Origin of the sequence: Chitinophaga sancti (assembly GCF_034087045.1) — a bacterium.
GTDB classification, from domain to species: Bacteria; Bacteroidota; Bacteroidia; order Chitinophagales; family Chitinophagaceae; genus Chitinophaga; species Chitinophaga sancti_B.
Genome location: NZ_CP139247.1, coordinates 5930185 through 5987855, shown reverse-complemented (window position 1 = coordinate 5987855; position 57671 = coordinate 5930185). Strand labels below are relative to the sequence as shown.

At 42.3% G+C, this 57671-nt stretch carries 38 protein-coding genes and 1 tRNA gene (2 of these 39 only partly in view); 26 read left to right on the top strand and 13 right to left on the bottom strand.

Annotated features, from left to right (window positions below):
• Positions 1–6556, top strand: the 3' portion of a protein-coding gene (locus SIO70_RS24240) for a hypothetical protein (RefSeq protein ID WP_320575114.1). The gene continues 1931 nt to the left of window position 1, outside the view; 6556 of the gene's 8487 nt are visible here — the last part of the coding sequence; its start codon lies beyond the left edge, outside the window; the stop codon is at positions 6554–6556.
• A gap of 1 nt (position 6557) precedes the next feature.
• Positions 6558–6887 carry a hypothetical protein gene (locus tag SIO70_RS24235; protein WP_320575112.1) on the top strand — a complete coding sequence of 110 codons (330 nt, stop codon included), beginning with the start codon at positions 6558–6560 and terminating at the stop codon, positions 6885–6887.
• Positions 6888–7161: 274 nt separating this feature from the next.
• Here SIO70_RS24235 and SIO70_RS24225 read toward each other — a convergent pair whose 3' ends face one another.
• Positions 7162–7317, bottom strand: coding sequence for a hypothetical protein (locus SIO70_RS24225; protein WP_320582086.1), 156 nt, complete (start codon positions 7315–7317; stop codon positions 7162–7164).
• 377 nt (positions 7318–7694) lie between these two features.
• Between SIO70_RS24225 and SIO70_RS24220 the strand changes: the two genes are divergently transcribed.
• From SIO70_RS24220 to SIO70_RS24180, 9 genes are all read left to right on the top strand, one after another.
• The gene (locus SIO70_RS24220) at positions 7695–8294 is read left to right on the top strand and encodes a hypothetical protein (protein WP_320575110.1); all 600 of its coding nucleotides are present in this window, start codon (positions 7695–7697) and stop codon (positions 8292–8294) included.
• A 67-nt stretch (positions 8295–8361) separates the two neighbouring features.
• Positions 8362–8529, top strand: a complete 168-nt coding sequence (locus SIO70_RS24215; RefSeq protein ID WP_320575108.1) for a hypothetical protein — start codon at positions 8362–8364, stop codon at positions 8527–8529.
• A 188-nt stretch (positions 8530–8717) separates the two neighbouring features.
• Positions 8718–9911 carry an RHS repeat-associated core domain-containing protein gene (locus SIO70_RS24210; protein ID WP_320575106.1) on the top strand — a complete coding sequence of 398 codons (1194 nt, stop codon included), beginning with the start codon at positions 8718–8720 and terminating at the stop codon, positions 9909–9911.
• An 11-nt stretch (positions 9912–9922) separates the two neighbouring features.
• Positions 9923–10381, top strand: coding sequence for a hypothetical protein (locus tag SIO70_RS24205; protein WP_320575104.1), 459 nt, complete (start codon positions 9923–9925; stop codon positions 10379–10381).
• A gap of 189 nt (positions 10382–10570) precedes the next feature.
• A complete protein-coding gene (locus SIO70_RS24200) occupies positions 10571–11512 on the top strand; it encodes an RHS repeat-associated core domain-containing protein (RefSeq protein ID WP_320575102.1) in 942 nt (313 codons plus the stop codon).
• Positions 11513–11917: 405 nt separating this feature from the next.
• On the top strand, positions 11918–12349 hold the full coding sequence (locus tag SIO70_RS24195) for a hypothetical protein (protein ID WP_320575100.1): 432 nt from the start codon (positions 11918–11920) through the stop codon (positions 12347–12349).
• Between the two features lie 272 nt (positions 12350–12621).
• Positions 12622–13272 (top strand): hypothetical protein, encoded by a 651-nt coding sequence (locus tag SIO70_RS24190; protein ID WP_320575097.1) that lies wholly within the window; start codon positions 12622–12624, stop codon positions 13270–13272.
• Positions 13273–13300: 28 nt separating this feature from the next.
• Positions 13301–13780 carry a hypothetical protein gene (locus SIO70_RS24185; protein ID WP_320575095.1) on the top strand — a complete coding sequence of 160 codons (480 nt, stop codon included), beginning with the start codon at positions 13301–13303 and terminating at the stop codon, positions 13778–13780.
• A 397-nt stretch (positions 13781–14177) separates the two neighbouring features.
• Positions 14178–14486 (top strand): hypothetical protein, encoded by a 309-nt coding sequence (locus tag SIO70_RS24180; protein ID WP_320575093.1) that lies wholly within the window; start codon positions 14178–14180, stop codon positions 14484–14486.
• A gap of 12 nt (positions 14487–14498) precedes the next feature.
• Here SIO70_RS24180 and SIO70_RS24175 read toward each other — a convergent pair whose 3' ends face one another.
• Entirely contained in the window at positions 14499–15119 is a 621-nt protein-coding gene (locus SIO70_RS24175) for a hypothetical protein (RefSeq protein ID WP_320575092.1), read from the bottom strand.
• Between the two features lie 655 nt (positions 15120–15774).
• Here SIO70_RS24175 and SIO70_RS24170 point away from each other — a divergent pair.
• On the top strand, positions 15775–16314 hold the full coding sequence (locus SIO70_RS24170; protein WP_320575090.1) for a hypothetical protein: 540 nt from the start codon (positions 15775–15777) through the stop codon (positions 16312–16314).
• Here SIO70_RS24170 and SIO70_RS24165 read toward each other — a convergent pair.
• Complete coding sequence (locus SIO70_RS24165; RefSeq protein ID WP_320575088.1) at positions 16300–16446, bottom strand: hypothetical protein; 147 nt, start codon at positions 16444–16446, stop codon at positions 16300–16302. The two genes, SIO70_RS24170 and SIO70_RS24165, sit on opposite strands and share 15 nt — an antisense overlap.
• A gap of 187 nt (positions 16447–16633) precedes the next feature.
• On the opposite strand from SIO70_RS24165, the gene SIO70_RS24160 reads away from it, so the two are divergent.
• Both SIO70_RS24160 and SIO70_RS24155 read left to right on the top strand, forming a co-directional pair.
• Entirely contained in the window at positions 16634–17698 is a 1065-nt protein-coding gene (locus SIO70_RS24160; RefSeq protein ID WP_320575085.1) for a nickel-binding protein, read from the top strand.
• Between the two features lie 243 nt (positions 17699–17941).
• Entirely contained in the window at positions 17942–18220 is a 279-nt protein-coding gene (locus tag SIO70_RS24155; protein ID WP_083730436.1) for a DUF4242 domain-containing protein, read from the top strand.
• A gap of 445 nt (positions 18221–18665) precedes the next feature.
• On the opposite strand, the gene SIO70_RS24150 is transcribed toward SIO70_RS24155, so the two are convergent.
• On the bottom strand, positions 18666–21134 hold the full coding sequence (locus SIO70_RS24150; RefSeq protein WP_320575082.1) for an ABC transporter permease: 2469 nt from the start codon (positions 21132–21134) through the stop codon (positions 18666–18668).
• A gap of 172 nt (positions 21135–21306) precedes the next feature.
• Here SIO70_RS24150 and SIO70_RS24145 point away from each other — a divergent pair.
• Positions 21307–21380 (top strand) — tRNA-Pro (locus SIO70_RS24145).
• A gap of 253 nt (positions 21381–21633) precedes the next feature.
• Here the strand turns inward: SIO70_RS24145 and SIO70_RS24140 are convergent.
• The 3 genes from SIO70_RS24140 to SIO70_RS24130 all read right to left on the bottom strand — a co-directional run bounded on the left by SIO70_RS24140 (position 21634) and on the right by SIO70_RS24130 (position 24671).
• Entirely contained in the window at positions 21634–22542 is a 909-nt protein-coding gene (locus SIO70_RS24140; RefSeq protein ID WP_320575081.1) for a helix-turn-helix domain-containing protein, read from the bottom strand.
• Positions 22543–22688: 146 nt separating this feature from the next.
• Positions 22689–23942 (bottom strand): NAD(P)/FAD-dependent oxidoreductase, encoded by a 1254-nt coding sequence (locus tag SIO70_RS24135; protein ID WP_320575079.1) that lies wholly within the window; start codon positions 23940–23942, stop codon positions 22689–22691.
• Positions 23943–23978: 36 nt separating this feature from the next.
• Positions 23979–24671 carry an SDR family NAD(P)-dependent oxidoreductase gene (locus SIO70_RS24130; protein WP_320575077.1) on the bottom strand — a complete coding sequence of 231 codons (693 nt, stop codon included), beginning with the start codon at positions 24669–24671 and terminating at the stop codon, positions 23979–23981.
• A 244-nt stretch (positions 24672–24915) separates the two neighbouring features.
• Here SIO70_RS24130 and SIO70_RS24125 point away from each other — a divergent pair, with 244 nt between their 5' ends.
• Genes SIO70_RS24125 through SIO70_RS24115 form a run of 3 tightly spaced genes read left to right on the top strand, consistent with a single transcriptional unit; the run spans position 24916 to position 30719 of the window.
• Positions 24916–26112: an efflux RND transporter periplasmic adaptor subunit gene (locus tag SIO70_RS24125; protein ID WP_320575075.1), complete on the top strand. Its 1197-nt coding sequence runs from the start codon at positions 24916–24918 to the stop codon at positions 26110–26112.
• Positions 26113–26153: 41 nt separating this feature from the next.
• Positions 26154–29297, top strand: coding sequence for an efflux RND transporter permease subunit (locus SIO70_RS24120; RefSeq protein ID WP_320575074.1), 3144 nt, complete (start codon positions 26154–26156; stop codon positions 29295–29297).
• A 24-nt stretch (positions 29298–29321) separates the two neighbouring features.
• A complete protein-coding gene (locus tag SIO70_RS24115; RefSeq protein WP_320575072.1) occupies positions 29322–30719 on the top strand; it encodes an efflux transporter outer membrane subunit in 1398 nt (465 codons plus the stop codon).
• 296 nt (positions 30720–31015) lie between these two features.
• Here SIO70_RS24115 and SIO70_RS24110 read toward each other — a convergent pair whose 3' ends face one another.
• The 4 genes from SIO70_RS24110 to SIO70_RS24095 form a co-directional block, all read right to left on the bottom strand.
• A complete protein-coding gene (locus SIO70_RS24110; protein ID WP_320575070.1) occupies positions 31016–32791 on the bottom strand; it encodes an alpha-L-fucosidase in 1776 nt (591 codons plus the stop codon).
• A gap of 455 nt (positions 32792–33246) precedes the next feature.
• Entirely contained in the window at positions 33247–33696 is a 450-nt protein-coding gene (locus SIO70_RS24105) for a heme-binding domain-containing protein (RefSeq protein WP_320575069.1), read from the bottom strand.
• Positions 33697–33712: 16 nt separating this feature from the next.
• Positions 33713–34414: a VIT family protein gene (locus SIO70_RS24100; RefSeq protein ID WP_320575067.1), complete on the bottom strand. Its 702-nt coding sequence runs from the start codon at positions 34412–34414 to the stop codon at positions 33713–33715.
• Positions 34415–35194: 780 nt separating this feature from the next.
• Positions 35195–35362 (bottom strand): hypothetical protein, encoded by a 168-nt coding sequence (locus SIO70_RS24095; RefSeq protein WP_320575065.1) that lies wholly within the window; start codon positions 35360–35362, stop codon positions 35195–35197.
• 80 nt (positions 35363–35442) lie between these two features.
• Between SIO70_RS24095 and SIO70_RS24090 the strand changes: the two genes are divergently transcribed.
• The 8 genes from SIO70_RS24090 to SIO70_RS24055 all read left to right on the top strand — a co-directional run bounded on the left by SIO70_RS24090 (position 35443) and on the right by SIO70_RS24055 (position 50686).
• Positions 35443–37044 (top strand): glycoside hydrolase 43 family protein, encoded by a 1602-nt coding sequence (locus SIO70_RS24090; RefSeq protein WP_320575063.1) that lies wholly within the window; start codon positions 35443–35445, stop codon positions 37042–37044.
• Positions 37045–37197: 153 nt separating this feature from the next.
• Positions 37198–37389, top strand: coding sequence for a hypothetical protein (locus tag SIO70_RS24085; RefSeq protein WP_320575061.1), 192 nt, complete (start codon positions 37198–37200; stop codon positions 37387–37389).
• A gap of 198 nt (positions 37390–37587) precedes the next feature.
• On the top strand, positions 37588–41673 hold the full coding sequence (locus SIO70_RS24080; RefSeq protein WP_320575058.1) for a two-component regulator propeller domain-containing protein: 4086 nt from the start codon (positions 37588–37590) through the stop codon (positions 41671–41673).
• 264 nt (positions 41674–41937) lie between these two features.
• Positions 41938–43065 (top strand): endo-1,4-beta-xylanase, encoded by a 1128-nt coding sequence (locus SIO70_RS24075; protein WP_320575056.1) that lies wholly within the window; start codon positions 41938–41940, stop codon positions 43063–43065.
• Between the two features lie 222 nt (positions 43066–43287).
• Positions 43288–46455, top strand: a complete 3168-nt coding sequence (locus SIO70_RS24070) for a TonB-dependent receptor (RefSeq protein ID WP_320575053.1) — start codon at positions 43288–43290, stop codon at positions 46453–46455.
• A gap of 18 nt (positions 46456–46473) precedes the next feature.
• A complete protein-coding gene (locus tag SIO70_RS24065) occupies positions 46474–48258 on the top strand; it encodes a RagB/SusD family nutrient uptake outer membrane protein (RefSeq protein WP_320575051.1) in 1785 nt (594 codons plus the stop codon).
• Between the two features lie 133 nt (positions 48259–48391).
• Complete coding sequence (locus SIO70_RS24060) at positions 48392–49642, top strand: hypothetical protein (RefSeq protein ID WP_320575049.1); 1251 nt, start codon at positions 48392–48394, stop codon at positions 49640–49642.
• A gap of 30 nt (positions 49643–49672) precedes the next feature.
• Positions 49673–50686 (top strand): non-reducing end alpha-L-arabinofuranosidase family hydrolase, encoded by a 1014-nt coding sequence (locus SIO70_RS24055; RefSeq protein WP_320575047.1) that lies wholly within the window; start codon positions 49673–49675, stop codon positions 50684–50686.
• Between the two features lie 134 nt (positions 50687–50820).
• Here the strand turns inward: SIO70_RS24055 and SIO70_RS24050 are convergent, their stop codons facing one another.
• The gene (locus tag SIO70_RS24050) at positions 50821–51573 is read right to left on the bottom strand and encodes an aspartyl/asparaginyl beta-hydroxylase domain-containing protein (RefSeq protein WP_320575045.1); all 753 of its coding nucleotides are present in this window, start codon (positions 51571–51573) and stop codon (positions 50821–50823) included.
• A gap of 5 nt (positions 51574–51578) precedes the next feature.
• On the bottom strand, positions 51579–57671 hold the 3' portion of the coding sequence (locus tag SIO70_RS24045) for an alpha/beta fold hydrolase (protein ID WP_320575044.1). Its footprint extends 855 nt past the window's final position; the window shows 6093 of its 6948 coding nt (coding positions 856–6948); the start codon falls outside the window, past its right edge; the stop codon is at positions 51579–51581.

The window sequence follows — 57671 nt, the reverse complement described above, 5'->3', positions numbered from 1 at the left end:
TCAAAATCTGGAGAAAGGTAGTTACATGATCACGAAGCGTTTGACAGTGAATCGTGAAGCAATGGCCTATTATCGTGACAGCATCTTTATGTTGCGTAACCTGTGTACCACCCTGTCCCAAATCATCCAGGAGCAGCGTGATCTGCAGGTAAATACAACTTGTGTACCCGATTGTCAATCCTGCCGCGATAGTGTAGGTGACTGGAATGCTTTCCGTACCCAATATCTGACGAAGGCAGGTATCTCGACCCAGGACAGTGCTGGGTATCGTGCAGAGGCACTTACCGCCTATAATGAGGCCGTAGACGCCTGTAATGCGCTTTGTAACACCACCTCACCAGTCGATGAGATGAGAACAGCCATGCTGGAAGATATGTCACCTTCCTCCGGTCAGTATGCCAATGTAGAAGATACAAGTGATATTTATTCCATCTTCTACTCTGACGATAATGATTCGGAGCCACTCTATAGCCTGAAGTCTCTTAGCTACAAGAGTTCCACAGGCACAGTTGATAGTGTGTATGACGAAAGTGTAGGTGGGTTTGTATTGCCACAGTCACTCAGTGCAGAAGATTTTTCGGCGAAGTTCAAGCCATCCTGGGCAAATTCATTATTGCAATACCATCCTGAGTATTGCAAATTCCTGGTTTACCAGTCTTACGAGAGCAGCCTCCTATGGGATAGACGATTTGAAGCGGTAAATACTTACGCTGCTGCGCGGGATTCCGGTTTCCTGAACCCCACGGGCAATGTCAATATTCCATTTAAGTCAGTCACAGCTAATATAGACCCGATGGCAGCTACACAGGCAACTATGCTGAATAAGAAACTGAAGTTCTATTCAGATGTTGCTGATACTACCAAGGGGATCTCTATGTACAGTGTATCCACCATCGGTGTAAAATGTGATGGACTGAGCAGTGATTGCGTAGCGACCTACAAAACAATGGCGAGTGCATTTAACGAAAGCACCATGTGTGACGGTGACCTGGATATGGCATGGCGTACATTCAGGGAATTGTATTTAGCCACAAAGACACGTATGCTGGATAGCTTAATCCAGCTGACCAAATGTACCGCTACCACCAATGAGCTGATCGCCGCTGGTAAATCAGTTCATTTTACAGATTATTCAAAGGCTTTAACATCTTCAGGCATCAGTTATATCGCCAGCGGTGATTCGACAAAAGCAAAAGATTCAGTAGCTGCGAATTTAGCTGCGACATACGCATCCAACTGTCAGAGCTATGTAAGTACCTGGCTCAGCCAGTTGCAAACCTGTGCGTATTACGATACAGCGGTCATCAACCAGATATTCATTCCTAAGATGCTGGCTGTCTGTAAAGCAGGAGCAGATGCGACCCATGTAATGGGATCCAGTACCGTAGCACCTGGTAGTACAAATGAATACAGCAGTTTTCAGGCGATTATAGATGAATACAACACTGCCCATAATATTACGGATACATTAAACTGTAATTACCTGTTGGTAACAGCGCCGCTTCCATATGATGCACAGGCAGTATATGCAGAAAGTACGACTTATACCAAACCAACAGCATGTGAATGTAATACGCTCAGTACACTGCAATTAGAATACAACTCCTTTAAGAAAAGTACAGATACAACTTTTGCCGCATATCTGAACCGTACACGTAGTACAACATTAACAACGTCTCAGCTGGACGCATTGTTGTCTGCCTGTGATCCTGACAATGCAGCTTGTACCTATGTGACACCAGCGATCACGATCCCTGCGATCATTCAATGTAATACAGCGGCTGCCTGTGCATCCTGTACAACTATCAATGATCTTTATACCAGTTTTAAATCAACTTATCCTTCACTAAAACCAACAAAAGAAGAAGGGGATAGCACAAAGCAGCAGCAGGTAAATTCCCTGTTTGCAGCCTATATGAACGCTCATACCGGCTTCTCTAAACAGGCCTGGGAATACCTGACGTTTATCGAGGATACCTGTACCTTATACAGTTCAAAAGACAGCATAGTCTGTAAGAAGATAGGAGATCCTACCGGAGGTTTACATGTCTATGCGAGTGACAGTACATCGATGTTTAGTGATGTGATCAGCACAGTGGATGGGGGTTATTTGCTGGCGGGCCGTATAAAGACAGTCGCAGATTCTACGGACCAGGACCCTGATACGGATGCTTACCTGGTAAAGACAGACTCACTGGGGAATATATTGTGGGCGAAACGTTATGGGGGATCACTGGATGATTACTTTTTGAAGGTAAGAAAGACGTCAGATGGGGGATTTATAGCAATAGGGAGAACGAGTGGCGCCTCTTATGTACAGGGTGCATATATAGTCAAGCTGGATAGTGGAGGGATCGTCTCCTGGAGCAGATCCGTGCAATATGCGACGACGTATGGGGAGGTAGGTACAGATATCATCCAGACGACAGGTGGCGGTTATGCATTTACCGGCAAATACAACATTGCCAATACGGTAGCAGACTTTATAGTAGGTTTGCTTGATAGCACAGGCAATGCATTATGGGTAAAACAAATAGGTAACAGCAGTGGAGAGGAAGGCTACAGTCTGTTACAGAACAATGATACACTTGTAGTACTGGGAAGCACGTATGCCGTTCCATATTTTGAGACGTTCGTTCTTAAAATGGATCTGTCCACCGGGTCACAAATATCAACAAAGCGTTATTACCGGAACCATACTAATGGCTGGGTCTCCAGTTTTGGAGGGGAGATCTATAAGAAGCCGTATGGTTATATGTTCAATATTACGGGGTATGGAGTATCCACGACGGAGAACCATCATCTTGTGATGGGGATTGATGAAGTGGGAAGTGTGCTTTATTATAAAGAGTTTGGGAAGATATCAGGAGATAACCTGGTGCAGTCTATGCCGCTGTACCCGACAGAGGATAGTGGATATGTAGCAGTAGAGAGCGTATCCTCAGGTATAGAAAGCGTGATATGGCGGAAAGTAGATAAGGATAATAACCTGGAATGGTCAGAGTTGATAAGGTTGGATACTGCCGTGGAATTGAGTTCAGTAATACAGCGTCCTGACGGCAATTATGCATCAGCGGGGAATATAGGGAATAATGGGGTGTTAATGATAAGCCACTATACGGGGAAGATAGGCTGTAGTGATAGTCTCTTTGTAAATGCAGATGACAGCGTAGTGATCAATACAAATACAAAAGCGACGTGGGATACCTATAGGAGCAAATCGGTCAGCAATGTAACGGACTTTAATACGAGTACCAGTGATGCAGGTACGGTTCATTATACGAGCGGTTGTATTGTAGGTGATTCGTGTTATACACTCTATGGTGGACCGTTATTATGCGGCAATGCGACACCGGTGTTTGGAACAGTGGCTGTGAATAGTGTCACAAATTGTACGGATAATGAGTTCTTTGCAGTCAGTAAGGGAACCGAGATCTATAATTCCTACAAGGATTCCCTGAATGGCAGTTTTGATGCCGATTACCTGGCGATGGCAATTGCGGGAGGTCAGCAGGAGGTGTTTACCGTGACGTATAGTACGAGTGAGTATCATTATACACTTTACTATTATGATCAGGCGGGGAATCTTATAAAGACCATTCCACCGGCAGGTGTAGTTATAGATCGTTCAACTGACTGGGTGAACAGGGTAAGGGCAGCCAGGGCAGCGGGGATCACATTGGTGCCAGCACATACGATGGCTACGCAGTACCGTTATAATACGCTTAACCAGGTAGTATCGCAGGTATCACCTGATGGAGGGGTAAGCCATTTTTGGTACGACCGTTTGGGCCGTCTTTCATTATCGCAGCATGCAAAGCAGCGCCCTGATAATAAGTACAGTTATACGACCTACGATGCACTGGGTAGGATCAATGAAGTCGGAGAGCTGATGAGTGCTGCAGTAATGAATGATTTCATCAGCCGGGATACAGCATTGTTATCAGACTGGTTGGCCGCAGCGAATAATTCGCGTAAACAGATTACGAAAACGACATATGATGTAGCGTATAGCTCGTTATCTCAGTTATACCTAACCCCAGGGAATCTTCGCAACAGGGTATCCTGGACGGCATTATTCAATGATGCTGCAGCTCAGGATACGATGGGTTTTGCGACAGCCACATTTTATAGCTATGATGTGCATGGGAATGTTGATACATTATTGCAGGATTATAAGCAGGGAGGTATGCAGGAGAGTGATAACCGGTTTAAGAAGATGGTATATGGCTATGATCTGATCAGTGGAAAGGTGAATGAAACAGGATATCAGCCGGGTCGGCAGGATGCTTTCTATCACCGTTATAGCTATGATGCGCAGAACCGGTTAACAAATGTAGAAACGAGTCATGATAGTATTAATTGGGATAATGATGCATATTACCAGTATTATAAGCATGGTCCTTTAGGTAGGATGGTTTTAGGTCAGGAACAGGTACAGGGAGTAGATTATGCATATACAGTTCAGGGCTGGTTAAAAGGGGTGAATAGTACAGCGGTGACCCCTGGTTATGATCCGGGAGGCGATGGTGGTAGTGGATCGCAGGTGGCAAAAGATGTATTTGGATTTGCATTACATTATTATGGTGGAAGGGACTATTCGCCTATAGGCACAGTCCACCCTTTTGCATCCGGCACGAACCTGAAGCCTTTATTTAATGGGAATATCTCCGCCATTAGCCAAAATCTTCCCTCAGTAGGTACACCGTTACAATCCAATTATAGCTATGATGTACTGAACCGGCTAACGGGCATGCAGGTATCAAGAGGATTGAATACCAATACGAATATATGGGAACCGGAGGTATTGGATGACTTCAAGGAACGGGTGAGTTATGATGCGAATGGTAATATTCTTAGCTACCGGCGGAATGGTAATCATAGTTTTGCGGGCACGCCGTTAGGGATGGATTCTCTGAGATATACATATAAGACAGGGACAAATCAGCTGGACTTTGTGTATGATTCTGTGGGAGCATCTAATTATGAAAATGATATAGATGGTCAAACAGCAGGGAATTATAAATATGACGCAATCGGCAATCTGATATCAGATCAGGGAGCTGGAATTGATAGTATAGACTGGACATTGTATGGGAAGATAAGCAGGATTAAGAAATCGAATGGAAGTGAGATCAGTTATACTTATGATGCTTTGGGGAACAGGATCAGTAAGCGGGTGAATGGAGTAGAGACATGGTATGTACGTGATGCTAGAGGTAAAGTGATGAGTATCTATACGAAAGGCGACAGTACGGTTAACAATGGATACTTAAGCCAGATGGAAGCACATCTTTACGGAACCAATCGATTAGGGATTAACTCAGAGTTAGTCAATGTAGAAAACAAAGGTACTTTGTCTTCTACGAATATGTCAGGGTTAGGGTATGCTGTAAATATTAATTTTATCAGAGGTGAAAAATTCTATGAGCTGAGTAATCATCTTGAAAATGTATTAGTTACAGTTTCTGACCGTAAAATAGGTGTGTCCTTGGATGAAACTAATATAGATCATTATGAACCATATCTTCTATCTTCACAGGAGTATTTTCCATTTGGTATGTTCATGCCAGGTAGAGGCATTGGAGGAGGAATGAGTATTGCCGGGGGCTATCGTTATGGATATAATGGGCAGGAGAAGGATTTGGATATTAATGGGAATAGTTATACTGCTCAATTCTGGGAATATGATTCACGAATTGGTAGAAGATGGAATTTAGATCCTGTTTATACGGTAGGAGTAAGCCAATATGCTGTAAACGGAAATAATCCGGTCAGTTATACCGATCCATATGGTAATTTTAAAACCAAATTTGGGGCAAGCCTTTACAAACTGATCCATGGAGGCGAGATAGGAAGGGCAAAAGATAATGAACATGCAAATGAATGGTTTGTTAGTAAAAGAGTTGATTCGAGGGAAACTAATGAAGGAAATGAGAGTTTAATTGGCGAAGTAGTGATAAAAAACCAGCGGGTTTTCGATTGGGGAACGAATCGTGTTGTAGATGAAACTAAGCGTTGGATGATGGATAATGTTGTTGATCCGGTAAATTCTGCTAAGTCACTTAAATTGGAGGTTAATTTTACTTTTGGAGCACAAAAGAGTATGGAATGGAAAGTAGGAAATATTGAACGTGGCTATGAAATTAATCTTGCGGCTGTAAAACTTTTTGGAGCCAGCATTGAAAAACAATGGGGTAAAAGTAATGAATGGTCATATCCAAATATATCTTATCCATTTCAGGAGTCTCAGAATAGTCATGACAGATATGTTGAAATCAGCCAGAGTCTTTCTGCCAAATATGCGTGGATTGGAGCAGGCGTTTCTCAATCATTTAAAGGAACTCGATATGGTTACGAAGATTGGAGTGCAGAGGGAAATATATCAGTGCTTGGTATTTCAAGTTTTTCTGCTGCCATGAATGACCAGGGGGTTGTTACTGATAAAAAGGTTAACATTTTTTATGGAAAAATAGCCTACCTATTGGGGGTTGAAGTGAAGCTTTCCGGAGGATTAACTACTTCAATTATAGATAATAGTAATAATAATAAATAGTATGTTTAAAATTTTAGGGGTTACCGTAATACTAATTTCTATTTTTTTTATTATAGCTATACAGATAGTTATAATTAACAAAAAAATAGTATATTATAGCTGGATTGATAAATCCAATAGTATGACAATACATAGTTATTTATCTTTTTTGGATGGCGATTGGTTTTTTAAGAAAATTGATTTTAATAAATTAGTTAATGAGTATCCAAATGATAAGAAATTGAAAAGGAAAATCCAACTAATCAAGTTGGGTCAAAAATTAAGTATTATCTTATCAGCGCTAATTGTCATTAATGCAGGTGTTTTAATATATTTTGATCAGACCAGATGAAATTTATAATCGGAGTAATCATTCCAGTAAGCAACCCTATATTCATTGAAGGTATAATGTTTCAGGAAAAGTTGCATATGAGTTTAATAAGATGTGTAGATATTCTACCTGATAAAATATAATGATGTTGAGGGGAGAAGTATTTGAGGAATTAGAACATGTTTAAATTTCCGACCGCCTCATTTTAGAAGTAAATTAATGAAAGCTACCTGAATGAATGCAACAGATGATTCAGGTAGCCTTTCATGATTCTTATCTAACCTTCTGAAAAAATTCAGCCATGCGAATGATCGTTCCACCTGCCTGTTTGTGGAACGAAACCTTTTACTGTCGGCGGTTTCTGAGTTATTTCTATATTCCATTTATAGTAATTTTCAACAGTATCACTGAATTCACCCCTGTAGGCCATGTCAGTACGAATTAGCTTCATTCTTGAACTATTTTTTTCTATTCTCCACAATAAGTCAAATCTACCTACTGAGTCATGAATATCTGCTGCACTGACACTGATTGTTTGATGGAAAGGATTATTATGCCAAACATATATCTGGCTATTTGAAATTTGATATGATACCTGATCCTGTAAAAAAGGTGAATGCAGGTCTGTATGGAAATAGTCTCATTCATAAAATGTTGACTTTTGACAACAAACCTGAGATAAGTGATTATGCTAATTTAAAAGTATCTGCCCTGGGAGCTTTTAGAGCGTTAAAGTCCGGAAATCAGACTCTTTATAATGTGTATATGCGTCAGGTAAATCTTTACAGAAGTAAAATCTATAGCCCTCCGCCATCCAAATAATATTTTATGAAAATTACATTCTATTTGTTTTGTTTTTTAATCATTGGTTGCAATAGTGCAAATAAAGTTAAAGTTGATCAGGATGAAAAACTGGATGCAGATACTGTCAGAAGTAAGGACAGTATAACTTCTCAGGAAGAAATACCTGACCCGGTGAATGCTGATGAGTTAATAAAATCCTGGAACCACAGATATAAGGATACTATTACAATTGATACTGTTTTAAAAAGAGGTGTTGATAATATTCATCTAACTTTCAGGCATTATTGCTTATTTGATAGTTCATTAATTGTACCTGAAATATATGTTAAGTTGTTAGGTATGAAAAAATTTATATCTAACAACTTTGAATCCTCTATTCGTATAGAAACGAATGATAGTATTCTCGTTGATACTACAATCAGCAAATCAGTTTTTTCGAAAACCTTAATTAATAACAATCATTATGAATTGTTTGATTACGGAGCCTTGCTATTTAATAATATTGAGATTGGTAAGAATGTTTGTAGAATAAATTATCTTATTGAGGTGCCTCTCTCGGATGTAGGGCAATTGTTTTATGTAGATGTGTTTTTTAGTGGGAAGTTAGAACCTGTAGATAGATAGTACATCCAACTCATGAATTAATCCTTTTATAATTATTCTATTCAGCTGTATAAACTGTTTCATACTGGTGAAACAGTTTATACTACAAAAGGAAAATGGTATGAACCTGTATATACCTGATGCCGGAGGCTATGCGCTTACAGAAACAGTTTATACGCTGGATAATAATAACAGGATCAGCAGGCAAGGTGTGGTACTTATGATGTTGGAGGGAACAGGATCAGTAAGCGGGTGAATGGTGTAAAGACGTGGTATGTACGTGATGCTACGGGTAATGTGATGAGTATCTATACGAAAGGCGAAAGTACTGTTAACAATGGGTCCCTGAGTCGGACAGCGGCAAATTTGTACGGAAGCAGCCGATTGGGAATTAACGCAGTGAAAGTCAATGTGGAAGATGGGAATGTGCTACCCGGAGTAAATATGACAGGATTAGGATCAGGAATAAATATTAATTTTAGCCGTGGAGAGAAGTTCTTTGAGTTAAGTAATCATTTGGGTAATGTGTTATCTACGGTGTCAGATCGTAGGGTAGGTATCTCAACGGATGGGATTTTGGTAGATCATTATGAGCCAACTATGAGTTCCAGCCAGGAATATTATCCGTTTGGTATGTTAATGCCGGGGAGGAGTTCTGTAGTTACCGGTGGTTCTTACCGTTATGGGTTTAATGGGAAGGAGAATGATAATGAGGTGAAGGGAGAGGGGAATGAGCAGGATTATGGAATGAGGGTGTATGATCCGAGGGTTGGAAAGTTTTTAAGTGTGGATCCATTGACCAAATCATATCCAGAGCTAACACCATATCAATTTGCCAGCAATACGCCAATTCAAGGCATAGATTTAGACGGAGAGGAAGTTAAGTTTGTTACCTATTATCATGCGACGCAGAATAGTAGTCCATTATATAAGGTTGAGACAAATTACGGAATAACAGGTATGGTCAATTGGGCAACGATCGAAATCCATAAATATCGGACAATTGATGCCCAAGGGAACTATCATTACGAAGCCCGTCCAAGTCCTTTTATTAATCATGAAAACGTAACTACTTCTTCCTCTGGCCACTCACCGGGTAAGTTTACACTTGATGATGCGAGAATTGGCTTGAATGCAGTTTTTTACAAGTATGGAGCAGATAGGGCTGCAATCGTGGAAAAAATGTATAGATTAGAGACAAGTCATTTCAAATCAGGAGGATATAAACATACAGGTACAGGAGGGATGGAAGCAAAAGATGGGCACGAAAACGATGCTCCTTATTATGGCTGGGACAAATCGATTTTCCAGAAATATCCCGAATTTACACCGACAGGCATCTGGCTAGCTTATGAGGGACCTGGAATGAGCGGTAAAGGAGGTAATGCACAAGTAACAGATCATCCTAAATCATTTGTCATTTTACCTTCAGTTACAGCGGGTATGATGCTAAAGGCGGACTATATAGAACGTTATAATGGACATTATGAGAGATGGGCAGGCCTTACACCTTCAGTACAAGAGAATTATAAAAAGACTTTGAGTGGAATTACACCTCAAATTGTTAGGGAACTTACAATAGAATATGACAAGCAACAACAACAACAACAATCAACATTGACAAGAAATAAAAATTAATAAATTTAATTATGAAAAAAATCATTTTGGCATCCTTGGTCGTATTCGCTGGAATAATATCGTGTAGAAACGGTGATGTAAAAAAAAATGAGTCGGATTCAAGTACAACAATAGTTTATAACAAGAAAGATTCGGTAAAAGGAGCTATTCAATCCCATGAACTGAGGCAATTTACAACAGATGATTGTAATCAACTATTAAATCGTCTTTTTCAAACCAGCTCGTTTGAATCTGCATTTGAAAAAAGCAATCTTGTTGTTTCTGTTGATGAAGTGGCAGATAGTATTGTCGCAATAAAGGTGGAGAGTAAACAAGGTCAAAATTTGACGGTAGGTTGGATGAGTTTAGATTTGAGGCGGAAGGAATTAACAGATATTACAAAGGATCCAGATGCACCTGTTATTCTACGGTATGACAAAAAGATGTTAGATTCTTTGCTTGCAGGATGTAATTTTAAAAGCACAGAATAAGTGATAATTGGACTTTTGCTAATACATATACTACTATTTAAAAATATACAGCTTGTATGAAATGGTGTAATAGGAGCCCTTATAAATACGATTTTTTTTAACTTGAATAAATTGATCGGACAGAATCTATCGATTTCAACACTGGTTTTGAAAGTGGTGTTGGCGATGTGATTAAAGCGTTGATTGCGGATGGCAGCGTGTGGCTTAGATAGTGGAAGTAGTAGCGTGGCTATGAGTGGGTATAGGTATGGGTTTAATGGGAAGGAGAATGATAATGAGGTGAAGGGAGAGGGGAATGAGCAGGATTATGGTTTCAGGATTTATGATCCGAGGGTGGGGAGGTTTTTGAGTGTGGATCCGTTGACCCGTAATTTCCCTTCATTGTCATCCTATCAATTTGCCAGTAATAGCCCGATTGCCAACATCGATCTGGATGGTGCAGAATCGCAGTATTATGGAACTGAGATCTTTAAAACATATAAAGATGGAAAATTGGTAAAGGAGGATATGAGAACGATTGAAGATAAGAGTAAAGCTGCCGGATGGTTTATCAATGGTAAACCTTATCAATTTGCAGGACCGTTAGGAGATGGTAAGCTGTATTCAATTGTTACTTCTGAAACAAATATAAAGAAAGATGGTACAGAAGAAATGATCATAAAGACAGCAGGAGCATTTTTCTTACCTGATCCTCCGAAGAAGGTAAACAGACAGCAGTGCTACCTACCCGTTAATCTTATTGTTTTTGGTTCTGGCGAAGACCCGGAAGAAGGATATGGAAACAAGATGAACCCTAAAGCAAAGGTCTTTGTGATTGATTTCAATGAATTTAGTGCCGACCTGGAGCTTATACTGACAGCGCAGCCAGGTGATCTTGGCAAACCAGATGGAAAACGGCCTTCAGGTATAGCAATCATTGAAAAGATTGGAGGTAATGCGAATGATGCAATTCCAGCCATACTGAGAGTGAATGCTAAAAAGATCGGTTATTGTATAGAATGTAAGAAGAACTTTACGATGAAGGATGGTGCGATGACAGATGAGGAAAATGGGAAAGCTGCAACAGATACATTTCATCATGATGCTCCAGATCAACCTCTCCCTAAAGCAACTGAAAATGAACCGAAATAAAATGAAAGGTAACTATTTGCTGACTCACGTTTTAACCTATGAAGTATTTTATTCTCCGGCATTGCATGGTAACATGGCAAACAAAGATTATTGAAGAAAAACTATTAAGATCTCCATCCATCATTTTGTTTTTTAGCTGCTGCAGATGTAGTTGTTTCATGTTTTTTAACTTAGATATAAACCTGGATTTCTGCTTAATATATTGTTTATCTGTGGTTTGTGCTCACAAACATTCTTCTTATCTCTGTATTTATTAAAAATGGAAGGGTTATTAATAGAGTTCCATTTGCTTTTCTTCAGCCTAATCCAGGCCAGGAAGATGTTGATCAGAAGAAGGCGGATGAAGAGAATAAAACCCAAGTGTCCCCGAAGACATAAAATTGGATATTCAAAAATAAATTTTCTATGAAAAATGCATGGTGGCTCTTTTTGTTACTTTGTGCTTGCAGAGCTGGTAATAGTTCTAAAGATAATACTATTCAAAGTGGAGGGGGGATAATTGTTGATAGCATTTATGGTTGGCAACATAATGTTTTGGCAGATGGTGATTCCATATCTTATGGAAAGCTTGCGCTTGAGCTTTCTTTTAAACGCATGGACCGTTGGGCTTTGCTTTACTATGCTCAAGTTATGTGCAATAAATACAAGAATGCACGTGCATGCCTTGATTGTTACGAAATTAATAACGAGGTGGGATGCCCAGAACATCTAAAAACTTATGATTCTTTGACATATGTTCTGGGGACCTATTATTTACTGAGGCATATGAACTTGGCAATTCAGAAGCAGAAGGGTATGTTAAAGATCGTTTTGGAAATAATGTTCCTCATTCGATAGATTTGAAGGATGGGGCACTATGGGTCAAATAAAGTCTTTCATTGGCGGAAATCTGTAAGATCATTGTTGGAAAATTTTCATGGTCTCCAAGTTCTATTTATCATACAAATGCCAGAGATGTAGGGTTGTTTATGCCTGGTGGAGATTCTAGCTTGGGATATAGTTGGTCTTAAACAGATACAAATTAAAATGGTAAGCGTATGAAAAATTGTTCGGCAGATACCTTAAAAGATTTGGGAATTTTTATACGCCAATTCAAGGCATAGATTTAGATGGAGAGGAAGTTGAGTTTGTTACCTAATTACTCTCGTCCTTCTCCTTTTGTTGACCGAGACAAAGCGGCTCTATCTGCCACTCCCTCATTTTCAACTGGACATGAACACGGGAAGTTTGACTATAGTGATGGAGTAGCTGGATTGAAATTTATCTTACAGGTTCATGGACCTGATATGGCTAAAATTGTTGAAAAAATGTATAGGACAGAGACTACGACCGGAAACCATAAATTATACGGATATGGCCCCTTTACATCAGCGCAATATCGTGCAACAGGTACAGGAGGAATGGAAGCACAGAAAGGACATGAAAATGAGCCCCCTTATTACGGATGGGCCGGTAGAGATTTATATAAGAGATATCCTGAGTTTACACCTTTAGGTCTTAATCCATTGTATGAAGGTCCAGGCATGAGTGGGCATGGCGGAAACAAACAAGTAACAAGTTACCCCAAGCCTTTTATAATTTTTCCATCAGTAGTAGGAGCTATGATGTATAAGGTTGAGTATATTCAACGTTATAATGGTGATTGGGCAAATTGGGGTGCATCACAAGAACCCGAACATACAAATTATAAAAATACAGTAGAGAAAAATAGTACTAAAATCGTTGATTCTTTGATTAAGGCGGATGGTAATGGGAATTAAGTAACTTTTATAAGTAAATTGAATTTATATGAATAAATGTTGGTTTTTATTTTTTTGCATTATTTTTTTGGCATGTAATGAATTTTCTAATAATAATAAAGCTGCTCAGGAAAGCGATAGTACAATTGTCGCATCTAGCCAGATTGATTCAAGCAAAGAGGCAGCAGATGTTACAGGTGGAACATTTGGAGCAGACGATGTCATGGAATGTGATCAAGCACTAAATTTAATGTTTCAGACAAGCAATTACCACCCGGATTCAAAATCATCTCTGTCAGACTATAGAATACATGTTAGTGAACCTGGTGACTCCGCATTAGGTATAAAGATTTATCACTGCAGCAATAGTGATAGCTCATTAGCAGGGTTATTAAACCTTGATTTGGAAACCGGCAAGTTAACAGATGTGTCTCCGCCATTAGATAGTCCAGTGGCTCTTATTTATGATTCAAGCTATCTTAAAATCATAAGAAAGAAATGTGGTCCATTGCCCCCCGGATTATATTGAAAATGATTAAGTGGGTTTACCTAGTATGATATAATAACAGCCTAATATCAGGGAAAACGCAATTTAATTCTACTGTTCTTAATTCTATTTTGGCAAATTAAATGAAGAAAAAACAAACTTAGAGACACGTAAATCAATATAATAAATCATTGTTGTCCGAATAAAATCTCGTTAAAATAGACCCCAAACCTTGCTGGATAAGGAATTCAAGCTAAAAATGCGTTATTTCAAAATCCAGGGGAGTATCGAGTTGTTAAAAGTCGATGTAACCCAGTACAGTAAGGATTTGGAGCCATTATTTTACAATTTTAATCGGACAACAATGATTAATTTGGTAAACTTTATAATTAGTTGTTGCCATAATCCACATCATTGATTATAGATATGCATTAAGAATATGGATATAAAAACTTCTATTGCAGAAATTGCCAGGGTCCTGCGTGATAGACCCAAAATGATTTTTTTAGAGAATCCAGGTTATGATACATATAAGACATATATTAAAGGATTCTTGTTAGGTTTGGAAGCCGCTAATGATACCAAAATCTTATTAAAAATGACATTATGGTTTCAGAAGAAGCTGAATATTGAAGCCAAATATCATTGGACAGAAATGATTCCAATTCTTTATAAAGATAAATCTGATGATGAGTTGAAGGCCATTCTACATCAGACCTTGATCGATTACGCTGAAGAAGAATTATAATATAAAGCTCTCTTATCTGTTTAACAACGTATCCGCCAGATGAATAGTCTTGTCCTGTTTCTGAACATACCCTCTCAATTGTTTTGTATCTGGCATATTGCCCTTTTGATATTTTTCAATAACTGCTAATGTAGTCACAATTTTCACCGCCTTATGCAGATCTGCAATCGCGCTTTCTTTTGCCCCAATAGTTTTCAGTAATTCATTATGCTTACTAACCTGTGTATTATATTTCGCCAAACTACCTGCCACCAGAAGTCTTATCTTTTCGCTCAATACCGAATCTTTAATTTCCGTAGCATCACTATCGGCTATCCGATAATATGACTGTATTTTCTGGTTGAAATTGGAAAATGATTCAGTTGAATCCCGCTGACTTTTATTAAGTTCATCAATTTGATCCTCTAATCTCTTTAATGCTTCATCTTGGCTCACCAGTTCCTCATAAAGGCTCTCAACTACATTACTTCCCCCGCGTTTTGAAAATGAAAAATCGCTTTTGTCCTCCAATGATTTTGGCGTCTCAATCGGTACCGTCGTTTCTTGCTGAGGACGATCCTTCAATCGCTGGCGATTATGACAACCTGTAAGTATAAAAGCCAATAAGATGGGTATGAGAATTCTGGCAGACATATAACGTTGTTTATTTTAATCCTGATTATTATTTCCACTGGCTACAATAGCTAAGAAAGCATGCCCGTTCCTGTGATGATAGCTCCCGGCAATGATGCCGATACTAATAGACCCCAAATAAAGGCTGTCTAAGTTTTTCCACGAAGGAATATCTATTCATTGATATAGAGCAACTACAGTGATGTCCCTCCGTAAATATACTTTTAAAATTGAAGTTTCATAATGTAAAAAGGATCGCCTTAAAAATAAGACGATCCTGGAATTGTAAGGTAAAAATACGCCAGAGTATATCTATCAGGTGCGCTACCACTACGCTATCGCGCTTTTTACAGCGCGAACAGGACTCGAACCTGTGACCCCCTGATCCCTAACGAAGTAACTCTAACTACGACACTTTCAATTTGATAAAACAAAGGTATACCCCAAATGCGCAGTCTTTTTGCGCAGGTATAATTATTTCTTTCATTTCCTATGTAGCTTCGGTGTGACTATACTTCCATAAGTACACCATCCGTACATTAAAACTACACTTCTATATCAATTCGATATTGAGGTGCAGATATAGTGATGTATTAGTACTCAATTGGTAATATAGTCACACCGAAGTTCCGACCTATGCATTAACATTGCCCTTGTAACCCCCAAATCAATTTTTATGGCTATTGTTATAAATAACATGCTCCTCCAACTCGTCCGTGGAACCCTCGGCGATCAACTCACTATTTACGAAAGGAACGGCCAGATTATCATGGCGAAAAAACGCGGTCCGTCAAAGAAAAAGCCGACAAAGAAGCAACTGGAAGCCAGGTATAAAATGAAAATTGCAGCGGCGTATGCGCGGACAATTCTACAGGACCCTGAGCTGAAGGCTTATTATAAGTCTTTGGCAGGCCCCGGGCAAAATGCTTATAACATGGCAGTAAAGGATGCTTTTAAGTCCCCAGAGGTGCAGAATATCCGGCTGGAAGCGACAGATGTAGTAGTGACAGCAAAAGACGAATTCAGGGTAGCAGAAGTGGACATTCACATCATAGATGCCGAAGGCAGTCTACAGGAGAGAGGGAAAGCTATTTTAGGCCGGAATGGCGTGGATTGGTATTATAAAGCGACCAGTCTGCCGCCAGGCGGCAGGATTGTAGCTGTGGCAGTGGACCTGGCTGGCAATGAAACATCTAAAGAACTACAGCTGGAATGATTGCTTACCTGTTTTTACGAAAAAGGTGGCATTTCCCTTATTTACTTCCATCGTTATTTTATACACTTTGGAATCGTATATATGCATCCAGTAGTCTTCCTTCCCGGGTGAACTATCTGGTGTCGTTCTCATGCTTGTCCTGTTCAGGTAATCGATCATTGCTTTAGACTGCCATATTACAAAAGAAACCCATAAAATCCAATTGCAAGGATTTTTGCTGAAAAGCAGAACTTAAAGTAACTTGTTGTACAATACACGATCGTTCGAACACTCAACCAGCATTTCGCCACCCCAACGAAATTGTCTTATGCCATTATTTATGGATATTCATATTATTCCCGGCGTTAAAGCCAGGGATGTCGCCGAAGCGCATCGGCAGGACATGCTATTGCAGGCGGACCATGCATGCAGCTGTATGACCTACTGGATCGATGAGGAAAGGGAAAACGTATTCTGCCTCATTGAAGCACCGGATAAAGAAGCAGTCATCTCCATGCACAACAAAGCACATGGACTAATACCACACAAGATTGTTGAAGTAAGCCGCGACCTGGTAGCATCTTTTTTAGGCCGGATATATGATCCCCACCATGCAACCGTTTCAGAAGATGGGTTAAAGGTATTTACAGATCCGTCGTTTCGCATCATTCTGCTAGCGATCATAAAAGACCCTATCCTCCTCCGCCATGAATTAGGCATTGCAAAAGCGAATGATTTATTGCACAATTGTACGAGCCTGATCAGGCAAAACCTCGCCACTTTCGATGGTCGTGAAGTGCAATATCCCGGTACTGATTTCATTGCCTCTTTTACTTCAGCATCTAATGCCATTGCCTGCGCGAATGCTATACATAAGGCCGTACCATACGAGGTGGGCCTGAAAATCAGTATCAATGGGGGAGAACCCATTGCCACACACAATCATCTTTTTGGCGACACCATACAGTTTGCCCGGCTACTAAATTTTATCACGCATGATACCCGCATCGCCATTGCATCTGTTGTGAAAGAAATGGCCATTAAAGATCATTGTCAAAATATTTTTCATCTTTCTCCACCTGATGAAGTGTTGCTGCAACAGCTATTTAATACATTGGAAGCTAACTGGAAGAATGCTGATTTTACGGTCAGTGAATTTTGCACAGCAATGGTGATGAGTCAATCCCAGTTATATAGAAAAACAATTGAGCTCACAAAACTATCACCTAATTTATTATTAAAAGAGTTCCGACTGGAGAAGGCGAAAGCGTTGTTGAAAGAGAAGCGGTATAGTATAGCCCAAATAACCTATGATGCAGGGTTTACGAGCCCATCTTATTTTACAAGGTGTTTTAAAAGTACTTATAAGATCCTTCCAATGGATTATCTTGACCTGGTTGGTTGAATTGTACTAGTTCCTGGATGATTTGTTGTATGCTGTTCGAATATTGATATTTATTGAACGATTTGTTATACATACGTCTGTACTGTTCGATTTATCTTTGGCAGATCAAAACAAAATTAAACAATTGATATGAAAAAGTTCATTCATTACAGTACCCCAATTTTTATTTTATTCATTTTATTGGCCATTACAGGCAATGCACAAACAGTTAATAACAATTCTACAAACTCCAAAAAACCAGTTATGAAAACGTATGTAATAGAAAGGGAAATACCGGGTATCGGTCAGTTTACACCAGAACAGCTGAAGGCGGCTTCGCAAACTTCCTGTAAGGTGTTGAAGGATATAGGCCCTCAGATTGAGTGGATTCAGAGTTATGTGACAGGGAATAAACTGTATTGCATATATAAGGCGGAGAATGAAGAGTTGATAAAAGAACATGCAAAGAAAGGAGGGTTTCCGGCGAATGCTATCGTGGAAGTAAAGAATGTGATTAGTCCGGCTACTGCTGAAGAGAATTAACAGATAGTAGCTTTTAAATATGGGAGGGGGTGAGAAAAAAAGATAGAAATTTAATTACTTCTGCATCCCCGATATTTTTTTAATGGGTTCCCGAAAACGGGACGTAGTGCAGCTATGTAGAGCGCTTGCAGTAGGGGCGAGGCCCATTATCCACCCGAATTTTTAGAAAGGACTTCTTGCAAAAGGAGTCCTTTCTTGTTACAATTCAATTGCCGGAAATTCTTTTTTACGATGTTGATAAAAGAGTTGAAGTATTCATCCTTCCAGATCTCCTCGTTTACAACTATATCGCTTGTACATTTTGTATTTACTATTTTTGAAGGAAATATCAATTGAATAGTACTTTTCAAAATATCGTTTTAGTTTTTTGTTGAATCGGGGACATGGTGCGTACGCGCATACAATTTCATTTTATCCAATATCCCCGATTACTTTTTCTTATTTTTTATTCTGTTCTTAATGCTTTTATTGGGTTCATCAACGCCGCACGGAAAGACAGCACACTCACCGTGAGCAATGCCGTCACTATCGCCAATACCCCGGCCAGCGCCGGCATCCACCATTGTATAGTTACCTGGTATGCATAACCCGCCAGCCATTGCTGCATCGTCCACCATACTAAAGGTGTGGCAATTACAATAGCGATCATCACCAGTTTGACAAAGTCCGAAGACAATAATGTCACTATATTCATGGCTGAAGCCCCTAAAGCTTTGCGTACGCCAATTTCTTTTACTCTTTGCTCTGTAGCATAAGTGGCAAGTCCAAATAATCCAAGGCAGGCAATGAATATTGTCAGGATGGCAAAAGCTGCAAATAACTCGCCGAAGCGGGCATCCTGCTGGTATTGTTCGTTAAATGATTCGTCCAGGAATGAATATAAAAATGGATGGCCCGGTACCGTCGTATTCCATGTTTGTTCCAGTTCATGAATGGTCTTTGTCATGTTATCGGTTTTCACCCGGAGTGAGATTTTGTTGAATGTATCAAACGACGCTATTCTGATCACCAGCGGTTCAACCTGTTTGTGGAGGGAGATGTAATTGAAGTCTTTTACGACACCTACCACCGTGCCTGTACGTCCCCAATGTTCAAAGCGCTTCCCGATTATTTTAGCCGGATCAGCATATCCGAATTGCTTGACAGCAGCTTCATTTATGATGAGTGATTGTACCGTATCTGCCGGAAATGCTCTGGAATAGGCCCTACCAGCAGCCATCTTTATTTCATAAGTTGGAATGAAGTCGAAATCAACTTCATATAAGGCAGGTGTCTCCATTTTCATGTCACCCGTAGTGGATTCAATAAAGGTGGTGCCATTTGGAAAGAAATCGCCGGGTACTGCTCTGGAAGCAGATACACTGGTGACGGCACTGTTGCTGGCCAGAATGGCTTTGATGGTTTCAATAGACATATTCACACTATAGTCTCCACCATAATCAATCACCAGCATCTGGTCCTGCCTGTACCCAAGGGAATGTTGCCTGAGATGTTTCAATTGGGAATACACGATCATAGTACCTGCTATCAATCCTACGGAGAGACTGAACTGCACAATTACGAGGGTCTTTCTCAGTACAATACCTTTACCTGATGAGCGGAATTGCCCTTTCAGTACTTCTACCGGTCTGAAACTGGAAAGTACCCATGCAGGGTAACTGCCGGCCAGTAATCCCAGTACGAAAGGTAGCACGATGAGGGCAGGTAGTATCCGCCAGGATAACAGCGCCGAGTAAGTAATGGGTTTACCCGCTATTTCACGCATGTATGGCAGCAACAGCAACGCAAGTATTATGGCTATGATCACCGCCATCAGGGATATTAATGTAGCTTCTGTGAGGAATTGGTATATCAATCCATTCTGATGGGCGCCTACTGCTTTTCTAACGCCGACTTCCCTGGCCCGCTCCATAGATCGGGCAGTGGAGAGATTGACAAAGTTGATGCAGGCAATCAGGAGGATGAATATGCCCACAATGGAAAAGATGTAAATATTTGACATGCTGCTGGTAGCACCAGGTTGCCGTTGGGCACTGGAATGCAGGTAGGCCGATTGCAAAGGTTCAAATGCAATGGTGTAATTATCTAAATCATTTTTTGCATAATACTTATTGACAAATGAAGGAATCCGCGCTTCCAGATTGTGGATGTTGGTCTGTGGTGGAATGAGGAAGTAAGTATAGAAATCAATGTATCCCCATTGGTTAAATATCTCCGGCCGCCATTTCATAAAGGTGCTCATGGAGATCAGCGCATTAAAACTCAGATGTGTATTCGGCGGCAAATCTTCCATTACACCGGTCACCAGTAATGTTTCCTTATGATCTGCCAATAATGATTGGCCTACGGCATCCCGGTCACCAAAGTATTTTCTGGCTACACTTTTGGTGAGCACGATACTATAGGGGGCTACTAATGCTGTTTTAGGATTACCCGACAGCATTTTCCAGCTGAATATGTCGAAGGTGGTGGAATCTGCCATTACAATTCCTTTTTCCTGGAACCGCACGCCGTTTTGTTCCATTAATAAGGTATTAGGGCTGGTGAAGCGTGTCACCTTTTTTATTTCCGGGAAGTATTCCTGCAGGGCAGGGGCGACGGGGGCGTTTCCCCATACCTGGTATTCGGCTGGTGCAGGTGCTTTCGTGATGTCATGATCTTTTACGTTCCGGTATGCATGCAGTACCCTGTAAATTTCGTTGTAATGAACGTTATACTTGTCGTACGATAATTCATCTGATACATACAGGGCAATCATGATGCAGCAGGTAATACCTACGGCAAGGCCAATGATGTTGATAGCAGAATAGGCTTTTTTTCTTTGCAGACTTCTCCAGGCGATTTTAAGGTGATTTTTTAGCATAATCGGGATGGGCCATTGATGGCGGGGGAGGAGGTGCAAAAAGGTTGCCATTTAGAGGGATGTTGTGCCATGGCGGGTATGGTGGTTGCTATATGTTCAAATGCGTACGTTGGGCTGACCGATAATGGACAGTCAGTTTTGCATTTTAAAGAGAAAGAAATTTTGAAAAAATAAAAAAATCATTACTTTTGCATCCCTGTGATTTTCACAGGATACCGGTTTTCGGGACGTAGCGCAGCCCGGTAGCGCGCTTGCATGGGGTGCAAGAGGTCGCTAGTTCGAATCTAGTCGTCCCGACAGATTTAATATCAAAGGATATCAGGAGGCACGTAGAACGCAGGTTTTACGGGCCTTTTGTGTTAGCCCGTTATTGCATTCTATTTTGTATCGTCCTGATATAATTTGAACTTGCGTCCTTGCGAAGAGAGAAGAGAAAGAATTTTAAACTATTTCAAATCATTTCAAAATAGTGCGGTATGAGTGAGTACTCACGATCAGAAAAGATTAAAAAAAGACGCTGCCTAACCTGGCAAAGCAACATTAATAAGCCCTATTTAATTGCTCCTTTATACTTACTGGGAGTAATGCCAGTATGTTTTTTAAAAAATTTACTAAAGAAAAACTGATCACTAAACTGCAGTTGTGCTGCCACCGTTGCCACTGGAAGACCAAGATCATTTAGCATTATTTTTGCTTCTATAATCACAATTTCATCAATCATTTCACCACAGGTTTTATTAGTAAGCTCTTTTACAATTTTAGTGAGGTGTTTAGGTGTTATATAGAGTGCATCTGCGTAAAACTGAACCCCGCGTTCTTCCCTGAAGTGTTGAGAAAGCAGTTTTAAAAAAGATGTTAATATCTCTTCCTTCCTGGTTAATTTCACCTCTTCATTAGGTCGGTACCTCTTAAATAAAGCAGCTACTTCATAAATAAAAATATTAAACCCATGTTGAACTATCTCCCTCTTAAACGGATGCTCACTTGCCGGATCATTCACTTTACGCAACATTTTTATAACGCCATGCAATGCGTCAGCATCCTCTTTCTCCAACATTAAATAAGGATTATTCTGCGGAGAGAAGAAACTATAAGATGGTAGAAGCTTTTCGCTAACCCGGGACTGTCCGATAAAATCATGTGAAAAGCAAACAACTATTACTATGGATTTATCATTATCTTTCTGAATCCGGTGTATAGTATTAAAAGGGATGACAATAAGGCTGTTCTTTTTTACACAGTAATTAACCATATTGATCTGAACATCTATTTCCCCCTCAATTACCAACGCAATTGTAAAATGATCCGAACGTAAAGGGTTACCTAATATTTCCTCTTGAGGTTTTAATTCATCACTCCTGAAAGTGAGAAAATCTTTAGCGGGAGACTTATGACCAATGTCAGTACTGACGTCAATTATCGTATAATTATGAATGGAAGAAATATTATCGGCTCTCATAAACTTAACATGACAGTTGACACTAGTGAAACTACCAAATTAATTAAATAAAACCAGATTCTATATTCCTTATCCCTATTTATTTAAAATAATAAATTTTAAGTATATTTAAATAAGTCAATCAATAATGAAACGACAATAATAACCTATCTTCTCGAAGAAGGCCTGATGATCATACGTAATACCTGGTCTTTTGTAAAATAGGCCAGCATCCAGTTATAAAAAGTTTTAACACGGTTACGATGATTGGTTAAATAGGTTAAATGTATAAACAACCACATCACCCAGGCAATAAATCCACTAAAATGGATTCTTTGCTTTGGCATATCTGCCACCGCTTTTTTACTTCCAATAATTGCCATTGATCCCTTATCAAAATAGGTAAACGATTTAAGAGGCTTATTGTTATTAATTGCCATTAAATTATAAGCGAGGTTTTTACCTTGTTGTATAGCTACCTGCGCTACCTGGGGGTGACCATTGCTATAGCTTGGATCACTAGTTTGCAAAGCGATATCACCAATAGCAAAAATGTTGGAAAAAGCATTTATAGTATTGTGCGCATCCACTTTTAAGCGGTTTCCATTTCCATAGGAACTTTGGGGAATACCAGGAAACACCTCGCCTGTAACTCCCGCTGCCCATATCAGAATTTTAGCTGGAATAACTTCACCCGTAGACAACATTAACATATCATCTACATAATCCGTTACACGTGCACCAAGCTTGACCTGCACCCCCATTTCCTGTAATTTATTGTAAGTATATACCTGTGAACGCTCACTCATTGAAGAGAGTAAGGAGTGATGACTATCTACTAAATAAATACAGCCTGCATGATCAATCAATTCAGGGTAATCTTTAGGCAAAATACTTTTCGTCATTTCAGCAAGCATACCGGCTATTTCTATTCCTGTCGGCCCACCCCCAACAATAACAATGGTAGTTAATTTCTTCTTTGCTGCAATATCCGTTACCCTGGAGGCGGCTTCAATCTGCTGAAGCAAATAATTACGCATATTTATAGCGTCATCTAATGTCTTCATGGGTAATGCATTCGCTTCGATGTTTTTCAGATTTAAATAATTGCTTTTTGTACCGGTAGCCAATACCAGGTAATCATATTCCATCTCCCCTATATCCAGCAATATCTTATTCTCTCGAGGGAAAATTTCAATCAGCCTGCCTAAACAGAAGTTAATGTTCTTTTTGCCCTGCAACAATTTCCGGTAAGGATAGCTTATACTGGAAACCTCTAAAAAACCCGTAGCTACCTGGTATAACAACGGCGAAAAAAAATTATAATTATTCCTGTCAACTAATGTAATATGATAATCAGTTTTTTTTAGTAGATTTTTAGCCACGTTTAACCCTGCAAAACCACCGCCTACTATTACCACCTTCTTATAAGTGTGTTCCATAATTTTAACTATTGATTAATGATCATTCTGCATCCATTGAAACAGGGTGTCTTTTTCTTTTGTATTGCCGTCATACAAATCCAGTATTAATGCCCCCAACTCATCCGGATGTATATAATTATTTTTATCCCTTTTCTTCTTCTTTGGATCTACATATAGATGATAATATTCCATATTGGTGCCTTTTATTTCCTCGAAGAACATTTTTGCCATTTCCTTTTGCATGCATAGTGATAAGCGGGTAAGTTTAGCCAGCTTCCTTTTTAATGTATGGTCCGTAAAATCGATACTGATGAACATACCTTGCGTGGATTTTTTCATACTCATAAAAGACAGCCTTGCTGCAACAAAAAAAGCCGTTATGTTTTGTTCAATAGTACGCTCCCATTCGGTAATTTTTACCTCATTAAGCGGCTTATTGAGTGTAGCACTTTCAAAACAGGCAATACTCAAATCTATTTGACCAAAACGTTCAACAATAGCATCTGCCAATTGTTCCGCCGTATAATAATCAGGATAATCAGCCAGCATAGTAATGATTGAGCCCCCGTTCGTAATTTTCTCCACTTGTTTGATCCATAACAGATCCTTAGCGCTTTGCGCGAGTACTATAATAATGGCATTTTCCTGCAATAGCATTTGTACAATACTTATCGCTATTGCACCTGTACTACCCGCTAAAATCGCGACTCTATTTTTCAATGACATATTATAAAGATTAACTGCTTGCTAAAACAATACAAATATTGGTATAAAAAAGGGATGTATCCATGTCTATATGTGGGAACAATATGTCTAAATGGCTCATTTAAATTCAGGCAAATAGCGAATGCGATATATTCACATGCTTTCACTCCTTATAGACATTTTTTAATGATGTGCTAACACACAACTTTGTACCATCATTTTTAAAATACGTGGAAAATAATCACATCAATTAATGCATATAAGTATGAAAAAGCCAACAATAATGAACCGGGTGTTAATAGTCATTCAATTGTCGACAACCTTATTAGTATTAGCTTCATGCGGGGGAAGACCTGGAGGACCTGGAGGACCTGGAGCAGCCGGTCCCTCAGGACCTCCCGCTTATAAATCAGCAGAAGTGTATTCAGGGTCCACTACCATGTTTTACAACTACCCTGCTACTATACAAGGTGAACAAAATGTTGAAATACGTCCTAAAGTTGATGGCTTTATTCAAAAAATATTTGTAGATGAAGGAGCAAACGTACACACTGGTGAGCCCCTCTTTGAATTACGGAATCCGCAATACGAAGCCGCTGTAAGAAGCGCTATTGCTGCTGTTAAGATAGCAGAGGCAGACGTTCAGACCGCAGAAATGGATGTAGAAAAGGTAAAACCACTGGTGGAAAGAAAGATCATCAGTGATTACGAGTTACAATCAAAACAATACACCTTAAATTCCAAAAAAGCTTCCCTGGCATCAGCCCAGGCCGATCTGGTTAATGCCAAAGTAAATGTAGGTTATACCTATTTAACCAGTCCTGCTAACGGGGTGATAGGAACAATACCCTATAAGGTTGGCAGTTTGGTAAGCAGCACATCGGCAAACCCTCTTACTACCGTTTACAACACAAAAAATATTTACGTATACTTTTCTTTAAATGAAAAACAACTACTTGAATTTTCAAGAACAGTAAAAGGTGCGACGCTTAAAGAAAAACTGGCAACAATGGAGGATGTGTCATTAATACTGGCTGATGGCACCGAGTACCCGGAAAAAGGAAGAATCGTTACTGCCAGTGGGCTAATCAGTACAGAAACAGGATCAGTAAGTTTTAGGGCCGACTTCCCCAACAAGCTTGGCCTGATACGCAGTGGCAGTAGTGCCACCATCAAAATACCTGTTAAACTGGAGAACGCTTTGTTGATCCCTCAAAACGCTACTTATGATATGCAGGGACAAAAATTTGTTTATAAAGTAAACGACAAAGATAGTACTGTAAATATCAGTGTCAATGTATCTGCAAATCCTATTGGAAATCTATATGTGGTGGAAAGCGGTTTGAAAAAAGGTGATAAACTGATAGTGGAAGGTGTGGGTAACTTAAAACCGGGTATGGTCGTCAAACCATTACCGACCAATACCGATAGCCTGTATGCTGATGCAGGTAAACATAAGTAAACCTATTTATTGTAATGGTTCACACAAAACTTTAAAATATTATGCTTAAGATATTCATAAAAAGACCGGTTTTATCTACTGTAATATCGGTAATCATTGTAATATTGGGAGTATTAGCCTATTTAGGGCTACCCGTTACACAATACCCTGAAATCGCCCCGCCAACAGTTAAGGTATCAGCTACATATACCGGTGCCGGCGCAGAAGTAATTCAAAGAAACGTCATTGTACCACTGGAAGAACAGATAAATGGTGTGGAAGGAATGACCTACATGACTTCCACCGCCACTAATGATGGTGATGCTACTATCACTGTATACTTCAAACTTGGTACAAACTCTGATATAAACGCCGTAAACGTGCAGAACAGGGTGCAAAGGGCCACTAATTTACTGCCTGCCGAAGTAACCAAAGCAGGAGTAACCGTAGAGAAGCAGCAAAGTAGTAACCTTCTCATCTTTGCACTTAAAAGTAATAACCCGTCATATGACCAGACATTTTTAAGCAATTATGCCAACATCAATCTTATACCGGAAATTAAGCGGATAAACGGCGTGGGTAGTGTAGTTTCATTTGGTACAAAGGACTATTCCATGCGTGTTTGGCTGAAGCCCGATGTAATGGCAACCTATGGCATAACTCCTGCAGATGTGAACAACGCACTTGCTGAACAAAATTTTGATGCTGCGCCCGGTAAATTTGGAGAAAACAGCGACCAGGTTTTTCAATACACCATTAAATATACCGGCCGGTTGATCGATACCACGCAGTTTGGTGACATTATCATGCGTTCTACTGCTGATGGCCAGGTATTACGATTAAAGGATATCGCCAGGCTTGAAATGGGTTCCCTCACCTATTCCTCTACTATGAATACTGATGATCAGCCCGCAACTGTTATTGCCATAAGCCAAACGGCCGGATCCAATGCCCAGGCCATTATTAAAGACGCCATAACCACACTGGATAAAGCTTCCGCATCTTTTCCAGAAGGTGTAAGTTATATACCCCTGTTGAACGCGAATGACTTTTTAAGTGCATCTATTGAAAAAGTGATACACACTTTAATAGAAGCCTATATTTTGGTTTTCATTGTTGTTTTTATTTTTCTCCAGGATTTTCGCTCCACGCTTATACCGGGTATATCAGTATTGGTGTCTATCATCGGTACGTTTGCCTGTCTCAGCTTGTTTGGCTTTACAATTAACCTGCTAACACTCTTTGCTTTGGTGCTGGCCATAGGTATTGTGGTAGATGATGCTATAGTAGTCGTCGAGGCGGTCCACGCCAAGCTAGATGAAGGTTATCAATCAGCATACAATGCATCTGTTGATGCCATGTCTGAATTGGGCGGAACCATCGTAGCAATTACATTGGTCATGGCCGCCGTGTTTGTTCCGGTTTCTTTTATCAGCGGCAGCTCGGGAGTATTTTTTAAACAGTTTGGTTTGACCCTTGCTTCTGCCATTGTAATTTCGGCGGTCAATGCCCTGACGCTAAGCCCCGCATTGTGCGCCCTGTTTTTGAAACCGCATGAAGAACATAATGGAACCAGCAAAAACCTGCTGCAAAGGTTTTATATGTCTTTTAATACCGGATTTGATGCTTTAAAGGGCAAATACCAAAAGTCAATAGGCTTCTTAAACCGTAAAAAATGGATCATTCCGTCTGCCCTAGTCTTATTTACTGTATTACTGGTTTTCTTCATGAAAACATCGCCAGGCGGTTTTGTGCCCAATGAAGATCAGGGAACCATCTTCGCTGATATCAGCTTACCTCCGGGTACCTCTCTTGAAAAAACCACTCAGGTTGCCAATATAGTAGACAATATGGCGAAGAATATTCCTGAAGTTGCTAACCGGGCAAAAATAACCGGGCAAAGCATCATCAATGGTACCGGTAGCAATTTCGGATTGCTCATATTTAAGCTAAAACCGTGGGATGAAAGAAAGGGGGTAAAAGTTGATGATGTGATTGGCAGGTTATTTGGCATGACTGCCGGAATAAAAGATGCAAAAATCATTTTCTTTGCACCGCCTACCGTACCAGGGTTCGGTAACTCAAGTGGGTTTACCATTGAATTGCAGGATAAAACCGGGGGCAGCGTAGAAAATTTCAGCAAAGTTGCCGGTGGCTTCCTGGGAGCAATTAATCAACGTCCGGAAATTTTATATGCCGCTACTGGGTTTAATCCTAACTACCCCCAATATTTAATGAAAATAAACGTAGCCAAAACAAAAGAAGCCGGCATTTTACCCAGCGATCTGATGGCAACTATGCAAGGTTATTTCGGTGGTATATATGCTTCTAACTTTAACCAGTTTGGTAAACAATACCGGGTTATGATACAGGCTGATGCCAAATACCGGAGCAATTCACAGAGTCTAAATAATGTGTATGTCAGAAATGCATCTGGTAACATGGCGCCTGTATCAGAATTTGTTACCCTCACTTCTGTTAATGGACCACAAAGCCTGTCAAGGTTCAACCTATATAATAATATATCAGTTATCGGCAGTCCTAAACCCGGGTTTAGCAGCGGCGATGCACTTGCTGCTGTTAGAGAAACTGCGGCCCAAACCCTGCCTGCCGGTTACACTTTTGACTACTCAGGTTTATCGCGTGAAGAGGTAAATGCTGGTGGACAAACAGTGTTCATCTATATACTTTGTATAGTGTTTGTATTCTTTTTACTGAGCGCTCTTTATGAAAGTTATATTATACCGTTTGCTGTGCTGTTATCCCTTCCTGCAGGCTTGTTTGGCACTTACCTTTTTGCAAGGATCATGGGGATAGACAACAACATATACATGCAAATATCTGTAGTGATGCTGATTGGTTTACTCGCTAAAAATGCTATCCTGATAGTTGAATATGCTGTTGCAAGGCGAGAGAAAGGTATGACAATTGTAAATGCGGCCATTGAAGCTGCCACAGCACGTTTGCGTCCTATTTTAATGACATCACTTGCGTTTATTGTAGGCCTCATGCCGCTGATGTTCTCATCTGGTGTTGGTGCTGCCGGCAATCGCTCTATTGGCACAGGTGCTGTAGGTGGCATGTTGGCAGGAACAATATTCGGTGTATTTATTATACCCGTCCTTTACATCATTTTTCAAACATTACAGGAAAAATTCAGCGGAAAAAAGAAACCAGGTGAGGTGGTAATTCCTGCATTAGATTAATGATCATTAATTAAATCAAACAACATGAACTTAAAATATTTTTCACGTACAGCTGCTGTAATTGCAGTGGCTGTACTAATATTACCCGGATGCAAAATAAGGCAGGCCTATATACGCCCCTCCGTTGAAACAGATAGCCTGTACCGCTCCGTATACACAACAGATACAACTACCATCGCAAGTTTATCCTGGAGGCAAATGTTTAAGGATGACAAATTGCAGGCTTTGATACAGGCAGGCATTGCCAATAATTACGATTTAATAATCGCCGTGGCCCGAATCAAACAAGCTGAAGCCAACTTGCGTCAGGCCAAAGCAGCATTTTTACCAACACTAAGCGTTTCACCACAATACACAAGGCAAAAAGTTGCTGCCACACAAGGCGGAAACCTTGGTTTTACACCAGAAAACGTTTACGCCGTTCAAGGTAACGCCAGTTGGGAAATTGACTTGTGGGGGAAACTAAGCAGTGCCAAAAAGGCTTCACTCGCTTCACTTTTACAAAGTTATGCCTACCAACGGTCTGTTCAGACGAAACTGATTGCCGACATTGCTACCGATTATTATAACCTGTTGGCTTACGATAAGCAACTGGCTATCACTGTGCAAACTGTGAAAAACCGGAAAGAAGACGTAGAAACTAATAAAGCATTAAAGGTAGCTAACCGTGTAAACGAAGCATCCGTTGCTCAAAGTGAGGCCAACCTTTATGCGGCCGAGGTTACCATACCAGATCTGCAAAACAGTATTCGCGAGACTGAAAATGCATTGTGCGTTTTGATAGGCCGGCATCCAGGTACAATTCAAAGAAACCTGCTTGATATGCAAGAGGTAGACACGACTTTACAAACAGGTCTGCCTGCACAATTGCTAAGCAACCGCCCTGATGTACAACAGGCAGAGTATAATGTCAGGTACTATTTTGAGCAGATCAATGTAGCCCGCGCTTACTTTTATCCCACGCTTAATATTACAGCCCAGGGTGGCTGGCAATCGGCTACCGTTGGCGATCTGTTTAAAAGCGCTACCATTTTTGGTAATGTTGTAGGAGGTTTAACACAACCTGTATTTAACAAAGGATTGAACAAACAAAGACTACAACTTGCCAAAGCACAATACGAAGAAAATGTGGCTACGTTTCAGCAAACAGTACTTGATGCCGGCCGGGAAGTTTCTGACGCGTTATACAATTACAAAGCAGTGCAGGATAAAGCCTCAACACGTAAGCTGCTACTTGATGCCTGGTTCAGATCTGTGGATTACAACCGCGAACTACTTAAAAACGGGTACGTCACCTATACCGATGTTTTAACATCCGAACAATCTTATTTATCTGCACAATTAAGTGGCGTAAACGACAGGTTGCAACAATTGACATCATTAGTAACGTTGTACAAAAGTTTAGGTGGAGGATGGAAATAAACTTGTATGGACAGGGATATACCTCTCCATCAGGAACCCGAATAGAAACATTCATGAAAGAGGGAATTAACCAACGGGAATGAAAATTTATTTTCAAATACAAGAGGGTGTATCGGACTTATGATACACCCTCTTGTATTTTTGGGGGGTGTACTTTAGATGAATCAGTATCCATGTTTCTGAACCACAAAGCGTGAATCAACCTGGTAATTTCAATTTCCTTCCGTATCAGTATTTCAATGAATGTTTTTTGTGGTAAAATGTGCGACGTTGGAAAGGGAAATTATTACTGCGACTCATTCAATTTTAAAAACAACAGCAGTACTAAACGGTATCTCGTTTTTGGGATAAAAGATTTTTAAACCATCCGTATCTTGTTTCCACTTTACTTGGTTGCTGTACCCTACCAGGCTTACTCTTTTAATCTCTTGTTTGAAATAACCGGCATCAGTTGCCAATGATTTAATAACCAGTTGGGTTCCCTGCCTGGGTATTACCATGGTAAAAATATACAATGCATTATTTTTCCCTACAGTAAAGCGAAAATCTGATGAGTCGAATCTAAATTCAGCCTGCCGACTGCCTAACCCTCCTCCGGGTAACATTTTTAGCTTACCATCAACCATCTCGCCTTCGCCGGGAGTCACCCAGGCCTTGCTTCCGTAAACAGCTTCACCATTTCTGCGTAACCAAATGCCCACTTCCTCAAGCATTTTTTTGCTTCCGGCATCGAGAGAGCCATCCGGCAATAACGAAATGCATATCGCGGCATTGCCATCCCTTGCTATAGCCTCAATGATATATTTGATCATCATGCCGGAATTATAAGTAAAGTCTGGTGCATAAAACCAATCCCCCACTGGGGTTTCCGCAATCCAGGGCTCTTTACTATTGATTTTTTCGGGAATGCCAAATTCTTCTGTATTGACCGTACCATTGGTGTTATGACGGAACTTTACGATACTGAAGGTGTTAACCTTACCACGACGTTGTATTGACTGGTTATAAAAATCTGCTATTACAATTTGCATAGCATTTGCCTTGAAACCGGTGCCTGTTCCATTACCACTAAAAGGTTGATCTGAAGTACCATCCGTATAAATGAAATCCGGGTCATAATGTTCTGTAACATCCATCATGCGTAAAGCCCACTGCGTTGTATACCATTTAGCATAATCCAGATGGTTGATAAATATGCCGGCGGGGGGCGGTGACCACTTTGACTTAGCAGCTTCCTGTACCCCCTTATACTCACGCAGATCAATACCATATAAAAGCCGTGGGTCATATCCTTCCCACCACTTACCTTTTCCATCTGCAAGCGTCAGATTACCATCATATGGCACTCCTTTTTTGCTTCCTGCTGTATCACTGCCAAAAGCAGTCTGCCACCACCACCAGGTGTACTCATGGTGAAACGTGACGCCAAATTTCAGATTTTCTGCGCGGCAGGCTTTCGCCCATTCACCAATTAAATCACGTTTCGGCCCAAGATTTACTGAATTCCAAGGCTGATAGCGGGAGTTCCATAAATCGAAATTGTCGTGGTGCACACCCTGGATGAGCAAAAAGCGAGCGCCTGCATCTTTATAAATTTTAGCCAGTGCTGCAGGATTAAGTTTTGAAGGGTTCCAATTGCGTAGTACATCCTTATAACCCACTTCTGAAGGATGCCCATGATTTTTGACATGGTTTTTATACGCCAGGGTTCCCTCTAGATAAAGTTTTCTTGCATACCAATCCCCGCTTTCACCAGATGCCTGCGGGCCAAAATGCACCCATATACCGAATTTTGCATCCCTTAGCCATTGGGGAGTACCGGGATAGTTTTTTTCTATTGATTCCCAGGTTGGTTTAAAAGGGCCTGAGGTAATAGTAATATTCAAATTGACCTCCGGAAATTCTTTGGAATCACCCAGGTTTATGCTGTCGATCGGCTTTTTAGCAGGAATAGCGCCTAAGGGAGGCAACGATGCTGGCAATACAGATGGTGTTTCTGTAACAGCTTTTTGAGCAAATAAACTGCAGTGGAGTACACCGATTAAGAACAAAATCCCGAATGCTGATCTCATTTTTTTGTATAATTTTCAAAAATTTAAATTTACTACAAAGAATTCGCTAAATAACTAATAGACGGTTCCACTGCCAGGCAATTTCTCCTTCTGGTAATAACTGTCATTATTCGGGCAGAAGATAATACTAATATCAATAATAATCAGTCCTGTAAAAGCTTTTTAAAAGATGGGAAGATGTTTTCATTTATTTTCTTGTTGTTTGTACTATTACTTTACACTAAGTTTATTGATTTCCAATATTTCCTTAATAAACGGGTTCGACAATTGTCCATTCTTCCCGACAAGAAAGAGGAAACTCTTTAAAATAAAAAATCCTTGCAAAAATTGAGTTTGCAAGGATTTTTTATTTTACTTAATGATGATATATACATTAACCTGGATCTTAATCAGATCTCAATGCTGGAATGCCAAGACGCCTGCCTGATGGGCTTTTAAATGAAGTTTCATCCGTGTTATCTGATGGCGTTTTTGACATTATCTGCCCAATTGATCAACTTTTGTTTTTCAGCCTTTGAAAGTACTGCATTTCGATGTAGAACAGTATAAATGCCCATCGGCATTTCATCCATTTTGATCTCGTCAATCAATTCAGCCAATTTTCGTTGTCTACGGGAAATGCTATATGTGTTAAATTCGTCAAAATTAAAGTGCTTTTTACCTTCGTTAATATCATGCGCTAGCAGCCAGGCTACAGGCTGAATGTTGTTATACCAAGGGTAATGCGTATTATTAGAATGGCAATCGTAACAACTGCGTGTTAGTATTGCCTGAACATCCTCTGGAATAGCATGGTTTTGATTAATGCTATTGGGGAACGGTCCGGAAGCAATATTTTTTTTCGGACGAATAAACTGTATTATGATGAAAATGGCCAGAATGGCAATAAGAATTTTCTTTATCATTTCTTGTATTTTAAGATTATACTTTAACCCCAAAAAAGTAACCTGCCAATGCAGAAAGCCCCATTGCCAGTGTTCCCCACACCGTAATGCGTAAAATCGCCTTTTTAACACTGGAACCTCCCGTTTTAGCGGCAATTGCGCCTAATATGATCAGGAAAATGATGGTAAAACCATATAGTAAATATTCCATTTGTTTAACAGGAGCAAATAGAATCACCAGAAGGGGTAAAAGTCCACCTGCAGTAAAAGAGGCTCCAGATGCCAATGCTGCTTGTATAGGCTTTGCCTGACTTATTTCATTAATTCCAAGTTCATCTCTTATATGTGTCCCTAAAGCATCCGCCTCTGTAAGTTCCTTCGCCACCTGTATAGCTGTTTCCCTTTTTAAACCACGCTTTTGGTAAATTTGTGTGAGAATCTCAAGTTCTTCCCCCGGCATTTCCCGAAGCTCTATTTCTTCTCGTTGTATATCCGCTTTTTCAGTGTCAGTTTGCGAACTTACTGATACGTATTCGCCTGCAGCCATTGATAGTGCTCCCGCAACAAGTCCTGCGATGGTCGCCAGCAGGATCGGTTCACGGGTGTTGCTGGCCGTTGCAACACCAATCGCAAGGCTGGATATAGAAATTATCCCGTCATTTGCGCCTAAAACAGCCGCACGTAACCAGTTGCTTCTATGTATATAATGGCTGTCAAGATAATTATCTATGGTAATCATAAGAATAAACGAAATAGAGGTGAATGAATTGCTGCTTGAATATTATTAAATCATCATTAAGTTTAAAATAAAACTTGCAAAGTAGTAATTGCAGTTAATATACAAAAAATGGCCACAAGATAAAAAAGATATTGTTTTCTGTTAATAATTTATATAGCGTTTTATAAATAATCTTCTTTGATTGCTTTTGTGGATTTAAGTATCTACATGAAGTGTATCTCTCAGTTAAATTTAATTCGTGGCGTCACAACTATTATTAGTTGCATTGCCAATACTTATGTAAACTTCAATAATCCCTCAATAAATGAGTTCGACAATTGTCTATCTTTCCCGACATATTTAATATCAAAGGATATCAGGAGGCACGTAAAATGTAGGGTTTACGTGCCTTTTGTGTTTTTGGGGGTGTAGTGTAGGGGAATCGATATCAATTTATTCGTGAGTTTAAAAGTAAATCGTTTTGTGAATTATATTCGCGATTCTCGGGATAGTATACAAATGATTGATATTTGATTATTGCATCGAATTAATCGGAGTTGTTTGATATGATTTCAATTCATTTTTCGTGGCTTGTGAGTGAGCTCTTGGTGTAATTGATTTTTAACACGTAAAAATGATTATAATGGAAAGAATGGATTCCTTTGGGGTGCACTTTGTGTTGCGCCAGATGGAAACCGGGAAAAACTACATTTATGCCCGGGTAGTAGTAAATGGAACTATCAGCGAGGTAGGGGCTAAGTAGGAGATTGCTGCAAACAGCTGACTGCAGGATAATAGCCATTACTCACGGGTATACGCGTCGAATAATTCCAGATCACCACGGAGTCTGCAGCTGTATTGAAGAGGTATTGATATTGAATAGGAGATATCCCAGGTTTGAGACGCACTCTGGGTGACTTCTTTTGTAGCAGAATTGATCGTCACATATAATGGATTATCCCCGTTCATTCATTGAATAATATTTATATTACACAAACATTCACTTGAATAACCATTTGACATTACATGTTACAAAATAAAAAATTGTTATGAAAACCCAATTAAATCGCCTTGCCCGGTTAACACTCGCTATTGGAATTTTACATATTTTTAGTTTCCTACCAGTAAAGGCACAGCACGAAAAAGCACATAATCCTATCATCTATGCAGACGTACCGGATCTGTCTATAATACGAGTAGGCAATAACTATTATATGAGCAGTACAACTATGCACATGAGCCCCGGTCTGCCCATCATGAAATCGACTGATCTGGTAAACTGGAAATTGATTGGCTATGCTTACGACACGTTAGGCAATATGGATGAACTGAATCTCAGGAACGGCAAGAACACTTACGGCAGGGGTTCCTGGGCGAGTAGCCTGCGTTATCATAATGGCACATATTACGTCACCACCTTTTCCCAAACCACAGGCAAAACTTATATCTATTCCACAAAAGACATAGAAAAGAGTGAATGGAAAGGTGTTGCATTTAAACCGATGATGCACGACCACTCGCTTTTTTTCGATGACGATGGCAAGGCATACCTGGTGTATGGTAGTGGTAAAATAAGACTGGTAGAATTAAACAGCGAACTCACAGGTATTGCATCAGGCAGCGAACAGGTGATCATTGAAAACGCCAGCCTTCCCACCTCGCCCGCAGGTAGCCGGGAGGGCTTGCCGGCTGAGGGTTCACAATTATTCAAAATAAAAGGCAAGTACTATCTTTTCAACATTACCTGGCCTGCTGGTGGACAGCGATCCGTAGTGATACACAGGGCAGATAAAATAACAGGTCCCTGGGAAGGGAAAACAGCCCTCCAGGATAAAGGGGTAGCGCAAGGCGGTCTTATAGATATGCCTGATGGCAGATGGTTCGCTTACCTTTTTAGGGACAACGGTGCTGTAGGACGCATACCTTACTTAGTTCCCGTAAAGTGGGAAAACGGCTGGCCTGTACCAGGTGATGATGGAAAAGTCCCCGTGGCTCTGAATCTGACTGCCAATCAATCACTCTCTCCGGGGATTGTGGCATCCGATGAATTTAACCGTGGTTTACAAGATGCGTCCTTTCCTTTGGTTTGGCAATGGAACCATCAACCAGATAAAGAGTTATGGTCACTGAAAGGAAGGAAAGGGTTTTTACGCCTGACCACCGGCGTAGTGAACAGGGATTTCCTGCAGGCAAGGAACACCTTGACGCAGCGGACTTTTGGGCCTACATCTTCTGCCTGTACATCGGTTGATGTATCCAGGATGAAAGACGGTGATTTTGCCGGTCTTTGCCTATTGCAAAAGGATTTCGGACTGGTAGGCGTAAAAATTAATGGAACAAAGAGAACATTGGTCATGGTAAATGCCACAGGTGGTAATCCTGAAGAAGTTGCCCATATAGCGTTGAATAAAAGTACTATTTACCTGAAAGCAGATTGCAATTTTACCGACAGAAAAGATATTGCCAGGTTCTATTATAGTCTTGACGGTAAATCGTGGAATTCTATCGGCACACCATTGCAAATGAAGTATACGCTACCGCACTTCATGGGATATAGATTTGGTTTGTTCAACTACGCGACCAAAGAACCTGGAGGATATGCCGATTTTGACTATTTCCGTATTTCAGACGAGATCATGGTAAAAGAATAAAGTCTCTCCGGCGCTGTCTGGCCATTTCTTTTGCAGCATTACTAGCACCTATCTGTTTTTTAGCAGGTGCTATTGAAATCAGGTTCACCATATTTCAATTTACTGAAGGTGTAGGCAGAGGGGAATCCTTATAACAATATCAAGTCGTCTTCATTGAGAAGATTGAACAAGCATACGCCGAGGGATAATAAGGCAAAAACTTTTATTAACAAAAGAGAGGCGATAAAAGAGGCAGGCAAGCCCTGGACAGCGAGGCCGGATGAGGAATTGAAAATCATGTTCGGGAAGGGAATGCCGGTGAGCAGATTGACAGTTAACTTTGAAAGGACGAAGGCGAGCGATTGAAAAAGTTAGGATACTACCTGGATTAGGATGTTTTTCATCTATTATTATACCTATAGTAACAAATCAGTTGTTTTAAACCACTGAATTGATATCAGCAAAAATATTTCCTCCCACGCTATCATGCCATTAAATTCGTTATATTGTCAAAAATACACTTTACCTGTTAATCTATCAGTGATCTATTAATTCCATGTTATTGTGAAATATATTCTATATATATTATGCCTGTTGTTTGTTCCACAGGTAGTTATTTCGCAACAGAGTGACTTTAACTTCGTTAACTTCACGACCAGTAATGGTTTGTCTTCCAACACGGTAAATACTATTCTAAAAGATAAATATGGCTTCATGTGGTTTGGAACAGATGACGGGCTGAATCGGTTTGACGGTCTTACGTTCTCTGTTTACAGGCATAAGGAAGCGGATTCAACCAGTTTGGGAGGTAATTCGATACTCGCATTGCATGAGGATCGTTCCGGTAATTTATGGATTGGCACTAATAACACCTTATCCTGCTATAACCGCAAAAAAGACTCCTTTATCAATTACAAATTTACATTAAATAACACGGCACGGACCATTTTCTGCGATCATACCGGCCAGGTGTGGATCGGAAGTTATATCGGTTTGTTCAGATTGAACCCGCAAACCGGTAAGGTAGTCCGTTATATGGCAGATCCTGGCCGGCAAGGGGCATTGGTGTCAAACATTATCACCTGTATAGTGGAAGATAGCAGACACCGGCTATGGATAGGTGGCAATGGAGGAATCTACCTGTACCAACCACAAGCTGACAACTTTAAGCACTTTAGCCACGAAGCGGCGGACTCACTTTCTTTACCTGGCAATTCCATAAAAGCGATGACAGAAGACCATAATGGCAACTTATGGATCGGCACAGAAGATGATGGATTGTCTATGCTGCTGCCCGATGGCAAACATTTCCGTACTTATCAGTATAGCAACACGCAAAAAAAATCCCTGAGTAGCAACTGCATCTGGTCTTTGGCAGCTGAAAATGCAAATAGGATCTGGGTAGGAACCGAGGAAGGATTGAACATCTTCGACCTGCAAAAGAAGACCTCGCAGCGAATAGAACATGATGTTAGAAATCGTTATAGTTTACAGGGCAAATCAGTGCGGAGTATATACATCGATAACAATGGTATTTATTGGGTCGGAACATACCAGGGAGGTATTAGTAAATACGATAAGAACCTGGCTTTTTTTAATCTCAGGGAAAGCAATCCGTTTGACCCACAAGGATTGACGGCTCCAATTGTTACCTCTTTCTCCGAAGATGCCAATGGCGATATCTATGTAGGCACAGATGGTGGTGGCATTAACCTGTTTCACAGGAACACCGGCCTGTTCAGCCATCCACGTTTCTACCAGGGCATCAAACCACCCGCTGTACTTTCTCTCGAGCATGCCGACGGGCTACTCTGGATAGGTACTTTTATGCATGGTATATACACACTAAATATGCAAACGGGAAAGGTGCATCACTATTTAAAAGGAGACAGTGCCAATCAGCCTTCGGGCAACGATATTTTTTGCCTGAAAAAGGACAGCCGTGGAAATATATGGATAGGAACCAATGGGAATGGGGTGAACGTTTATGATCCGGTATCCGGTGTGTTCAGACGTTTTGGTGGGGTCATGTACAAAAAGGACAGCATTACAGTTTTAAACAGGGGTTTTATCAGGACTATAGAGGAAGATAAAGCCGGCAATATCTGGATTGGTACCATTGGAGCAGGTATAATCATGTTGGATGCATCAGGCAAAATAATAAGGACTTATACCATGAAAAACAGTGACCTTCCTGCTAATAACGTTCAAACCATCTGCGCCGGGCAAAGCGGCAGAATCTGGGTAGGTATTCACAGTGCTGGCTTGTGCCTTTTTGATCCGAAAACCGGGAAATTTCAACGTTACGCCGAACAGGAAGGGCTTTCCAACGCGGTCATCTATAAGATCCTTGAAGATGATGCCGGAAAGGTGTGGGTAACCAGTAATAAGGGAATCAGTAGTTTTGATCCTTCAACCAGCACCTTTAAAAATTATTATCAATATAATGGGTTGCAGCGTAGTACTTTCTGCCTGGGAGCTGGTTTAAAGACAGAGAAAGGAGAACTTTTTTTCGGTGGGCTGGAGGGGTTTAATTACTTCATTCCGAAGCAGCTTAATTATAATAGAATTGTCCCCCGCATTGTATTGACTGATCTCAAAATTGGTAATATTTCCGTGATTCCCGGAGAACATGCTGCTATCCAATCACATATTTCATTAGCTGATTGTATCCGGCTTGATTATAAACAACACTTTACCATCAATTTTGCTACGCTGAACTATACTGCACCGCAGGAAAGCAGGTATTCCTATATGCTGCAGGGTTTCGATAAAGGTTGGAATGAGATAGGCACATCACGAATGGCTGTGTTTTCGAATTTAAGTCCTGGTAAATATGTTTTCAAAGTCAGGGCCAGTTGTGACGATGGGGCATGGCATACGGAAGAAGCTGTCATCAATGTAATCATAAGACCTCCTTTCTGGTTGACCATCTATGCGTACATTTTTTATTTGTTAGCAGCCGTTGCGGTTTTGTGGGGGCTGAGATACCGGGCTATCCGCAAACTGAAAACCCGGTTTGCCCTTGAGCAGGAAAGGCTGCAGGTCAGGCAGGCAATAGAAATGGACCGAAAGGAAGCGGAAAGACAACGTGAATTTGAGCAGGTGAAGATCAAATACCTGGTGAACCTGAGCCACGAATTCCGTACACCGGTTTCCCTCATTGTAGGGCCAGTGGAGAAACTTATTCATAACGAAATTGCTCCTGAAAAACTAAAGCAACTGAACCTGGTGAAACGAAATGCACGTAGACTGTTGAACATGGTCAACCAGCTATTGGATTTTCGAAAACTGGAAGAGCAGGAAACGAAACTGGACCTTAGCAGGGAGGACATCATATCTTTTATAGCTGAAGTAATAGAACTCTTCAAAGATATCTCGGAGCACAGGCAGATTAACTTTTTGTTTACAAGCTCCATTTCCCGTTATTATACTGCTTTTGACAGGGATAAGCTGGAACGGGTATTGTTTAACCTGCTTTCCAATGCATTTAAATTCACACCGAAGGAGGGTGCGATATCGCTGACTGTAGATCCGGCCCCGGATGCAGGTATAATCATAAAGGTGGCAGATACTGGTGTAGGTATGAAACCGGAAGTGCAGGAAAAGATCTTTAATCGCTTTTACCAGGGTGATGAGAATCCTGCTATCCTCAACCAGGGGAGTGGAATCGGGCTGTCTATAACAGCTGAATTTGTGAAAATGCATGGTGGCTTAATAAATGTGGAGAGCATCCCTGGTAAAGGCAGCACATTTTCCGTGCTTTTACCATTGGAAAAAATGGAAGAGGTAATACTACCGGATGTGGAGATACCTGGTGAAGCGGTAGGTCCGGAAGCAGCCCACCCTGTAGCCTGCCAACATGCTGAAGTGGCGGCTGCAGATAAACTTACAGTGTTGCTGGTGGAGGACAACAAAGACTTCCGTTATTACCTGAAAGACAACCTGCAGCCATTTTATAAAGTTGTGGAGGCGGCAGATGGGAGAGAAGGGTGGCAGAAGGCGCTGTCAGCACATCCACTGGTCATTGTGAGTGACATCAATATGCCTTATATGGACGGTATACAATTGAGCCGTAAGGTCAGGTTCGATAAAAGGACCAGCCATATTCCTGTCATTCTCCTGACTGCACTTGCAGGTGATGCGTTTCATATTAAAGGATTGGAAACGGGCGCTAGCGACTACCTTACCAAGCCTTTTAATATTGATATATTAAATATCCGGATCAGGAACCTGATATTACTAAATAAGCGTTTGAAAGACACCTATAGGCGGCAGTTAGATGTAATGGTTTCGGTTGACGATGTAGAATCGGCAGATGAGAAGTTCCTGGTAAAGGTAAAACAGTATATAGAAAACAATATTAACGACGACCGTCTGACCGTGGAAGAATTAAGCAGGCATCTTTTTATGAGCAGGGCATCCCTGTATAATAAAGTTGTGCAGCTGACCGGAGAAACGCCGGTTGAATTTATCCGTTCTATTAAACTAAATAAGGCGGCTTGTCTGCTGGAGACCAGCGATATGAAAATTGCCCAGATTGGCTATGCTGTTGGATTTTCTACCCCTAATTATTTTGCCAGGGCTTTTAAGGCCAAATTTAACCAGCTACCTTCGGAATACCAGGCCCAAAAGAAAAGATCCCTTTAGTGGGGTTATATGAAGTTTTATTTTATGCATTAAGTGTTGTTTAAGAGTAATGATAGAGATAATGATTTTGCTTTTAAACATTTGTGCTATTCATTTTAACAAATAAGCTACTGATACTGCGCCTGTCATCCTAGATTCGCTCCTGTGATTTCCACGACCAGTAAACCAAAATAAATCTGATTGAATGCTACCTGGTTACCTCACCTGTCTGCCTGCACTGCAGGCATATACATGAGTAGCACAATACTTTAAAAGTCAGGCATTATGGATAAAATAATTTCCTTTGTCCTTATAGTTTTTATCTGTTGCATTTGTACAGGTAGTAACAGCCAGTTTTCTACGGGCAAAATTCCTTCTCTGAAAACCGTCTTTAAAGAGGATTTTATGGTGGGTGCCGCACTTAACAGGCACCAGATAAATGAGACTGATCCCATGGTAACTGCATTTATATCCAGGCAGTTTAATACCCTCACGCCTGAAAATGACATGAAGGCTGCATTGATACACCCGGAATGGGGCCGGTATAATTTTACAGAGACAGATAAGATCATTTCTTATGGTCAGCAGCACCATATGCAGATTAATGCACATACGCTTATATGGCACAGCCAGTTACCCGCATTTGTATTGCAGATGCATGATAAGGATTCGCTGCATCAGTTCTTTAAAGACCATATCAGTATTATTGCTTCCCGGTATGACGGGAAGGTGTATTCCTGGGATGTAGTGAATGAAGCCCTTAATGAGGACGGTACAATGCGTAAATCCTTATTCCTGAGATCCCTTGGCGATGATTATGTCGTGGAGGCATTTCAACTTGCAGGGAAAGCTGCCAGGCATACAAAATTATATTATAATGATTATAACATAGAACAGCCCGATAAACGTGCGGGGGCGGTGGCGCTCATCCGGAAAATACAGGCAGCGGGTACCCGTATAGATGGTGTAGGTATACAGGGGCACTGGCACCTGGGCAAGGTTCCTTTAAAGGATATTGAAGAGAGTATCCTGGAATTCTCTGCTTTGGGAATTGATGTAATGTTCACAGAACTGGACATCAGCGTATTGCCAGATCCCAAAGGTGTAGAAGGGGCAGACGTTAACCAGCAGAAAGCGTATAACAGTATACTGAACCCCTATTCCGGTTCTCTGCCTGACAGCGTACAACAACAACTGGCCGGGGATTACGAGAATTTATTCCGGCTTTTCCTGAAGTACAAGGATAAGATAAGCCGGGTCACCTTCTGGGGTGTCAATGATGGGGATTCCTGGTTAAATAACTGGCCGGTGCCAGGCAGAACAAATTATCCCTTGTTGTTTGACAGACAATTCAATCCAAAAATGGCTTTTAATAAAGTAGTAGCACTTCAACCTGGTACTGGAACAAAATGACGACAAATGATACAACTGTAGCCCTGAAATTTTAAGCACCGATGTTATGAATTAACTGCCTTCCATTGGGAAAACACCTGGCACTGATGGAAATATCAACCAATTCCCTGCTACGACAGTAGAACCGATTTATATATGCCTTTTACGGCATCAGGATCCCTGCGCCCTAAGCATGCAGGGCGGGGACTACATTTTTTAGAAAAACTGAAAAAAACCACGATTATGAATTTTTCTTTTACGCATCACTTACAGAAGATATCGCCCTCAATCAGCCTGTTGTTGAGGATAACGATGCTGTTATTTATTTTCATTTGGGGCAGTTCTTATGGGGTAGGACAACAAATTACCGTCAGCGGCCGCATTACCGCCGAAGATGGCAACGTGATCCCTGGAGCCAGCATCCAGGTGAAAGGCACAAAGATGGGAGTGCTCAGTAACGATGAAGGGTATTATAAAATCAACACTCCTGCTACCGCTACCTTAATCATTACTTCAGTAGGATTTATGAACCGGGAGGTAAATGTGAACCGGCAGACCGTCATCAATGTTTCGATGAAACCCACGATCAGCGACCTGGAACAGGTGGTGGTAATTGGATATGGAACGGCAAAAAAGAAAGATGTAACAGGGGCCACCGTATCTGTGAAAGGAGAAACACTCCGGGAATTGGGGAGTCCAAACGTGTATAATCAGCTCCAGGGAAGGGCTGCAGGGATTGACATTGTCAACAATGGTTCCAGTATAGGTACCGGCGGTGAGATCAGGATCAGGGGAAACCGCTCCCTGGCATCAGGTGCTTCTGCTAATAATGCGCAGAATGGCCCCTTGGTGGTGATAGATGGTATACCGCTTTCCGGAGGCAGTATAAATGATATCAATCCAAATGATATTAGTACGATCGATGTGCTGAAAGATGCTTCTGCTACTGCCATTTACGGTTCCCGTGGATCTGGTGGGGTGATTATCATTACTACAAGAAGAGGCCGTCCGGGAAAATCTGTTACCAGTTACGATGGCTATATCGGCTTGTCAGAAGCCATGAATACATATAAGCTGTTTAGCGGGCAGGAATATGCCGCCTTCAAGGACGCAGCTAAACAGGGCCAGCCTAATCCCAATAATCCCAACCCCAATGCACTAACACCCATTGAGCAGGAGAACCTGGCTAATGGTGTAAATACTGATTGGCAAAAACTATTGCTAACTACCGCTATCCGCACAGACCATAATGTGAGCGTAGTGGGTGGCAATGAAACCACACTATACAGCTTCGGGTTTGGTGTATTTCGGGAAACGGGTATCATACCGGATCAGCGATTCGACAGGGGATCCTTTCATATTGCTATTGATCACAAAATGAGTGAACGTTTAAAAGTTGGACTCACTACCACCAATACTATGAGCTGGGCCAATCGTATCAACACCAGCGCTTTGGGTTCAGCAACGAGACTGAGCCCGCTATACCTGCCGTACAATGAGGATGGCAGTATCAATTTTCAACCTGCCATACAGCAGTCCAATGATGCGCAGCAGATCAGCCCTCTCACATCTATCGGGAACAATGATAAGATAAAAGCCCGCACCCGCCGGTTCAGAACATTGACGAATGTATACGGAGAGCTGGAGATCATAAAAGGATTGAAACTGAAATCCAGCCTGGCACTTGACTGGATCCAGACAATGAACAATAACTATAATGGGCCCGGCACCGTATTTAATACCAATACAACTACAGCAGGTGCTACCCTTAGTCAGTCAAACGACGAGACATGGAGTTATACTATCGATAATTCACTTACTTACGAAAAGACTTTTGCAGAAAAGCATAAAATCCAGGTGACAGCATTGCACGAAGTGGTAAAGAACTACAATCAAAGTCAGCAGATCAACGGACAAGGTGTGCCGGCAGACTATATCCAGGATTATAATTTACAATTAGCGAATTCACTCACGGCGAATGCCTCCGGTTACAGTAACAGGGGATTGTTGTCTTATATGGGACGTATCTTTTATACCTATAATGACAGGTATATGTTAACGGCTACTGTGCGTGCAGATGGCGCTTCTGTACTGGCTCCCGGCAACCAGTGGTTTACGTATCCGGCCATATCAGCAGGCTGGAACATGGCAAACGAAGCATTCATGCATGATGTAAAATGGATAAATAACCTCAAACTTCGTGTAGGATGGGGTGTCAGTTCGAACCAGACCATTGCGCCCTATACAACAATAGGTAGTCTTTCTTCCAATTTTTACAATTATGGGTCCGGTACCTCAGCCAATATAAACTATGTATCAGGGTACCTGATCAATACGTTGCCTAATCCGAAGCTTACGTGGGAATCTACGAGGGGATACAATTTAGGCATCGACTTTGGTCTGTTTGACAACCGTATAAGTGGTGCAGTAGAATATTATAATGTCAATACAAGGGATATACTTTTAAGCAAGGAATTACCAAGGAGCAGTGGGGCCAATTCTGTGCTTGTGAACCAGGGAAAGACAGCAGGACATGGGCTGGAAATCACGCTTAGCAGCCTGAATATAAAAACCCGTAGCGGATTTACCTGGAGTACAGATCTTAATTTTTCCATGGCAAGAGAAAAGATTGTTGCATTGCAACCAGGATTAAAGCAGGATGTTGGTAATGGTTGGTATGTAGGGCAACCACTGACAGTTATTTATGACGTAAAGAAAACAGGTATCTGGCAGTTGAACGAAAAAGACCAGGCGGCTACTTATGGCGCTGCCCCCGGCGATATTAAAATCCAGGATGTGAATGGCAACGGTACTATTGGTGCGGAGGATCGCCAGGTAATTGGCAATTTTCAACCCAATTTTGTATTTGGTTTCAATAACAGGTTTACCTACAAAAATTTCGATCTGAACATTGTGACCTTTGGCCGTATAGGCCAGACTGTGGTAGTTACCTACCTGACTGCAGACGGTGGTGCAGCTGGCTATCCATTCTTTATGAACGGCCGCGTAAACCAATACAAAGTTAATTACTGGACACCCGATAACCCTACCAATGATTTCCCCCAGCCTGATGCCAGCAGGGATGCATTGCAATATACCTCCACCTTGTCTTACCGGGACGGGTCATTTATAAAGGTCCGGTCTATCAACCTGGGATATAACCTCCCTTCGAAGATCACCGGTAAAATAGGGCTCAGTTCATTGCGGTTTTACCTGGCAGTCCAGAATCCATTTATCCTCTGGGCACCATTGGTGCGGGATGGTCTGGGTATAGATCCGGAAGGTAATGGAAATGGTAACGCAGTCGGATCTACGGCGGGAGGAACCCCAGTGGTGGCCCGTGCTATCACCGTTGGTATGGGTACCCCTCCTACAAGGCAGTACATGTTTGGTGCTAATGTGAAATTTTAATCCTGAAATTAACTTATTATGAAATTCAACATAAAATTATCCGGGCTACTTTTATTGTCATTACTTACAGTGTTTGCGGGTTGTAAAAAGATATTGGAAGAACAACCCCGTGCTACCATCGATCCTGCTTATTTCAAAACGCCGGAAGGCTTAGAGGGCGGTGTGGCCGGTATTTACTCTTCTTTTCGCAGTTTTTGGGGCACACAGATTTTTACGCAGCTGTTCAATGGAGGCACTGATGAAATGATCAGGGGTGGGGCAGCAGATGTGCAGCATAACTTTACCTATTCTCTGCTGATGAAGAGTAATACGAACGATTACAGTGGTTTTTGGAATTCCCTTTACATAGATATCAATACCGCCAACGGGGTCTTGCAATTCGGACCGGATGCGAGCATGGATGAAACTAAGAAAGGACAGCTCCTGGCCCAGGCAAAATTTCTCCGGGCATTTTGTTATTTCCAGCTGCTTACAACTTTTGGGGATGTGCCTTTGCATCTTACATTCAACACCGACGTTTCAGCAGCTGATAGCAGGGCGCCCATTGCTGAGGTGTATGATGCGATCATCAGCGATCTGAAGGAGGCAGCTGCCAGTCTTCCCGATCAGCCATCCGCCGGGTTGGGTAAACCAGCATTCAAAGCAACAGCGCTGTACCTGCTTGCAAAAACCTACTTGTGGAGAGGGTGGTCTTCAGCAGCAAAGGGAAGTGATTTTACAGATGCATTTAACACTGCAAAGAGCATCATCGATAATAAAACTACTTATGGGATTGATTTATGGCCTGTATTTGCACAGGGTTTCCTGGAAGGTAATGAATATGGAAGGGAGACGCTTATGGTCATTGAACATACAAAAGACCTGAAATTCGGCGAGAACTCACAGACGGGTACCGGCGCATCTAACCTGAAAGAAAACAAATCCAACTTTTTTTTTCGGCCGAACTATCCGACTGTGAATGCCAATTATCCTGCTGCAGGAGGTGCTTATGTTTGTGTAAGAGATGTACAAAACGGCCGTCCATGGCAAAGAATAAGGCCTAATATGCGCTATGTACTAAATGTTGCTTTCGCCAACAGGGCCACGGACTCGAGGTATAACGGTTCATTTCAAACCATTTGGTTGTCCAATAGTGTAGCTGCATCGGGGAAAGGTACAACAGGTGCAACCACACCCAGGGGAACCCTTGTGAATGGCATAGACACAGCCATTTGGATGGCAGACAGGATTGTGACACCTGCTGAAAGAGCAGCTTTTAAGGGAATTATTTTTGAACCGGATTACCTGCCAGGTGCCACCGTACCCTATACCAGTCTCCTGTATCCATCTTTAAGAAAATGGGATGATTCAACAAGAGCAGATATGAATGATTATTCTGACAGACCTTATATCCTGTTCCGCTTTTCAGAAGTATATCTCATCGCCGCGGAAGCAGCACTGAAAGGCGGCGGTACATTGCAGCAGGCGGCAGATATGTTAAATGTGCTCAGGATGAGGGCGGCCCGCATACCAGGGCAAAATGATGATCAGTATGCGGCAGCCATCACTGCACAGACAATTACAGCTGCAGAGGTGACACTTGATTTTATCCTGGATGAGCGCACCCGTGAACTGTATGGAGAATGCAACAGGTGGTATGATCTTTCAAGAACCAAAACACTTGTTGCAAGGGTTCAAAAATATAACGATGAAGCAGCTGCCAATGTTGTAGCTGAACATATGCTGAGACCTATTCCTCAGCAGCAGATAGACCTGGTCACAGAAGGACCTGCATTTCCTCAAAACCCATGGTATAGCAATTAACAAATATAACCATCAAATTGAAAAACCATGAAAGAAAATCCACCCATCTAGCGGCGTATGAAAGGCTCACACAACTCGTGTGGGCCTGATAATAGCCATTTGAAAAACAGTTAATTAAACTAACAATGTAACTATGAAAACAAACCCTTTTCTCAGCAACCTGGGAGTATCTTTTCTTTCCCTCATTTTAATGATTAGCTCCTGTGCAAAACAACCGGCTGCAGATGTATCTGCTGTAGACAATAAGCAGACCGGTGATTTAAAAGCTGCAGCAGATGTAAGTGTGATGGCGACAGCGACCATCGATGCCAACACTTACCAACAAACTATCCAGGGATTTGGTGGAATGAGTGTGCCGATCTGGATAGGCGATTTAACAGCCGATCAGCGAACAAAAGCTTTTTCCACCAGCAGTGGTATCGGGATGAGTATTCTGCGGGTAATGGTCCCTGCCAATAGTAGCCAGTTTGCAGCCGAAAAGGCAACAATCGATGCTGCAAAAGGTTTTGGTGCAAAGGTGATCGCTACTGTTTGGAATGCCCCTTCTTCCATGATGGACGGTGCTTACCTGAAGGCAAGTTCATGGAGTGATTTTGCAGCACATTTAAGGGCTTACACACAGGCCGTAGGAGGTGTCTATGCATTGTCTCCGTGGAATGAACCCAATTACCTGGCATCAGAATGGATGCATGCTTCTGCTACCGAAGTGGCCAACTTTGTGGCGGCATATGGTGATAACTGCGGTGCTCCGATCATGGCTCCTGAACCATTTAATATGGATCAGACTTTTATCAACACTTACCTGAGCAATGCAACTGCGAAATCCAAAACACTGTTCGTCAGCGGCCACATTTATGGTAAAACACCTTATAATTTAGGCAATATTGGCAAATCAGTATGGATGACAGAGCATTACACAAATTCTTCTATCAGTGGCAATGACTGGCCCAATGCTATGAATGCTGCTAAGGAGATTCATGATTGCATGACAGCTGGTTGGGCCGCTTATGTATGGTGGTATATCCGCCGGTTTTATGGTCCAATTGACGAAAATAGTGCAATCACCAAGGTAGGATATGTGATGGCGCATTTTGCCAGGTATGTTCGGCCGGGTTATAGTAAAATTGCCTGTGCGGCCAATCCCAGCACCGGTATATATACGACTGCTTACAGGAACGGATCAAAAATTGTGATCGTAGCGATCAATACCAATGCAGCTGTAACCTATCAGCCATTCACAATCAGTGGTGTAACAGTTAGTAGTTTCAGTCGTTATGTAACAACGAGTTCCTCTAATCTTGCAGCAAGTACGCTGAGTATTTCAAATAATGCATTTGGCATTAATCTGCCCGCATCCAGCATAACAACCCTGGTTTCGAACTGATCCTATTCTTTCAGCATAATTGTTACAACTATGAAACAGTTACAATACATAGCTGCGGTGGTTACATGTTTGCACATGTGTGCTTCATGTACCAAAAAATCATTAGATGGCGCAGGTGGGATAACGGATAAAAACAGGGTGGCGGCAACTGCCACAGCAATAGCCAATCCTACCTGGTATGCAGATGCGAGGTGTTTCCTGGATGGTCCTGCAGGAGCATTCGACGATCTGGCGGTGAAGGATCCTTCCATCGTTTACTCCGGTGGAAAATATCATCTCTTTTACACAGGTCGTGATAAAGGAACCGGAGGTCTCTGGCGGATGGGGTATGCAGCTGCTACTTCTATTGCCGGTCTTAAAACTGCCAGCCGTACTTATATGAGTGCATTGAATGCAGGTTCATATTTCTGTGCGCCCCAGGTATTCTGGTTTCCGGCAAAGGGCAAGTGGTTCCTGATTTACCAGAGTGGACAAGGGGCTTCCTTTTCAACGTCCACAGATGTTGGTAATCCCGGTTCATGGACACCTGTAAGTAGCATGGGATTTACGGATGGCATTGATTTCTGGTGTATTTCTGATGGTACCTACGTGTATTGTTTTTATTCTGCCCAGGATGGGTCACGCACTATAAAAAGACGCAGAACCACTGTGGCTAATTTCCCATATAACTGGGAAGCGCCGACTGTAGCAGCCACGAGTACATTTGAGGCAGTACATGTTTATAAAAGCAAGGCAGATGGTAAGTATTATATGATCGTAGAAGACATCAACCGCTACCAGGAGCTATGGACAGCCAGTTCGTTGGGAGGTACCTGGACACAGGTCGCAGAGAAGTGGGCAGCGAGGGATAACCTCCGTTTCCTGTCAGAAGTATGGACAGACCAGGTCTCTCATGTAGAGGTGATTCGTTCCGGTACTGACGATAAATTGGAGATCGATAATATTGACAGATGTCAGTTATTGATACAGGGTGTGCCGAATGGAAGCTATGGCGACTATGGTAATATCCCATACGATCTTGGAGTGATCAGAAATTATCAATAAAATACAATAATATACAGGGTAAACAACGGCTACATTGAGCGTTGTTTATCCTGTATTATCGTCAACCATACAAATGTTGGAAGATACCAATTGCAATTACAAAGCTCATCGATAGATGAGGAGTGCCTGTTCGATCAGAATAGTTTAAATCTTTGAATGGGTAATACCACCCAGATAGAATATCGCAGCAGGTTGTAAAGGTTCTTTTTCAGGTAGCCCGATTGCCGTCCCAGGAAGGCAAAGCGCTGATACAACATTTGTAATACGGAAGACGCGAGTACATGCGCACAGATCATGTTCTCCTGCCTGGCAAATTCCGGCCGTATTACATCAATGATAAGAATTAGCCTTCTCGTATTAGAATGATTCCAGGCAGTATGCGTATGCGCATCACAGAAGGGAAGGGCTTTCCCATTTTCCCAGGGACGTATCTCCCTGGATACCTGGAATCCACAATCCGGTAGCGCAGCAGGGACAGATAATCCCAGATGACAGCGGATAATCGCATCGGTATCCCCCTGATGCGGATTGATATTCGATCCTGCCTCCAATACACTCAGCGAACAAGAAGTCAGGTTAGGAATCTGTTTCATCAACTTCACTGTTTCCGGGCATTTCCGGCAATTGTCGTGCATCGTAAATTTCCAGAAATACAATCCCATCGTCTTCCACTTTTTAGGAGGAAAAGACATGGATTTATTAATGAAATAGGGCCGTAGCCTGTTCGGCTTTTCCTGCATCAGTCCTGTCACTTCATCCCGGATGGTTTCCCAGTTATCTTCCAGAATCCTTACCCATGGCAGCTCCTCCCGCTCGTAAAAAGGAGGCTGTTCGCCGGTGTACCGGCCTCCAAATACATTATACCAAGGTTTTACTTTATTGCTCATAGTATTTACTTGATGGCTGAAGAAATTATTTTAATGAGATCCTGACTTCTTTGCTGTACCAGGTCGTGGCCCCCTTTCAGGAAGCAGATAGAAAAATTGTTAGTAGCCAGTTCCATCCAGCGGCGTACCTCTTGCGGAGGCGCCAGCTGATCCTGCAAGCCGCTGATTACTGTTAGTGGAACGCTGATGGAGGTACCCTGTGGCTGATAACATTCGAGTACCTGTAAATCTGCCCGCAACAATTCACTGCTATGCTTCAATGCCTGTCTTCTTTCGGCCACATTACCAGGATCTCCGTAGCTTCTTAATACTTCCTCAATGAAGGCTTCTTCGCCTAATTGATGCAAGGTGCCGCTGCCGGTCTCCAATGGTGCACCACATCCGGATAATATCAATCCTGCGGGCAATTTCCTGCCTGCCTTTTTTAAGGCGGCATAAAATTCATAGGCCATCAATGCGCCCATGCTATGACCGAAAAAGAAGAACTCTTCCTGCGGATCTGTATAGTCCTGCAGCAAATCTGCTATGAGTGCAGGGAAATCCCTGAATGCGGGTTCATGACTGCGTTCTTCCCGCCCCCGTGGCTGAACGGCAATTACTTCCACCTGGGATTCAAATGCTTCGGGCCATCGTCCAAAGGCGGATGCGCCTGAACCGGCATACGGAAAACAGTATAAACGCTGTTTGACAGGGTGCTGCTTTTCCTGCAATACTACAAAGGCTTTCGCTGCAGGTATTTCCGGTGCTGGCACTGTTTCTGGTTCCGGTGCGGTGATGTTTTGCTCTTTATATACCAGTGAGAAAATAAAATCGCTCACCGCGGCAATGGTGGGATAGTTATATGCCATGGTAGCGGGCAGCTTGCAGTGGAAGTATTGCTCCAGCCGCGCTACAAAGGAAATGGCCATGAGAGAATCCATCCCGAGGAAATTGAAGCGCTGACGGGCATCAATGGTATCCATCGATTCTATCAGCATCACCATTCTCAGTTCTGTTCTGACAACCTCTTCTATCTGCGCTCTGGCCGCTATGGGCGCGCTGCTAAGGATATGATGCAGGTTACTGGCCGCAGGTGAGTTGGCGGTATTGCTTTTCACTACCTGACTAAATAACGAAGGCTGTAAAGAGAAATCTGTAAACAGCCGGAATTTGTCCCAGTCAATATCTGCGATGAGTAACAGCGGTTCTTTTTTCGCGATGGCTGTTTCCATGCAGGTCAATGCCCTGGATGGGGCCAGTAGCCGGAATCCCAGTTGTTGTAATACATGGGTTTCCTGTTCGCCGGCACTCATGCCTGCTTCCGCCCATGGGCCCCAGTCGATACAGGTAGCAGGAAGTCCCATTCCTGCCCGGTATACGCTGAGCATATCCATATAATAGTTGGCTGCTGTATAATGACTCAGGTCAACAGAACCCCACAGTGCAGATACTGAAGAAAAGAGCAAAAAGCAATCCAGGTCCCGGTTTTTCGTTAGCTCATGCAGCTGCCAGGAGGCATCTGTCTTGATTTGCAGGGTATCGGCCAGTTTGCTGCTGTCCAGCTCCATTACTTTGGAAAACCAGTTGACACCCGCTGCATGTAATACGCCACGTACCGGTATTCCCTGCTCATCCAGCTGCGCAAATACCCCAGCGAGACTGGCACGATCTCTTACGTCTGTGCGATATATTTCTATGTGTATACCTTCCCGCTGTAAACCGAGCAACTGTTGTACGGTTGCATATTCCGGATGCGTGTCTGCAATACTGTTCCACCTATCCATTGGCGGCATGGCCCTGCGGCCCAGCAATACCAGGTGTTTCACGCCTTTGCCCGCCAGCCAGGAAGCACAGGCCAGGCCCAGGCCACCAAAGCCGCCGGTAATGATATAAGCGCCATCGTTGCGAAGGGTAGTAGTGGCTGCGGCCATCTCCCGAACGGGCTCCAACTGTGTGATGTACTGTTGCCCATTGCGCAATACAATGCAATGCTCCTTGCCGGGTTGCAGTACTTTATACAATAATGCCGGTACATCTTCCGCGCCGGTGATATCTATCATGCCACCTCTCCATTCAGGATGTTCCAGGAATAAGGTTTTGCCAAATCCCCAAAGCGGGGAAGCGGATAATTGCAGTTCTTTACTGACAGCAGGTACTGGCTGTGCATGGCGTGTGAGCAGCCATAGCGGCATCACCAAAGCGCTCTCCTTGACGGCCTGCAGGAAGGGAATGAGTGTAACAATGCTATTGGATATACGGTGATTAGGAGTGAGCCCATGGTAGTCCGACAGACTGCCATCTCCATAAATAATTTTCCACTCCCGCTCATTTTCCTTTCGTTGAAAATTTACCACCTTATCCAGGGCCCGGCGATAATCTGCTTTAGTGGATTGAACCGTAAACTGGTAATCGGGGCGGTATATTCCAGTGGATATATCACCGCCTGTACAGAACCAATATACACTTTTCTGCACTGCTTTTAGTCGCTGTAATAGTTGCTCTATTACCACGCCTGCCGGTGCTGCAATAATCCAGTTGATTTTTTGGCGCAATGTATCTTCCGGAATATCTGTGACTATTGTTTCGGCAGGATTCCAGCGCATATGATAGAAACAGTCGCGCAATATTTTTTCGTCGCTGCGAATATGCTGTGCATGATCTGCAAATGCCGTCAGTTGTTCTGGACTCAATCCCGGCAGCCAGTAGCGTTTATGCTGGAAGGTCTGACCAGGAGTCAAAGCAGGGAAAGCATTGCCTTTTAATACCTGCTCCCAGTGGATAGTTGCGCCGGCGCAATACATGCGGCCCAATGCTTCCAACAGGAAATAGGCTTCTGTTCTGTCGCCCTTGCGGAAATTGAGCGTACGCAGGAGCTGTGTGTTACTGCAATCAATTGTTTCACTGACGGCCAGCAGCGTATTGCCACCAGGGCCTATTTCCACAAATTCGCGTATTTTTTCCGATGCCAGCAGCGTTAATGCCTGCTGAAAATTTACCGGATGCCTGGTTTGCTTTATCCAGTAATCGGCATCTGGCGCTATGGTCATTTCAGCGCCATGCAATGAAGAAATCCACCTTCTGGATGGTGCATGGAAAGTGAACTTTTGCAGGAACTCCCGGTAAGGCCCGAGGATAGGATCCATGTAATGGCTATGGAAAGCCTGCGATACTTTCAATGAGTAAATGCCCACTTTCTGGCTGCTGAAGAAAGTAGTGGCAGTATTAATTGCCTCCGGACTGCCGGATACTACTGTTTTAGCAGGACTATTCAACGCTGCAATACAGAGTTCCGGGATCCCTGCGATGGCTGCAGCTACAGTTTCTTTATCGGCAAAAACCGTTAACATACTGCCTTCACGGGGAAGTGCTGTCAGTAATGCGGCTCTCTTTTTCAGTATGGCAATACCGGTTTCCGGATCGAAACATCCCGCCAGGCAGGCGGCTGCATATTCGCCAATACTATGGCCCAGCAATAGTTGCGGGATACAGCCACTTTCCTCCAGTAATATGCCCAGGGAATACTGTACCGCAAAAAGCACGGGCTGATAATCATGTCCTAAAAGGAAAGTACCTTCTTCTTTTCCGTTAATCATACCTACCAGGGAATATCCTGTTTCGGGATCATCCGCGGCAGCAGCACAGCGATCAAAGGCACGGCGGAATGTAGGAAAATGGAAATACAGTTCCCTGCCCATACTCTTGTATTGATCTCCCTGCCCGGAGAAAACGAAGCATCGTTGCCCGTCGGCGAAGGTGTCGGTGGTCTGAATAACCCCTTCCCTGAAGGCTTTCAGCTTCTGTAGTAGTACTGTTTTACTATCTGTGAGAAATGCCTGTCTGTATCGCAGGTCCGTTCGCGATAGTGCCTGTGTATAGCACAAATCGTGAATACTGATGGCGGGATCTTTTGAAAGAAAATTAATCCAGCTATCCGCTTGTTGCAGCAAGCCTTCCGGCGCATGTGCGGAGAAGAGGAATGGCGTTTGTGTAAACAGTGTATGTTCGGAAGACACTGGAACAACTGCCGGCTTTACCTCTTCCAATATAGCATGTGCCAACGCACCGCCAAAGCCAAAGGAGCTGATAGCAGCTCTCCGCGGACCATTCGCTGTCCACTTTCGCAGGGTGGTAGGAATTTTCAGCCGGCTGTCTTCCAGGTGTATACGTGGATTTAATTCCTGCAGATGCGGCTGTGGAGGAATCTGACCATGTTGAAGCATTAACACCGCCTTCATCAAACCTGCAATACCGGCGCCGGCTTCCAGATGTCCGATATTCGCTTTTACCGCGCCTACATGGCAATCGCCCGCTGTTCCCTGACCATATATTTTTACCAGTTGTTCCAGTTCAATGGGATCTCCCAGGGCAGTACCTGTTCCGTGAGCTTCCACAAAAGAAATTGTTTCTGGAGAGATGCCGGCTTCTGTAAGGGTCCGTGAGATCAGACGGTATTGTGCAGGACCGTCAGGAGAAGTGATGCCATTACTTTTACCATCCTGTCCGGCAGCGCTGGCAAGTACAGTGGCCAGTATCGGATCTCCATCGCGCAATGCGGCGGACCTGCGTTTGAGCATTACCATGCCGCAACCTTCTGCACGCACATATCCATCTGCGCTGGCATCAAATGTTTTACATCTGCCTACCGGCGACATCATGCCGAACTGTGATAAGGTAATGGTAGGGCCGGGCGATAACAACGCATTTACGCCACCTGCCATCGCCTGGGTGCATTCCCCATGGCGAATGGCTTTTACTGCCAGGTGAAAGGCCGTGAGAGAAGAGGAACAGGCCGTATCTATCGCCATGCTGGGGCCTTTCAAATCGTAGGTATATGAAATCCTGTTGGCAGTAAGACTATTCGCATTTCCCAGCCCGGAGTAGGCATTGAAGCTTTCCATTCCCGGGATGAGTTTTATTTTCATATATAGGTAATCGTTAGTAGATACACCCAGATAAACGCCGGTGTCCGTACCTGCCAGCTGTTCTTTTTTCCAGCCGGCATTCTCCAGCAAGCGCCAGGACGTTTCCAGCAACATACGTTGTTGCGGATCTATTTCCGGCGCTTCATGCGGTGAGATGCCGAATAATGCAGGATCAAACTGATCGATGTCAGCAACAAACCCGCCCCAGCGGGTATTTACTTTGCCCGGCATTGCTGGTCTTTCATCATAGAATACATCGTTGTCCCAGCGGGAAGAAGGTACCGCTGAAATGGCATCACCGCCATGCTGTAGCAATTCCCAGAAGGCCTCCGGAGAATCAGCGCCTGGAAAACGGCAGGCCATGGCCACAATTACTACGGCATCATCTTCCGGCATACTTGAAGTACTGTCTGCATTAATGACCGGCAGCTTTCCTTGTAAATATTGTGTCAGACAGGCTTTGCGGGATACCTTATAACTGGTGGTTCTGGGAATACAACCGGAAGGAACGAGGATGATTTGATCCGGTGTGATGCCATAGCCTTCCGACAGACTCCCCTTAATACTGTTATAAATGCGTTCCTGGGTGGCACTATCTGTATGCCGGTGTATTTCCTGGAATACGAATAATTGTTCGCTGGCAGCGATGTGGGAAATGCAGACCGTTCTGTCATTTGTCTGGATATCCGGCTGATGATAACGGATGGTATTTTCCAGGTCATCGGCTGAATAGTTTACACCTCGTACAATGATGATATCTTTGGATCTGCCGGTAATGTAAAGGCGACCATCTTCCAGGTAACCGGTATCGCCGGTTTTGATGGGGGTGCCATCCGGAATGGACTGTATGCCTTTTTCTTCCAGGTAACCGCTTGCATTGCCTGCGCCCAGAATATATATTTCTCCTTCTTCCCCATCCTGGAGCCGGTTGCCTGTTTCGGGTTGTTGAATGAAAATTTGAACTTTAGGATCTGTATAGTAGGGCAGTAGCTGACGGTGGTTTTTCCCCGTTACGCGTTTATGCGTCAGGGCTAGTAGTTCGTCCAATCCTTTTCCTCCGCCTGCTGCGAGGAGTGTAACCTCAGCCAATCCGTATACCGGTTTGAAGGTATGCAGGTTAAATCCGGCAGGAGCGAATTTGGTAGCGAACCGTTGCAATACTTCAGGGGAGATCGTTTCAGCGCCTACATAGGCATA

What these genes read in the sequence shown, in the direction of transcription:
- SIO70_RS24060 (WP_320575049.1), top strand. Translation starts at nt 48,392, where the DNA reads ATGAAAACAAACCCTTTTCTCAGCAACCTGGGAGTATCTTTTCTTTCC.
- SIO70_RS24235 (WP_320575112.1), top strand. Translation starts at nt 6,558, where the DNA reads ATGTTTAAAATTTTAGGGGTTACCGTAATACTAATTTCTATTTTTTTT.
- SIO70_RS24070 (WP_320575053.1), top strand. Translation starts at nt 43,288, where the DNA reads ATGAATTTTTCTTTTACGCATCACTTACAGAAGATATCGCCCTCAATC.
- SIO70_RS24115 (WP_320575072.1), top strand. Translation starts at nt 29,322, where the DNA reads ATGAACTTAAAATATTTTTCACGTACAGCTGCTGTAATTGCAGTGGCT.
- SIO70_RS24075 (WP_320575056.1), top strand. Translation starts at nt 41,938, where the DNA reads ATGGATAAAATAATTTCCTTTGTCCTTATAGTTTTTATCTGTTGCATT.
- SIO70_RS24160 (WP_320575085.1), top strand. Translation starts at nt 16,634, where the DNA reads ATGGATATTCATATTATTCCCGGCGTTAAAGCCAGGGATGTCGCCGAA.
- SIO70_RS24170 (WP_320575090.1), top strand. Translation starts at nt 15,775, where the DNA reads ATGGCTATTGTTATAAATAACATGCTCCTCCAACTCGTCCGTGGAACC.
- SIO70_RS24155 (WP_083730436.1), top strand. Translation starts at nt 17,942, where the DNA reads ATGAAAACGTATGTAATAGAAAGGGAAATACCGGGTATCGGTCAGTTT.
- SIO70_RS24110 (WP_320575070.1), bottom strand. Translation starts at nt 32,791, where the DNA reads ATGAGATCAGCATTCGGGATTTTGTTCTTAATCGGTGTACTCCACTGC.
- SIO70_RS24220 (WP_320575110.1), top strand. Translation starts at nt 7,695, where the DNA reads ATGAAAATTACATTCTATTTGTTTTGTTTTTTAATCATTGGTTGCAAT.
- SIO70_RS24190 (WP_320575097.1), top strand. Translation starts at nt 12,622, where the DNA reads ATGGAGAGGAAGTTGAGTTTGTTACCTAATTACTCTCGTCCTTCTCCT.
- SIO70_RS24130 (WP_320575077.1), bottom strand. Translation starts at nt 24,671, where the DNA reads ATGTCATTGAAAAATAGAGTCGCGATTTTAGCGGGTAGTACAGGTGCA.
- SIO70_RS24140 (WP_320575081.1), bottom strand. Translation starts at nt 22,542, where the DNA reads ATGAGAGCCGATAATATTTCTTCCATTCATAATTATACGATAATTGAC.
- SIO70_RS24150 (WP_320575082.1), bottom strand. Translation starts at nt 21,134, where the DNA reads ATGGCAACCTTTTTGCACCTCCTCCCCCGCCATCAATGGCCCATCCCG.
- SIO70_RS24175 (WP_320575092.1), bottom strand. Translation starts at nt 15,119, where the DNA reads ATGTCTGCCAGAATTCTCATACCCATCTTATTGGCTTTTATACTTACA.
- SIO70_RS24105 (WP_320575069.1), bottom strand. Translation starts at nt 33,696, where the DNA reads ATGATAAAGAAAATTCTTATTGCCATTCTGGCCATTTTCATCATAATA.
- SIO70_RS24205 (WP_320575104.1), top strand. Translation starts at nt 9,923, where the DNA reads ATGAAAAAAATCATTTTGGCATCCTTGGTCGTATTCGCTGGAATAATA.
- SIO70_RS24090 (WP_320575063.1), top strand. Translation starts at nt 35,443, where the DNA reads ATGAAAACCCAATTAAATCGCCTTGCCCGGTTAACACTCGCTATTGGA.
- SIO70_RS24210 (WP_320575106.1), top strand. Translation starts at nt 8,718, where the DNA reads ATGACAGGATTAGGATCAGGAATAAATATTAATTTTAGCCGTGGAGAG.
- SIO70_RS24180 (WP_320575093.1), top strand. Translation starts at nt 14,178, where the DNA reads ATGGATATAAAAACTTCTATTGCAGAAATTGCCAGGGTCCTGCGTGAT.
- SIO70_RS24065 (WP_320575051.1), top strand. Translation starts at nt 46,474, where the DNA reads ATGAAATTCAACATAAAATTATCCGGGCTACTTTTATTGTCATTACTT.
- SIO70_RS24165 (WP_320575088.1), bottom strand. Translation starts at nt 16,446, where the DNA reads ATGAGAACGACACCAGATAGTTCACCCGGGAAGGAAGACTACTGGATG.
- SIO70_RS24185 (WP_320575095.1), top strand. Translation starts at nt 13,301, where the DNA reads ATGAATAAATGTTGGTTTTTATTTTTTTGCATTATTTTTTTGGCATGT.
- SIO70_RS24050 (WP_320575045.1), bottom strand. Translation starts at nt 51,573, where the DNA reads ATGAGCAATAAAGTAAAACCTTGGTATAATGTATTTGGAGGCCGGTAC.
- SIO70_RS24095 (WP_320575065.1), bottom strand. Translation starts at nt 35,362, where the DNA reads ATGAACGGGGATAATCCATTATATGTGACGATCAATTCTGCTACAAAA.
- SIO70_RS24125 (WP_320575075.1), top strand. Translation starts at nt 24,916, where the DNA reads ATGAAAAAGCCAACAATAATGAACCGGGTGTTAATAGTCATTCAATTG.
- SIO70_RS24200 (WP_320575102.1), top strand. Translation starts at nt 10,571, where the DNA reads ATGGCAGCGTGTGGCTTAGATAGTGGAAGTAGTAGCGTGGCTATGAGT.
- SIO70_RS24225 (WP_320582086.1), bottom strand. Translation starts at nt 7,317, where the DNA reads ATGAAGCTAATTCGTACTGACATGGCCTACAGGGGTGAATTCAGTGAT.
- SIO70_RS24120 (WP_320575074.1), top strand. Translation starts at nt 26,154, where the DNA reads ATGCTTAAGATATTCATAAAAAGACCGGTTTTATCTACTGTAATATCG.
- SIO70_RS24195 (WP_320575100.1), top strand. Translation starts at nt 11,918, where the DNA reads ATGAAAAATGCATGGTGGCTCTTTTTGTTACTTTGTGCTTGCAGAGCT.
- SIO70_RS24055 (WP_320575047.1), top strand. Translation starts at nt 49,673, where the DNA reads ATGAAACAGTTACAATACATAGCTGCGGTGGTTACATGTTTGCACATG.
- SIO70_RS24100 (WP_320575067.1), bottom strand. Translation starts at nt 34,414, where the DNA reads ATGATTACCATAGATAATTATCTTGACAGCCATTATATACATAGAAGC.